The organism is Agrobacterium sp. CCNWLW155 (genome assembly GCF_036888815.1).
GTDB classification, from domain to species: Bacteria; Pseudomonadota; Alphaproteobacteria; order Rhizobiales; family Rhizobiaceae; genus Agrobacterium; species Agrobacterium radiobacter.
In genome coordinates this window covers 278,312-335,732 of the sequence record NZ_JBAKFW010000001.1, presented here as the reverse complement: position 1 = coordinate 335,732, position 57,421 = coordinate 278,312, and the positions used below count along the sequence as shown (strand labels likewise).

The window sequence follows — 57,421 nt, the reverse complement described above, 5'->3', positions numbered from 1 at the left end:
GAAAAATCGCTCCTGTCCGGCGAGATCGAGTTCGACGGTCGTAAAATCGATCTGCTCGCCGCCGAAATAACGGGTGATCATTGCAATCACCTCGCGCGTGCGTGTTTCCGGAACGGCAATGCAGGCGGATGGCAGGCGCTTCTGGAGAAGTTTTTCGGTCTCACCGGCGTCAGGGCTGGGCAATTGCAGACGCGCGATACCGCGCCCCGCCCAGGCAAGGCCGCAATGGCCGAGGGCCGTCGGAAAAACAATATAGCCGTAGTTGTTGCTCATTGCCGTCACTCATTCGCCTTTTCGCATGCACGATGCCATATCCCGCATTCGAAACAACCCGTTTCCTGCCTCTCAACAAACAAGGCCACCCGTTTTTGGCGGGTGGCCTTTTACACGTCAGTCCTGAAAATCCGCTCAGGATGCGATTTTGCCCTGCTCTTCGACAAGGCATTGCGCCTGCCGGCTGGCGGCAACGAAAGCCGTGCGGGCGATTTCTCCCGCCACATCGCCCATCAGCGAGGCGCGGCACAGACGCAGCGCCTGTTCATGCGCCTTGTCGCCACGTTCGGGCCATTCGTGCTGAAGAAAATCGAAGGCTTCGTAAACGCCATTGAAAATCCGGGGAGCACCGTTTTCAAGGGAGATGGTAACGGGCTTTTCCCACTTAACGTCGTTCAGCAACATTGATTGCACTTCCATGCTCTATTAACCCGCGACAAACGCCGGCCCCTCCAGTTGGTTCCCTTCATCAGCGGTTTCAAGGGCGAAAAAATAACCCTCGAGAAACCATGTACCTCCATCTTTCCATTCTAGCCGATTTGCGGAACAAAGCGTCTCAACACTCGTTCAAGCGGAAGTGAACCGGGTCCTTTCATGCCGACAACAGCCTCCCCCGCCATCGTCTGGTTCCGCAAGGACCTGCGCCTTTCGGACAATCTTGCCCTGCTTGCCGCCGTGGAGCATGGCGGCCCCGTCATCCCCGTCTATGTCAGGGAAAAATCCTGCGGCCCGCTCGGCGGCGCGCAGGAATGGTGGCTTCACCACTCCCTCGCCTGCCTTTCCGCCGCGCTGGAAAAAACCGGCAGTCGCCTTGTTCTTGCAAGTGGCGACGCCGGCGAGACGCTGCGCCAGCTGATATCCGAAACCGGCGCTGACGCAGTATTCTGGAACCGCCGTTACGATCCGGCAGGCATGGCGACAGACAAGGCGCTGAAGCAGAAGCTGCGCGACGATGGCCTGACCGTTCGCAGCTTTTCCGGGCACCTGCTGCATGAACCATCCCGGCTGCAGACGAAATCCGGCGGTCCCTACCGGGTCTATACGCCTTTCTGGCGGGCGCTGGAGGGCGGCGAGGAGCCGCATGCGCCGACGGACGCGCCGAAGAGCCTGAAAGGGCCGAAGGCATGGCCGGAATCTGAGAAGCTCTCCGATTGGAAGCTCTTGCCCACTAAACCAGACTGGGCGAAACACTTCAGCGACATCTGGGCTCCCGGCGAGGACGGCGCGCAGGAGAAACTCGATGATTTCATCGATGGCGTCCTGAAAGGCTATGAAGAAGGTCGCGATTTTCCGGCAAAGGACGCAACCTCCATGCTCTCGCCGCATCTGGCCCTGGGTGAAATATCACCCGCCACCGTCTGGCACGCGACGAAGGGGCTTTCCCGGCATATCGCCTCAAACGATATCAGCCGTTTCCGCAAGGAAATCGTCTGGCGGGAGTTCTGCTATCACCTGCTGTTTCATTTCCCTGAGTTGGACGAGAAGAACTGGAACGAGAGTTTCGACGCTTTCGGCTGGCGGAACGACGAGACATCCTTCAAGGCCTGGACGCGCGGCATGACGGGTTATCCGATCGTGGATGCCGGCATGCGGCAATTGTGGCGACATGGCACCATGCATAACCGGGTGCGCATGATCGTAGCGTCCTTCTTGATCAAGCATCTGCTGATCGATTGGCGCAAGGGTGAGAAATGGTTCCGCGATACGCTTGTCGATGCCGACCCGGCCTCAAATGCCGCCAACTGGCAATGGGTGGCGGGTTCAGGCGCGGACGCCTCGCCGTTTTTCCGCATTTTCAACCCCATCCTGCAGGGCGAGAAATTCGACGCCGATGGCGACTATGTGCGTCATTTCGTGCCGGAGCTTGAAAAGCTCGACCGGAAATATATCCACAAGCCGTTCGAAGCGCCCAAAGAGGCCTTGAAGAAAGCGGGCATCGAGCTTGGCAAGACCTATCCGCTGCCGATCGTCGACCATGGAAAGGCGCGGGAAAGCGCGCTTGCCGCCTATGCCGAAGTCAAGAAAAACGCATAAAATTGGGTATCGGCAAAATTTTGCGTGGCTAAGCCAAAGCCGGGAAGATAATTTCTTGCCTTGAAGCGGTTGTAACGGGACATAACGGCACCTAATTTCCGCTCAGACAAGAAGGCTCAATCATGACCATTCACTCCTCTGCGCTCAGTGCTATCGGCAACACGCCGCTCATCCGTCTGAAAGCCGCCTCTGAAGCGACGGGGTGTGAAATCCTCGGCAAGGCGGAGTTCCTCAATCCCGGCCAGTCGGTGAAGGATCGCGCCGCGCTCTACATCATCCGCGACGCCGAACGGCGCGGGCAGTTGCGGCCGGGTGGCACTATTGTGGAAGGCACGGCGGGCAATACCGGCATCGGCCTGTCGCTGGTCGCCAATGCGCTCGGCTACAAGACGGTCATCGTCATTCCCGAGACGCAGAGCCAGGAAAAGAAGGACGCGCTGAAACTTCTTGGCGCGAAGCTGGTCGAAGTTCCGGCAGCACCCTATTCCAACCCGAACAATTACGTGAAGGTCTCCGGCCGGCTGGCGAAACAGCTTGCCGCAACCGATGAAAACGGCGCGATCTGGGCCAACCAGTTCGACAATATCGCCAACCGTCAGGCCCATATCGAAACGACCGCTCCTGAAATTTGGGACCAGACGGATGGCAAGGTCGATGGTTTCATATGCTCGGTCGGTTCCGGCGGAACACTTGCGGGCGTTGCTGATGGCCTGCGCGATTTCAATCCCGACATCAAGATCGGCCTTGCCGATCCCGAAGGTGCCGCCCTCTACGAATTTTACAAGCACGGCGTCCTGAAGTCGGAAGGGTCCTCCATTACCGAGGGTATTGGACAGGGCCGCATCACCGCCAATCTGGAAGGTTTCACGCCTGACTTTTCCTATCGCGTCTCCGATGCAGAGGCGCTGCCGGTTCTGTTCGATCTGGTCACGAAAGAAGGGCTTTGCCTCGGCGGCTCCTCCGGCATCAACATTGCCGGCGCAATCCGCCTTGCCCGCGAGCTTGGTCCGGGGCATACCATCGTGACGATACTTTGCGACTACGGTAATCGTTATCAGTCGAAGCTCTTCAATCCGGATTTCCTGCGTTCCAAGGGACTTCCGGTTCCACAGTGGCTTGCGACGAAAAGCGAGATTGCGGTTCCGTACGAAACCGTTTGAGGACATGCCGAAATGCCTGTGAATGCCCTGTTCCGTGACGATTTTTATCTTTCCACCGCAGAAGCGATCGTCACGGCGGTGCATGAGGATGGCGGCATAGAGCTGGATCAGACCTGCTTTTACGCCACCTCCGGCGGCCAGCCGGGCGATAGCGGCTTTCTCGAGCGGGCAGACGGGTCGCGCATCGAACTCGGCATTACCAAAAATGGCGCCGACAAGAGCGTTATCATCCATGTGCCGCTGGAAGGTCAGCCTTCCCCCGAGGTCGGTGAAAAACTGACCCTGCATGTAGACTGGCCGCGCCGTTACAAGCTGATGCGCATGCACACGGCCTGCCATCTGCTATCCGTCGTCTGCCAGTGGCCAATCACCGGTGCTGCCGTCGGCGAAGACGAATCGCGCGTCGATTTCGACATGTCGGAAACCATCGACAAGGATGAAGTCACGGCAAAGCTGATGGACCTGGTGAAAGCCAACCATCCCGTTTTCCTGCAATGGATCACCGACGAGGAGCTGCAGGCCAATCCGGGCATCGTCAAATCCAAGAATGTTCGCCCGCCAATGGGCCTCGGCCGGGTCAGCCTCGTCTGCATCGGCGAAAATTCTGCCATCGACAGCCAGCCCTGCGGCGGCACCCATGTTTCCGAAACGCAGGAAGTGGGCGATATTCACATTGCCAAGATAGAAAAAAAGGGCAAGGAGAACAGGCGGTTCCGCATTCGTTTCGGCGCGCCTGAAGCTGCTGCCTGAAATCAGGAGAGACATCGTGAGCACGGATAAGAGCCGTTTCGTCGTTTCGGCGGACTGGGTGGAAAAACAACTCGGCACGGCCGGGTTTCGTCTCGTTGATGCCTCGTGGTATCTGCCGGCGCATAAACGCAACGGCGCGGAAGAATATGCGGCCGGTCACCTGCCCGGCGCCGTGTTCTTCGATCAGGACAAGATCGCCGATCATACGACCGGCCTGCCGCATTCCCTGCCCTCGCCGGAGTTCTTTGCCGAACAGGCTGGCGAGCTCGGGCTCAGCGATACCGACACGATCGTGGTCTATGACGGCCCCGGTTTCTTTTCCGCACCGCGCGTCTGGTGGATGCTGCGGGTGATGGGCGTGCGCAAGGCCTATGTGCTGGATGGCGGTCTGGACGGCTGGAAGCGCGAGGGCCGGCCGCTCGAAACCGGCACGCCGGAAATCGAACCCGCAACCTTCACACCCGATTTCAACGAAAAGCGCGTGACGTCGCTGTCAACGATGCGCGGCATCGTCGACAGCGGTGAAAAGCAGATCGCCGATGCTCGCGGCGCAGGCCGCTTCACCGGCGACGAGGCCGAGCCGCGTGCCGGCATGCGTTCCGGCCATATGCCCGGCGCGCGCAGCCTGCCCGCGACCGCCTTTTCCGAGAACGGTCATTTCAAGGACCTCACCGCCATCCGCAAGATGGTGACCGACGCCGGCATCGATCTCGGCAAGCCCGTTGTCACCAGCTGCGGCTCGGGCGTTACCGCAGCCGTCATCACGCTGGCGCTTGAATCACTCGGCCATCAGGACAATTCGCTCTATGATGGCTCGTGGTCGGAATGGGGCGGACTGGAAGATACGCCTATTGTTACCGGCCCCGCCGAGCCTGTTCCCGTGGTGTCGCATGGGCCTTTGAAGGCGCATGTGACGCAGCTCGAAATGACCGCGCCGCCGAAGGTCAGCCTGCCTATCCCCGTCAACATCCAGACGGCGCTGATGCGCGTCAACAATATTCCCCTGCACTTCTACCGCTATCTCTACTGGCGGGTGGGGAAGCGCTGGCACTGGCAAAAGCGCATGCGCATGAGCGATGCGGAGCTTTCCGCCATCCTGCGCGATCCAAAAAACAGCGTCACGGTCCTTTATATGAACGGTGCGCCCGCCGGTTTCTTCGAACTGAACAAGGCGAGCGACGAGGTGACAGAGCTGTCCTATTTCGGCCTGCTCGAAGAGGCGATCGGTGCCGGCGTCGGCAAATGGTTTCTCCTGCAGGCGCTTTATGCCGCCTGGCAGGACAATCCGCAGCGGGTGACGGTGACCACCAATACGCTCGACCATCCGCGCGCGTTGCAGCTTTACCAGATGATGGGCTTTTCGCCCGTCGGCACCTATGAAGCCTGGGTGGAGCCGCTCGCCGATACGGAACTTCTGGAAATCTCGATGCGCAATTGAGGGGTGGCTGGCCTCCTCCCCGTTCAGGAGGCCAGATCACCAGCGTCCGGCAATCTGCCTCAGATTTCCCGTTCGAGATTGACCGCCGTCGGAATATGGCCGCCGGCGGCCCCCTTGTCTTCCGTGACCGTGTTCAACAGATGATCGGCAATCAGCTCCGCCTGGAATTTACCGAGCTCGTAACAATAGGTGATTTCGCGCTTTTCGGCTGACCAGTAGACATCGGGGCGGCCGCAGGACCTGGCCGTCAGCTTGACGTCTCCCTTCAGGCCATAGCCGCCAAAGCTGCGGCTGATGAGATCGAGAATCTTCGATTCCTTGACCATGATGGCATAGGGCTCAAGTTCTGGATCACGCGGCGGCACATAGCTGACGGCAAATCTGGATGGCGTCTGGCTGCGGTGGGTGCTCAGAAAATTCTCCCAGGCCGACGCAACGCCGGGATAGGCGGCGGCGCATTTGTCGAACTCGGCATTGTTGAGCCCCATCATGGCAGCCAGATCGCCATAACCATCCTTGTCGCGACCGACCATCAGGCAGGCCATGTTGCGGTCGCGGCTCCTGTCGGGCACCAGCGCGGAAAAGACCGGAGCCTCGTGCTCCGGCAGGGTCTCCGTCTCACGTGCGAGATACCAGCTGTCGGTGGCGTTGACGAGCGCGGTGTCGAGCCATTCCTCATTGGCCTGAAGGATGAGCGTGCCGGCCAGCTGATCGGCCGGGGCCTGAACACTTGCCGTGTCCGCTGTCCCGAAATCCGAGATCAGCATGCGTGCGCCTTCGTGATAAAGCGAGAAGATCGCGTTGCCGATAACGAAATTGACCGCCTGCTGAAGCTGATCGTCGGACAGGCCGTCGAGACCGGAGGCGACCTGCGCCTCGGCCTGCATGGGAGCCGTCAACGATACGAAAGCCAGCGGAACGGCGGCCAGAAAACGACGGAACATAAAATCAGACCTTCCGGGAACGAGGAGCGTCACTGATTCCCGAAGCTAACGAGTCACGCAATGGGCTGGTTGCATCGCCTGTCAAGAATCGGGTGGATAGTGATCCATTTCGGGACCATAGCTGCAAAGAAGCAACGCCGATCCCAACCCAGAAGGCCCCGACATGACCGATCTCGTTTTTACCGCAATGCCGGCTAAGGAAGCCGAGGCCTTCCGGGCGGGAGCCGCCGACGCCTATGGCAATCCGCCGGAAAAAGCCGTTTCTCCAGGCGGCATGCCCTGCCGCCACTGCCTTCGCCAGATCGGCGAAGGCGACGGGATGCTGATCCTCGCCTACCGGCCTTTCCCCTCGCTACAGCCTTATGCGGAAACGGGACCGGTTTTTCTGCATGCCGAGGCCTGTGAGCGCTATCCGCAGACGCAGGATGTCCCGCCGATGCTGGACAGCCCGGATTACATCGTGCGGGGTTATGGAGCCGATGACCGCATCGTCTACGGCACCGGCGCGGTGACGGCGACGGGCGAGATCGTGTCGCGAGCACTGCGCCTTCTGGAGCGCTCTGATGTCGCTTATGTGCATGTGCGATCCGCCCGTAATAATTGCTATCAGTGCCGTATCGACACAGCATAATCGGCAATTATCTGCAATTTTAAGAGAAGAACTAAACGGCTCTCAAGCTTTTTGCGCCATGATGCATGGTATCGGAAACAATTGATTTGAGCAGCAACATGACAAATAACCTCAATATGGCGACCCGGACTGCGCCCCGCAGCAAAACCAGAATTTTTGCGACCGTGCATTATTTCAGCCAGTCGACCAGGGGACGCGTGGTCGATCTTTCGGCGACGGGGATGGCGCTCGAACTGGACGGGCCTTTCGCCGCTGCCAAGGGCAGCCGGGTCAAGGTGCAGAGTGAGGATCTGGGCTTCATCGAAGGCGTCGTGCAGTGGCAGCACATGAACCGCCTCGGCCTGCAGCTCAAGCTTTCCACCAACACGCTGGCGCAGCTCTCCTCCTATTTCCGCTTCTTCCATGAAGACGTGAAACCGACCCTCGCCCGCTGATCCGTTAGTCCAGCGAAGAGGAATGCGCAGGGCGGACGATGCGCATTCTCCGGTACGGCGACACCCGCGCCGCGCTGCCGTGACAAAAAATTTATCAAACGGTTGAAAACAGGCCCATCCGTCACGGGCCTGTCATTTTGGTGATGGACTCCTCTGCGATTGCTTCTACCCTGTCGTTTTTCATGACAGAGCAAGCTTCATTCGAAGGAGTTCCCATGTCGTCGCTTCTCGCTCTCCACCCCATCACCCGACGTTCGCTTCTGGGCGGCATCGCGGCCTCCTCGGCGCTGGTGCTGCTGCACCCTTTTGCTGCGCGCGCAGCGACCAACCAGGCGCATCTGCGCATCATGGAAACGACTGACATCCATGTTCATGTCTTTCCCTATGATTATTACGCCGACAAGCCGAACGACACGATGGGGCTGGCCCGCACCGCCTCGATCATCGACACCATCCGTGCCGAAGCTGGTAACTCGATGCTGGTGGATAATGGCGACTTCCTGCAGGGTAATCCGCTCGGCGACTATATCGCCTATGAGCGCGGCATGAAGGCCGGCGACAAGCACCCCGTGATCAACGCCATGAATGTGCTGGGTTATGATTGCGGCACGCTCGGCAACCACGAGTTCAATTACGGCCTCGACTATATGTCGAACACGCTGGCCGGTGCGGGTTTCCCTTATGTCTGCGCCAACCTCACCAAGGGCCAGCTTGCTTCCGATCCGAAAAACGACGAGCTGTTCTTCAAGCCCTATGTCATTCTGGAAAAGCAGATCCGCGATGGCGGCGGCGTGACGAGCCCGGTCAAGGTCGGCATCATCGGCTTCGTGCCGCCGCAGATCATGATGTGGGATTCCAAGAACCTCGAGGGCAAGGCGCAGACGCGTGACATCGTCGAGGCTGCGAAAGCCTGGGTGCCTGTCATGAAGGAAGAAGGCGCCGATATCATCATCGCCCTTTCCCATTCCGGCATCGATGGCAAGGGCCAGACGGAGCGCATGGAAAACGCCTCGCTTTATCTGGCTGCCGTCGAAGGCGTCGACGCCATCTTCACCGGCCACCAGCATCTCGTTTTCCCCGGTCCGAAGACCTGGGACGGCATTGAGGGTGCGGATGCGGTCAAGGGCACGCTGATGGGCAAGCCGGCGGTGATGGCCGGTTTCTGGGGCTCGCATATGGGCCTCATCGACCTGCTGCTTGAAAAGGACGGCAAAAGCTGGAAGATCGTCGACTTCACCTCCGAAGCCCGGCCGATCTATCACCGTGACGAAAACCGCAAGGTCGTCGCCGATTTCACGGATAAAGCGGAAGTCCTCGCCGCCGCCAAAGCCGATCATGAGGCGGCACTTGCCTATGTGCGCCGTCCGGTCGGTAAAACCTCCGCGCCGCTCTATTCCTATTTCGCACTGGTAGCGGACGATCCATCCGTGCAGATCGTTTCCAATGCCCAGACCTGGTACATCAAGGACATGCTGAAGGAAGGACAATACAAGGATCTGCCCGTGCTTTCGGCAGCAGCACCCTTCAAGTCGGGCGGCCGCGGCGGCGCGGATTATTACACCGATGTCCCCGCCGGTGACATCGCCATCAAGAACGTCGCCGATCTCTATCTCTACCCCAACACAGTGCAGGCGGTGCTGATCAACGGCGCGCAGGTGAAGAACTGGCTGGAAATGTCGGCCGGCATGTTCAACACCGTCGAAGCGGGCGCAAAGGATGCGCCGCTGCTGAACGCGGATTTTCCGTCCTATAATTTCGATGTCATCGACGGTGTGACCTATCAGATCGACATTTCCAAACCGGCGAAATTCGACAAGGACGGCAAGGCCGTCAATCCGGACAGCAACCGCATCGTCAACCTGCAATTTGAAGGCAAGCCGATCGATCCCGAGCAGAAATTCGTGGTCGCCACCAATAATTACCGGGCAAGCGGCGGCGGCAAATTCCCCGATATCGCCGGCGACAAGGTGATCTTCGTGGCGCCCGATACCAACCGCGACGTGATCGTGCGCTATATCATCGATCAGGGCACCATCAACCCGTCTGCGGATGCCAACTGGTCCTTCGCGCCTGTCGCCAATACCACGGCGATCTTCGAGACCGGCCCCAAGGGCCGCCACTATGCGGCAGATATCAAGGGCGCGAAAATCGAGGATGCCGGTGACGGCGCGGAAGGTTTCGCGAAGTTCCGTCTGGTTCTCTAAAAGCTTCGCCCTCCCGGCTGAAACCGGCCGGGAGGGCGAGACTGTCACTCAGCGGCGACAGCAATGGTCCTCTGCTTGCTGGCCGCAAGCATCCCGTTGAAATCCTTGTGGTTCGGGCAGGCAGACAGGCGCTGCTGAAATGCTTCGGCAAGCCACTGGCCTGCGGGGCCTGCCGGTGAATCCACCCGCCGCAGCGCAAAGAGCGGATATTCGCCCTGCTCATAGGCCTCAAGTTCAAGCGCTTTCAGGCTGCCATTGGTCAGATCATTGCGCACAATCGATGCGGGCAGACCGCCCCAGCCGAGGCCACCCTTGATGAGCTGGTATTTCGTGGCGATGTCGCTGACCCGCCATGTCTTGTAAGAGAGAACATTGAAATCGCGGCCCTTGGTGAGGCCCGATGCATCGGTGACAACAAGCTGGACCTCCTCGCGCACGTCTGCGAGAACCAGAGGCCGCTCGATCTGCGCCAGCGGGTGATCCGACGCGACGACGGGCAACATGAAGGAATGGCCCACCTTTTCGACAACGAGCTCATCATCCTGGCGCAGCATCGCCCCGCCGATGCCGATGCCTGCCTTGCGGGAGAGCACCATATCCATGACCATGCCCAATTCGCCGACATTGAGGCTGAGGGTGACGGTCGGGAACTGTGTGCGAAAATCGCGCAGCACGGCCACCACGGCCTCCGCTGGCACCATGGTACTGATGGCGACCGAGAGTTCCGCCTCAAGCCCCTGCTTCAACCCTTTGGCGCGGGCGCGCATCTCCTGCAGGCCGGCGACGATGCGCCTTGCATCCTCAAGCATGGCGCGGCCCTCATCCGTCAGTTTCGGCTGGCGCGCGCCGCTGCGCTCAAACAGCGTGACTTCAAGCTGCGCCTCGAGATTGGCAATCGTGTAGCTGACCACCGACTGCGCGCGATTGAGCGCCCGTGACGCAGCGGAAAAGCTGCCGGTCTCGGCAACCGTCAAAAACACCTGCAATTGGTCAAGCGTCGGGTTCGCGTCCATGTTCCATCCATTTCATCGATAGATTGCTTCCATATTATCACAGTTTTCTTGATGGCAGTAATTTTTCATATAGAGCGCAAAGGAAGGGCATCGTGCTCTCCCGCCCTCCCAAGGCGCCCGTCAATTCATCGCTTATGCAAGGAAAGACCATGTCCAACATTCTGCTCATCACCTCCAGCCCGCGTGGCGACGAATCGGTTTCCAACAAGTTTTCGGGTGAGCTCGCAAACAAGCTGAAGGCCAAGTCGGCTTCCAACACCCTTGTCCACCGCGATCTCGCCGCTGACCCGATCCCGCACCTCGACACCGTCAAGACCGCAGCGATCCGCAAGTCGCCTGACCAGCGCACCGCCGAAGAAGCGGTTGCCGCCGATTATTCCGACAAGCTGGTTACAGAGCTTCTTGCAGCCGACACGGTCGTCATCGGCACCGGCCTCATCAACTTCAACATCTATTCCGGCCTGAAGTCGTGGATCGACAACGTCGCCCGCGCCGGCCAGACCTTCAAATATACCGAAACCGGCCCGGTCGGCCTTGCCACCGGCAAGAAGGTCTACATCGTGCTGGCCGCTGCCGGCGTTTACTCCGAAGGCCCGGCCGTTTCGATGAACCACGCCGTTCCTTATCTGAAGACCGTTCTCGGCTTCATGGGCATGACGGATGTGGAAGTCATCTATGTCGAAGGCCTGGCATTTGGCCCGGAAGCCGTCGAAAAGGCTGTGGCCGCCGCCGAAGCCAAGGTTGAAGAGCTGGCGCAGGCCGCCTGAGACAATTGAATGGAGGCTGATACCGGCAAGGTATCAGCCGACCCACATTCCGTAACGGCCGTGGACCTGATCCCGGCCGTTATTTTTTGCCGCATAGAGCCGCGAGTCGGCTTCGGAAAGAAGTTCGAGGAATACTCGCCCATCCTCCAGACCGGTCGCGACACCGATACTGACAGTCAGGGGCGTTCCGTCGGGCCGGCGCAGACCCGTCAGCACGGCGGCACGCAGACCTTCGGAAAAGGCAAGTGCGGCCTCGTGTGTCATCGCCGGAAGCAGGGCCACAAATTCCTCGCCGCCGAAACGGTAGAGATGGCCATGTGGTTGAACCGACCGCTTCATGACTGCTGCGAATTCCCGAAGAATTTCATCGCCCCGCAGATGGCCGAACGTATCGTTGACAGTCTTGAAATGGTCGATATCGACGATAAGCACGCTGATCGCCCGCCTCTTCTCGGCGCAGTCAAGCACGATGGAGGGCGCGTCGAGTTCCATGCGGGCGCGGTCCGAGACACCCGTCAGCATGTCGCGTCCGGAGCGAGATAGCAGCTCTTCGTAGCGCTCACGGAAGGTCAGATCGTTGAAGACATCCGCAATGTTGCGGCGTATCAGGAAACGGCCCTTGGCCGATGTCAGCCACAGATAGAGGGCGAAGAGCAGCGAATAGACCGCGACGGCCGCCATCTTCGCCTTCCAGCCATCATAAAACACATCGACCGGCGCGTTGAACAGAAGTCGCAGCGCACCGTAAAAGCCCGCCTGATCGAGGCTGAGGATGACGACACCGCAGATGCCGAAACGCAGGACGATATGGCGCTGCAGATACCGCCCCAGTTTTTCATAAAACAGGATAATGGCGATGGCGTCGATGTAAAGCAGGCTGGTGCCCCAGACCATCAGCACACCCATCTCGTCCAGAAAGCCGGTACTGACCGATTGTCCGGGAACGATCGCCACCGTCTGATGAAAACGGATGATCTGGGCCATGATGACGGTCAATATGTTGCCGAGAAAAAGGCCATAGATCGGCTGGCGCACCACCGCAGCATCCTCGCGCATATAGAGCATGAGGATCATCATCAGCTTGCCGGCAAAAAGGATCGAGGAACCGGGCGACGCCACGCCGAAAGGCAGCTGCACGTAAAAGACGGCCGCCAGATAGGTTTCGAGAAAATGCATGACGCCCAGCGCGGTGAGAAAAACACCGATGCCGAGAATATGCCGGTAATGAAGGAAGGCCGTCATTACCGAAAAATAGACGATGGCCTCCGTCAAAAAGAGGGCCAGATTTGCCCACTGCATCGGCACATGCCTTATCGATTCACGTCGCGCGGGTTGATTGGCGCGACTCCATGCCCTTCAGAGACGATAGGCCGAAGCAAACAACGGAATCTTAATGTGCGGGGCAAGAAAACGTCATCATTTTCCTGGGAAAAGCGATGCGCCGTTCTGATCGATGATGAGCTTCGCTTTGCGGATCGTGAACTCCACCGCATCGTCCAGGCTGCTGAAGACATCGGCGCGCACGAATTCATGCACCAGCACCTCGTCGCCGGCCTTTTTCTCAATGCGGCCGGCCAGGCGGAACTGACCGCCTTCCTTGATCGGCGTCGCATAGATCAGATAGTCGCCATGCGCATGCGGCTCAGCCTGCGACACCTTCTGCGGCGCGTCCGAGGACGGCTGGCCGGAGCCGAAGGCCGAGAGGATTTTGGAAAAAAACGATGCCATGGCTTTCACTCCCTCAATCTATGTCACGTTTGAAGGGCGGAGGTGATCCGCCCTTCCCTGTCTTTAACTCCCCGATCAGATGATCAGGTTCGACAGGATGTCGTTTTCGGTGATGTCTTCATAACCGAGACCGGCGGCCTCGAAGCGCTCCAGCAGGCCGGCGAAATTTTCCGGCGCGTTGGTTTCGATGCCGATCAGGATCGAACCGAAATTGCGGGCCGATTTCTTCAGATATTCGAAACGGGCGATATCGTCGTCCGGACCGAGCAGGTTGAGGAAATCGCGCAGCGCGCCAGGGCGCTGCGGCAGGCGCAGGATGAAATATTTTTTCACGCCGGTGTAACGCATTGCGCGTTCCTTCACATCCGGCAGGCGCTCGAAATCGAAATTGCCGCCGGAGACCACGGCGATGACCGTCTTGCCTTCCAGCCTCTCACGACCGAGCTTCTCCAGCGCGGCGATGGAGAGCGCACCCGCAGGCTCCAGCACCACGCCTTCGAGGTTCAGCATCTCGATGATCGTCACGCAGATGGCGTTTTCCGGAATGAGCATGACCTGCTCGGCAGGGAAATCCTTCAGCGCCTTGAAGTTCAGGTCGCCGATGCGGGCGACGGCGGCGCCATCGACGAAATTGTCGACCTTGTTCAGCGTCACCGGTTCACCGCGCTCCAGGCTCTTCTTCAGGCTCGGTGCACCCTCGGGCTCGCAGAATACGAAGTTCTCCTTGCGGACGGTGCCGGCCAGAAAGCCGGTGAGGCCAGCCGAAAGACCGCCGCCACCAACAGGCATGACGACGATGTCAGGCTTCGTGCCTTCCGGAAGCTGGTCCATGATCTCGGCAGCAACCGTAGCCTGACCCTCGATGATGTCTTCATGATCGAAGGGGGGCACCATGTAGCCGTCATTATCCTGCACGTGCTGGCGGGCAGCGGCGTAACACTGGTCGAATATATCGCCCACGAGACGGATGCTGATGAATTCACCGCCGAAGATGCGGGTCTTCTCGATCTTCTGCTGCGGTGTCGTCACCGGCATGAAAACAACCCCGTGAACGCCGAAATGGCGGCAGGCGAAAGCAAAGCCTTGGGCATGGTTGCCGGCCGAGGCGCAGACGAAAATCTTGTCCTTGCCGGCCTTGGCCACCGCCTTGCGCAGAAAGTTGAATGCGCCTCTAATCTTGTAGGAACGAACCGGGGACAGATCCTCACGCTTCAGCCAAATCGACGCGCCATACCGACGGCTGAGATGTTCATTCAACTGCAACGGCGTTTCCGGAAATATCTCCCGCACTTCCCGCCGCGCTGCTTCCACAAGCTGCTTGTCCACGATAGTCAATCCATTGAAATTCATAATGGCACCCGCTATGCCATAGGAAGGCGTCCGAGACAAAGACTCATTTCAGCGCGGCAACGAACTCCGGGTTTCATTTCTTGAACAGCAACCTTCTGCGCTCGGTCATATATGTGGCGTCCATCTTCGGGCTCTACCTTGCGACGGCCATGTTTCTGCCGGCACTGACCGATCTTTATTACGGCAATGATGACTGGATGGTGTTTGCGCTTTCGGGTTTCATGTGCGGCGGCTTTGCACTTGCATGCGCGCTCGCGACCCGCGGACCGATCACCTCCTTCAACAAACGTTTCGGCTTTCTGCTCGTCAACCTGCTTTGGCTGGTGTTTTCCATCATCGGCGCGGTTCCGCTCTATCTGTCGGAACTCGACCTGACGCCCGGTCAGGCGATCTTCGAATCCGTTTCGGCCATCACCACGACAGGATCGACGGCCATATCCGGCCTCGACAACGCGCCGCAGGGCATCCTTCTGTGGCGATCCCTGCTCTGCTGGCTCGGCGGTATCGGTATCGTCGCCCTCGGTCTCTTCATCCTGCCCCTGCTCCGCGTCGGCGGCATGACCTTCTTTCGCATGGAATCTTCCGATACCGGCAACGACCGGCCCTTCGCGCGTCTGGCGAGCTTCACACGGGCTTTCGTGGCGATCTACATCATCATGACAATCGCCTGCACGGTGGCCTTCGATTTTGCCGGCATGTCGCATTTCGATGCGCTGAACCACGCCATGTCGACCGTCGCGACCGGCGGCTTTTCCACCCATGACGCCTCATTCGCCTATTTCGACAATACCGCGCTTCTGTGGATCGCCACGATCTTCCTGATATTCGGCAGCCTGCCCTTTTCGGTGATGATCCTGCTTGCCGTCCGCCGCCGGCTGGAGACGCTGCGCGACCCGCAGATCGCCGTCTTCCTCGGTTATCTCTGCGCGATCTCCATTGCGGTGGGCGTCTATCATCACCTTAGAAACGGTGTACCGCTGGACGACGCGCTCAGCCATTCCTTCTTCAACATGACCTCTATCCTGTCGACCGGAGGTTTTGCCAGCGACGACTATACGCTCTGGGGTCCGTTTGTCGTCGTCGTCGCCTTTTTCGCGACCTTCATGGGCGGCTGTTCCGGCTCGACTGCGGGCGGTATCAAGGCCTATCGTTTCCTCATCATCTTCAATGTGGCGCGCGCGGGCCTCAAGAAGCTGATCTATCCGAATGCCGTCTATTCGGTGCGCTACGGCCAGCAGGTGGTCGATCCGGAAACCATCCGCACCATCTTTCTGTTCATCAGCTGTTTCATCGCGCTGTGGATTGCCGGCAGCCTTGCCATGAGCCTGATGGGTTATGATTTCCTCACCGCCACATCGGGTGTTGCGACGGCGCTTGCCAATGTCGGACCCGGCATCGGCCCGATCATCGGGCCCGTCGGCAATTTCTCCACGATCAGCGACCCGGCGCTCTATCTCCTGTCGGTCCTGATGCTGCTCGGGCGTCTGGAAATCCTGACGGTTCTGGTGCTGCTGATGCCGATCTTCTGGCGCAGCTGATCCGGCGATACACATGTTGCGCATGCGCGAATAAAGCGCTTGACCTTCCCACGTTGGAATAGTTCAGGCTCCTCCTGTTACGAATTCCAAACCATGGAGAACCGCCTATGTGCACCGCCCATCAGCATCACCCCGAAACCACTGCCGCACCCGTCGATGCCGACCTTTCTTTCCACGTTGAAGACATGACCTGCGGTCACTGCGCCGGTGTGATCAAGGGCGCGATCGAAAAGACCGTTCCCGGCGCTGCCGTGCATGCCGATCCGGCAAGCCGCACGGTCGTGGTTGGCGGCGTCTCCGATGCAGCGCGTATTGCCGAAATCATCACCGCCGCTGGCTATACGCCGGAAGCACGCGCCTGATCCGAAGAGATACCGGCGGCGCTTCCATCCTGCCGCCGCCGGGTCGCCCCGCCTGCCCCGCTTCGCGCTGAACCTGCGTGACAGCCGTCGGACGAAATCAAGCTTCGTCCTTCCACACCTCCCGAACAGATATCTCTACCGAAGCCGGCGGCGAAGGCTTCACGCCTCCGGCGTCATCCTCGGGACAAGCCCGAGGATGACGCCGGAGTGTTTGGCGTAGCTCGTCATTCCAAATCAATATCACGCACATTGTCCAGAAATTTGGCCCGGACGGCAGTGGGCCTGATCCGGCATCCAGCCACGGCGTGGCGGCACCATATCAGCAATATGGCCCGGCTCTTGCGAGCCGGGCCATACCTCGTCAGCAATGTCATGTCGGCTTATTTCACCGCCAGATCCTTGGTCATGATGAAGTAGTTGATCGGATGCGGCTTGAAGTTTTCGACCTTGTCCGAATAGGCATCGAAAGCGGTCTCGTGGATGAGGTAGACGGTGACGGCTTCGTCGTAAACCCTCTTCGCCGCCTCGGCATAGATGGCGTAACGCTTGGTCGGCTCAGCCGCCGCATAGGCCGATTTGATCAGCTTGTCCGTCTCCTCACTGCAATAATGCGAGATGTTGTAGCCGCCTCCGCAGGTATAGTCGGCGTTGAGGAAACCGATCGGTTCTGCAACATCAGTGGCATAACCGCGTGACAGAAGAACCATGTCGAAATTGCCGGCCAGGAGATCGGGCTCGATCGCAGTGTAATCGGCAACACGCACATCAACCTTGATGCCGATTTCCTGCAACTGGGCCTGGATAACGGCGGCAACATCCTTGAGTTCGGTTCTTTCAGTGTAGGCCAGAAGCGTCAGCTTCAGGCTGCCGGGAGCAATTCCCGCCTCTTTCAGCAGAGCCTTTGCCTTCTCTACGTCATAAGCGGGCGTGACGTCTTGCGGCGCCCACGGCTCTCCGGGTGCGAAGGGCATCGTTGCGGGCTTTACCACGCCTTCATAGATGCTGTCGGCAATACCGGCGGTGTCGATGGCAGCCCGGATCGCCTGCCGAACCTTGATATCCTTGAACGGCGGCTTCGAATTATTGAGCAGCATTTCCGTAATCCGGGGCACGGTAATCGGCGCAACCTTCACACCCTTCGTGGCTTCAATGGTCTTTACCGCCCAGGGTGGAATCACGCGCGAAATCTGCACTTCACCGCTTCTTATCTGGGTGGCGCGCGTATCGGCATCCGGAATAAAGTTTACGCGGCCGCCCGAGAGCTTCGGCATGCCGTTCCAATAGTCATGGTTCGCGGTCAGCTCCATATATTGGTTGGCATCGACCTTGGTGATCTTGAATGGCCCGGTGCAGGTTCCGATCGGATCGACCTTGCCATCCTTATAGGCGGATGGCGCGAGGATCGAAGTCGCCGGGCTTGCCATTTGCGCCGGCAGCAGCACCGATGGCTCGATGGTCGTGATCTTCACGATATCGTCGCCACCAGCATCGACGGCAGCGATCAGCTTGGGCGAAAAGGCCCGAGCCGGAACGGGCGCCTTGAGAAGATTGGTGAGTGCATTGACTGCGGCCGCAGCGTTAAGCGGCTCGCCGTTCTGGAACTTCACGCCCTTGCGCAGCTTGAATTCCCAGACCTTCGGTGAGGTTTGCGTCCAGGATTCGGCAAGTCCCGGCTCCAGTGCGGTGTCATAGCCGACGCGGACCAGGCTTTCGAAACACCCCGCGCGCGAACCGAGATAGGCATCGTCGGAAGCCATCTGCCAGCCGGTCTTGACGCCGGTATAATCGTCATAGGTGATCGTTCCGGCTGTCGCCGCCTGCGTCCCAAACGAGACCACAACGGCGCACGTCGCCAAAAGTGCGTGCTTCATCATAGAAGATTCCCCTTTTATTTTTGATGACAACGCTCACAATTCGTACATTTTCTCGAAATTTCACTCAATAATTACGAAGACAACAAGAATACTCTATGGATATCTATCGATTATCCATTCGAATATTATCTATTTTACGTTTTATACTCGGAATTTTATTCCGATATTAATTCGCAAACACACGATTCATCTGTTTTTACAGCAACAGAAAACTGTAACTGCGTTGTCCTTCAGCCCAATTCCCGCCAGCGATGGCAGCGGGCAAAATGCTCGCCGGAAACGCCTTCCAGAACGGGTTCCACCTCGCCGCATATCTCGGTCGCATATTTGCAGCGGGTGTGGAATTTGCATCCGTCAGGAGGATTGAGAGGGCTCGGCAAATCGCCGTCAAGAAGCATTTCCGGTGCATATAACCCCGTCTCGTCCAGCATCGACGATGCTATGAGAGCCTTGGTGTAGGGATGCTTCGGCGCCCGGAAAAGCTCCTCCCGGTCAGCGATTTCAACAACGCGCCCGAGATACATCACCGCGATGCGATCGCAGAGATAACGCACCACGCGCAGATCGTGGGAAATCATCAGAACCGTCAAACCGTGACGGCGCTTCATGTCCATCAGAAGGTTCAGTATCTGCGTCCGCATCGAGGCATCGAGCGCCGATGTCGGCTCGTCGCAGACGAGGAAGCTCGGATTGAGAAGCAGCGCACGGCCGATGACGACGCGCTGCAACTGGCCGCCGGAACACTGGCTCGGATAGCGATCATAAAAAGAGCCGTCGAGACCGACCTCTTCCAGCATCCGGAAAACCCGCGCCGTACGTTCCTCGCGGGTGCCGATGCCATGCTGGGCAAGCGGCGCTTCCATGCTCTGGCCGATACGCATGCGCGGATCGAGTGCCGAATAAGGGTCCTGAAACACCAGCTGCACCACCCGGCGCATGCGCCGCAGCGCCTCGCCCTGCATGTGCAGCATATCGTTCTGCCCGATGCTGACCTCGCCTTTGGTTGCGTGGGTCAGCCGCGTGATCAGCCCGGCAACCGTGCTTTTGCCGCATCCGGATTCACCAACGAGGCCCAGCACTTCCCCCTCGCCGATCGTCAGGGAAACATCGTCGACGGATTTCACCACACGGTGACCAAAGCCCGATATGGGATAATATTTGCAGAGGTTCTTCGCGACCACAAAGGGCCGGCTCCTGTTTTCCGCCGGTGACGGGGTCTGTGTCGTCGCTGTCGATAACATTGTTGCCCTCCCTCAGCAGACCGTGTGGCTGGCATGATCATGAGCGGCATGATCGTGACCGACCGCCCAGCATCGCGCCTTGCGCCCTTCGGGCAAGGCATTCAGATCCGGTTCCGACGCCATGCAGCGGCCGTCCATGCCTGCCGAGTTGGCAAGCGTGCAGCGCGGATGAAACCGGCAGCCGCAGGACATGTCATGGGCCTGCGCGCTCGAACCGGGGATCGTCAGCAATTGCCCCTCGCTGTCGGTGGTCAGGAGTGAACAGCTGATGAGCGCCTTGGTATAGGGGTGCTGCGGCGCCTTGAGGATCGCCTGGGTCGGCCCCTCCTCGACGATACGGCCGGCATACATGACCGCAATCCGGTCCGCGAAAGCGGCGACGACCGAGAGGTCATGGGTGATGAGCAACGTGGCAAGCCGGCGCTTGCGGCGTTCGTCATCAAGCAGGCGGAGTATCTGTGCCTGAACGGTGACATCGAGCGCCGTCGTCGGTTCGTCGGCGATCAGAAGCTGCGGATTGCCTGACAGTGCGGCGGCAATCATGACACGTTGCGCCATACCGCCGGAAAGCTCGTGCGCGAAGCATTGCGCCCGTGCTGAGGGATCGGGAATGCCGACATCGGACAGGAGACCGACGACCCGGTCCAGCGCCGCATGCCGGCTCATTTTACGGTGGATCCAGAGTGGCTCGGCAACCTGCGTCCTCACCCGGCTGGTCGGATCGAGCATGGCCTGCGGTTGCTGGAACAGCATGCCGATATCGGCACCGCGCAGCGCGTCGAGTTCGGAGGATGAAAGAGCGAGAATATCGCGCCCGGCAAAGGAAATGCGGCCGGAATTGATTTCCGCGCCCTGCGGCAAAAGCCGCATCAGCGACAGGGCCGTCATGCTCTTACCCGACCCGGATTCGCCGACGAGAGCGACGACTTCTCCGGCGTTGACGGAAAGCGTCAGGCCCGAAATAACAAACTTGCGGCCGTTTTGCGCCGGCACAGAAACGTGCAGATCCTCGATCTCCAGAAGCGGTGCGCATTCGGGAGACATGGCCGTCTTGGCAAGCGTTTGTCCTTCGATATTCATAAGAGTTCCCCTTATTTTTATTGAATCGGAGGCATTCACGAATTTTCATGCGGCTTCAGACGATATTACTCTCCTTCCTGTTCCGTTGCGTCACGTATGTTTGACAATCGTCAAATCCGTCATTGCCCGCCCGCAGGCGTCAATGACCGTTGGTTTTCTTTGTTTCCAGATTGAGGCCATGGCCGATCCACGTCACGCTGAGCGCTGCAAGGAAGATCGCCAGACCCGGTGCGATGACGAGAACGGGCATCCGCTCCGCATAGGCCTGCGCGTCGGCCAGCATCAGCGCCCAGTCGGCGGCCGGCGGCTGTACGCCAAGGCCCAGAAATGACAACCCGCCCACCGTGATCAGCTTGTGGCCAAAGCGCAGGAACGCCACGGCCGCAATAGGCCAGATCGTGTTGGGAATGATATGCCGGAAGATGATGAAGCGCCTTGTGCAGCCGAGCACCTCGGCGGCACGGATATATTCACGCGAATTGATCGAGAGCGTCAGCCCCCGCGCCAGCCGCGCAAAAGGTGTCCAGCCGACGATGGTCAGCGACGCGATCAGCGTTCCGTATCCCGGGCCGAAGATGGCCACGAGGAAAATCGCGATCACGACATCAGGTATGGCGATGAGCAGGTCCACGATGCGCATCAGCACCTCGTCGAGGATGCCGCGACTGCGGCCGCTGATGATGCCGATGAAGGTCCCGATCACGACAGAAAGAATGACGGTGATGGCGGCAATGGTGACCGTGAAGCGGCCGCCGATCAGCAGCCGGCTGAGCACATCGCGGCCCAGGTGGTCCGTTCCCAGCCAGTAGAGGGCGCTTGGCGCATTCAACCGCAGACGAAGGTTCTGCTTTGCCGGATCATAGGGTGAAATCCACGGCGCGATCACCAGCAGCAGGATGATGACGAGAAAAATCGCCGCTCCCGCATAGAAGGTCCAGTGCCGGCAGCGGATGAAATCCGTGAAGCGGGACAGGCTCGAGGGGCGCTTGGGCATGGTCATCGGCATGGCAGCGGCTGGCGCGCTCGGAAAGAGGCTAGTGGTCATGGTGACCTCGCATTGCTGGATTGATCAGGACATAGAAGCTGTCGGCCAGGGTATTGACCAGGATGGACAGGGCCACGATGCAGATGAAACCACCCTGCAGCATCGGGATGTCGCGATTGACCACGGCGTCGTAGAGAAGCCGGCCCATGCCGGGAATGGCGAAGATCACTTCCACGACCACCGATCCGCCAAGCAGCCCCGCAAGCCACAGGGCAAAGAAGGTGACCACCGGCAGCGAGCCGTTGCGGATGCCGTGGCGCATGACCGTGCCATGCATGCCAAGGCCGCGGCTGCGCGCCGCCGTGATATAGGGCGCGCGCAAAACCTCGGCCATGGCGGCGCGCGTCACCTGCGTGAAATAGGCGAGCGGCCGCAGCGTCAGGGTCAGCGCAGGAAGCACCAGCGAGCGCCAGCTATCCCATCCGGCCGAGGGCAACCAGCCGAGATAGAGCGCAAAGACCAGCGCCGACATGGGCGCGAACCAGTATTCGGGCGTTGCGACGAATGTCTGGATCATCAGCGTCGCGAAATTGTCCAGACGACCGCCCGGACGCATCGCCGCCAATGTGCCGAGCGGCAGGGCGACGGCGATCGCGAACGCCAGCGCCGTCAGCGCCAGCGTCACCGACACCCAGAGCGACCGCATAAGCTCGGCAGCGACAGGCTGGCTGCTGGTGAAGGAAAACCCAAGGTCGCCACGCAACGCATTCGACAGCCATGCGAAATATTGCACATAAAGCGGCCGGTCGAGCCCGAGACTGGCCCGGAGCGCCTCCACTGCATGTGGATCGAGCGCCGTATCGCGCATGCGTGAAAACAGGATGGTGCGGGCCGGATCACCGCCCGCCATATAGGGCAGAAGAAACGCGATGACGGAAACGATCGCCAGCATCAGGCACAGAATAAGGAAGCGCTGTATTATCTGTATCCACATGGCCCTGTCTCCTTCACAGCAATTGGCATTTCCACTGCAATCGACGCTCGCCCCCAAAGGGAAAAGCCGCTTATTTCGCCAGGCGATGTAAATCCATCACCGGCCCGGACGTACCCTTCAGCATGCCGGACCGTTTGGGCACGACAGCCACCGGTGCAAAATCGACATTTTCGGAATGGGCCAGATCCTGAATGATCGGGCACTCCGGCTCACCATTGTCGGGGCAATAGGTTGCAAGGTTTCGAAGCGTGTCTGCCATCTCCCGAAGCGTGTGCATCTTCGCTTCCAGATCGACGACATGTTCCATGACGATGCGTTTGACATCGCAGGAGGCGCCACCCGGATCGCGCCACAGGGTCATGAGCTGCCTGATCTTTTCGATGGAAAAACCGAGATCGCGTCCGCGGCGGATGAAGCGCAGCGTTTCCAGATCATTGGCCGTATAGACCCGGTATCCGGAATCCGTGCGGTTTGCCGATTTGATCAGGCCGATCATCTCGTAATGCCTGATCATCTTTGCAGAAACACCGGAGGCGGTGGCGGCTGTGCCAATGTTCATCGATCCTGCTCCTATCTTTCCGGGGTGAAAAACACGTCTGCATGAATGTCGGCGGTGCGCATGCCGCGCGCCAGAAGCTGCGGCACCGTCGCCTCGATCATGGCCGGCGGTCCGGCAATATAGGCTTTCCAGCCATCGAGATCGTCGAAATCATCCGCCACCGCCGCACCGACATAACCGCACCTGATATCGGCATGGTCTTCATGCGAGAGAACCGGAACGAAGCTCAGATTGCCATGCCGCGCGGCAAGATCTCCGAAGCGGTCGAGCATATAGAGATCACGCTGAGCGCGCGCGCCGAAATAGACATGAACCGGGCGTTCACGGCCCGTTGCAAGTGCTGCCTCGACAACCGCCTTGACGGGGGCAAGCCCCGACCCGCCGGCAATGCCGAGGATGGGCCCACAATGTTTTTCCCGCAGGAACGAAGAACCGAAAGGCCCCACGATCGTCACGGGGTCACCAGCCCTGGCGAGCGAAAAGATGCGGCCGCTCGTCATGCCGCCGGGAACGTGCCGGATGTGAAATTCGATCAGTTCCTCATCCACCCGGCTGGCGATGGAATAATCACGCGGCGAACAGTCCGTATAAAGCAGGCGCACATATTGTCCGGGCTTGAAGGCAAACTGCCCGCGCTCGTCGAGCCGGATACGGATGAGCTTGATATCATGTGTCGCATCCACCACTTCCGCCACCACGCCCTCAAAGCGGCCGGTCGGAATATCGGCGATCTCATCCGCCCCATCGAGCCAGCTGATCGTCATGTCGCTTAACGGCATGGCCCGGCAGGCGAGCGTCAGACCATCCGCCTTTTCCTCTTCGGTCAAGGAGAAGGGCGTATGCTTGAGAAGATCGATCTTGCCGGAAATGAGATGCGATTTGCAGGCCCCGCAGCGGCCCATGCGACAGCCATGCGGATAGGTGACGCCAGCGGCCAACGCGGCCTGAAGCACGGTTTCACCCTGCGCCGCCATGATGCTGCGCCCGATCTGCGGCAGATAGATTGTGTTGCCAGGCGTCATCACATCCGCCTCCTATTCGGCCGCTGCGAGCTGCATGCCCGCCGGTCTGTCCACCAGCGGTGCACGGAAGCTTTTCAGGCGCAGCGCGTTCGTCAATACGAAGACGCTGGAAAGCGCCATGGCTCCGGCAGCAAGGACAGGCGACAGCAGAACGCCGTTGACAGGATACAATATTCCAGCCGCCACCGGAACGAGTGCAGCGTTGTAAGCGAAGGCCCAGAACAGATTCTGGCCGATATTGCGGATGGTCGCCTTGGAGAGCGCGATGGCGTTGGCAACGCCGCGCAGATCGCCAGACATCAAGACCACATCGGCACTTTCAATCGCGACATCCGTACCCGTGCCGATGGCAAGCCCGACATCGGCCGCAGCAAGCGCCGGTGCATCATTGATCCCATCCCCGACAAAGGCGACACGTCGCCCGCCGGCAGCAAGCCTTTTGACGGCCTCGACCTTGCCGTCGGGCAGCACTTCCGCCACCACCTCATCAATACCGAGACGGCGGGCTATAGCTTCGGCAGTGCGGCGATTGTCACCGGTGATCATCGTGACCTTGAGGCCCAGCGCATGCAGCGCCGCAATCGCCTCCGGGGTCGTCTGCTTGATCGGATCGGCAACGGCGATGATCGCGGCCAGCCTGCCATCGACGGCGGCATAAAGCGGCGACTGCCCTTCCCTGCCCAGCCTTTCGGCATCATCGGCAAACATCGCGACGTCATAACCGAGCTTGATCATGAACCGGTCTGCGCCCGCTTCGACCCTGCGGCCGTCAACCATGGCTGCAACACCAAAACCGGGGGTCGCCTCGAAGCCTTCCGCATTGGCAAGCGTCAGGCCGCCATGTTTCGCCGCCTCGACGATCGCCTCCGCAATCGGATGTTCGGAATGGTTCTCCAGCGAGGCGACGAGGCGAAGCACCTCATCCGCATCGAAGCCCTGCGTCGTGGTGAAATGCACCAGCTTCGGCTTGCCGAGCGTCAGGGTGCCGGTCTTGTCAACGGCAATCACGTCGGCATCGCGCAGCGTCTGAAGCGCATCGCCGCGGCGGAACAGCACGCCCATCTCGGCGGCGCGGCCGGTGCCGACCATGATCGAGGTCGGCGTGGCAAGGCCCATGGCGCAGGGACAGGCGATGATGAGAACCGCAACCGCGTTGACGAGCGCGAAGGTCAAGGCCGGATCAGGCCCAAAGATGAACCAGACGGTGAAAGTGGCGAATGCGGCCAGCATGACAGCCGGCACGAACCAGTTGGTGACCTTGTCGACCAGCGCCTGAATGGGCAGCTTGTCGGCCTGCGCCTCCTCCACCATGCGGATGATCTGGGCGATCAGCGTATCGGCACCCACCTTGGTTGCACGGAAGGTGAAGGAGCCATTGCGGTTCACCGTGCCGCCGACAACCTCGGAACCCGCCGCCTTGGTGACCGGGACCGGCTCGCCAGTGATCATCGATTCATCGACATAAGAAGAACCGCTGAGAACCAGCCCATCGACCGGCACCTTCTCGCCGGGGCGAACGACGATCACATCGCCGGTGCGCACATCCTGCAACGGCACATCGACGGTTTCACCATCGCGCAGCACGCGGGCGGACTTCGCCTGCAGGCCGACGAGGCGCTTTATCGCCTCGCTGGTGCGGCCTTTGGCGCGCGCTTCGAGGAATCGGCCGAGAAGGATGAGCGTGACGATAACCGCCGCCGCCTCATAATAGACATTGGCCGTGCCACGCGGCAGGATTTCGGGCAGGAAGGTTGCCACCACCGAGAATCCCCAGGCGGCGGCGGTGCCCAGTACGACGAGCGAATTCATGTCCGGCGCCAGCCTTAGCAGTGCGGGTATGCCCTTTTTAAAGAAGCGCAGGCCGGGCCCGAACAGGACCAGTGTCGTCAGCACAAATTGCAGATACCAGCTTTCCTGCATGCCGACCGTTTCCATCACAAAATCATGGATGGCGGGCACCAGATGCGAGCCCATCTCCAGCACGAAGACTGGCAACGTCAGCGCAGCGGCCACGGCAAGGCTGATTTTCAGGCCGCGCAATTCCATAGCGCGTCTATCCTGCTCCACATCACCGGCTTTGTCGGCGATGATTTCGCTCGCCGTATAGCCTGCCCGCTTGATTGCCTCCGCCAGGGTGGCTGCAGAGGCGGCATTGCCGGCAACGCGGATGGTGGCACGCTCGGTCGCCAGATTGACGGTCGCATCGGAAACACCGGAAACAGCCTTCAGCGCCTTTTCAACACGACCGACGCAGGAGGCGCAGGTCATACCCTCGATATCGAGTTCGATGGTTTTTTCTTCGACGCCATACCCAGCATTCCGGACCGCCGCGATCACGGCCGGCACGTCGGGCGATCCGGAAAAGGAGATATCAGCGCGTTCCGTCGCGAGATTGACCGAGGCCTTCAGAACGCCCGGCACCTTGGCAATCGCCTTTTCCACGCGGCCGACACAGGAGGCGCATGTCATGCCATCGATCGCAATCTGGTGACTCGCCCGGATCTCCATTTGTGACATGCGTACGACCCCTCTTTTCTTGTGTTAAAAAAAAGATAGGGCTTCCCATCGTGGCAAGGTCAATAGGTTCTTTTGGGTGATTTTCGAAGAAATATGCCGCTTGCTTGAGCAGGATTATTTTTTGGGCGCACCACTAGGAACAAAAGCAACCAACGCCTGAATATCAACGCGAATTGGCAATCTATCCTTGCCGCATCTGCGCTGCAGGGGCGCACTTTGTTTGTGGGTGAAGGTGGTGCGGACGGCGGGACTTGAACCCGCAAGACCAATGGTCGGCAGATTTTAAGTCTGCTGCGTCTACCGATTTCGCCACGTCCGCATTGCCGCGCCTTGCACCATTGCGGTCAAGTCGCTGCAAAAAGTCGTCATCCTTCGGGTGTCCGGCACGAGGCCTCGATCCCAAACGCGACTGAGCCTCATCTACACAGGCCGGACCGTTTCGGTCAATTGGGCCTTAGCCACACCAGGACTGATTTTTTGCCGATACCGGATGGGCGAGCCCTTCTCGCACGAGTTGATCGGCGAAGGAGACGCCCGAACGCGAAAGCCGTTTGCGTTCCGTGGCTTGCCCGCCCGCAGTCCCGGAAGAGGTCACATCGAAGGCGCCGGCATTCAGCATGTCGCGAAGCCTGACCTTTGCAACGAAACCGCGCTGGCGCTCTTCCATGCAGCGCGCCCGGTCGATCTGCGGAACCTCGATGCCGGCGAGCTGCGTCTTCACGCCCTTCATCCAGAAGGTGTTGCCATCGGCCACGCAATTATTGAGGCCCGAACGGCCGCAGAAGGCAAAGGCGCCGCTTTTTTCACCGAGCGAGATTTTTTCGACCGAAGGACGCGTTTCCGGCAGGATAGCTGCGACCTGGCTCGGCTGCGAGACGGATGGCATGGCGATCGGGCGCGGCGGCACCGGTCCATTGCCGGGCAGAGCCGGCGATGCGGGGCGGATGGATGCGACTTTCTCGGTGGTGACCGCATCGCGCTTGGCGGTTGTCGCGACTTTCGGGGAATTCGTGGCTGAGGATGTCGCCTTCGCAACATGGCGCTGCGGCAGAAGGCTGTCTCGATGTTCGTAAGCCTGAATGCCGCCGGCAACGACGCCCAGCATCAACACCCATGGCCAAACGCTGCCGCCGCTCGATTTCTTCGCCGTGCGGCGTCGTGCTGTCGGTTTTCGGTTGCTCACGATCGGACTCCTTTCAACGGAGCCGCATTATCGGCGAAAGGAGTTTCCGAAAAGTTGGCATTCGCGATCGTTTTCGTTTTTCAGAGAAACGGGAAAACGCTCTAACTCTTTGTTTTCTCGAATTCCCGGATGGGAAACGCTTAAAAGACCTGTGGATAAATTGTCAGCGAACCTGATCGAGCAGGCGTTTGCACTCGAGGAGATCGAACAGGGCTTCCTGCAAAAGCGCCTGGTCGTCCTTGCCGATGCTCGACTTGCCGACCGATATTTCGGCATCGCTGTTGCCGCCGCCGAAGCCGAAAAACCGGCCGCTCGGCTTGGCCTTCGGACGGCCGACAACCTCGTCCCCATCGGTATCGATGACACGCGGCTCGGCGACTTCCTTTTCCCCGCTCGCCGCCATGATGGCTTCCATGGTCGCGAGATCACCGGAGGCGATTGCCGCCACGAAGCGGTTACCATTGGCTTTCAGGAGCTTCTGCACGCCCTTGATGGTGTAGCCATGGTCATAAAGAAGATGACGGATGCCCTTCAGGAGATCGATATCGTCAGGGCGGTAATAACGGCGGCCCCCGCCCCGTTTCATCGGCTTGATCTGCGGAAAACGCGTTTCCCAGAAACGCAGCACATGCTGCGGCAGGTTCAGCTCATCCGCCACTTCACTGATCGTCCGAAACGCGTCGGGGCTTTTATCCAAATTTCCACTCCCATCCGAACCGGAGCACCATGCATCCGGCCGGACACTGAACGAGAACGCTTTTCACCCGCCGGTCAAACACCACGCTAAGTCGGTTACGACCCCGCGCCGACGCCGTTGCGGCGAGATACAAATCACTAAAATTGATTATGATGTGAGTCGACCGGATTTCAACGGCTTGCACGTTGAAATTCAAGTATGTTCACAAGAAGAATGGGGAAAAGGGCTTGCGATATGGCAAAAAAGGCGTGTCGCTACGACCTTGAGTGAGGGATTATGCCCCCGCCTTCTGGCCCTTCTGCTTGGCCTTGCGGGCCGTATGGGCCTTCAGAATCCGCTGCTTCAGCACATTCGAGGCCTTGAAGGTCATGACGCGGCGCGGCGAAATCGGAACTTCCTCACCCGTTTTCGGGTTGCGGCCGATGCGCTCGTTCTTTTCCCTGATCTGGAAAGTTGCGAAGGACGAAAGCTTGACGACCTCGCCGCGGGTGATCGCGTTGCAAATCTCGTCGATGATCGTTTCGACCAGTTCGGCGGATTCGGTGCGGGACAGCCCGACTTTACGAAACACAGATTCTGCAAGATCTGCGCGTGTCACTGTCTTCCCGGCCATTTTTCCCCACAAACCGTGTCTGAATTTTTCTCTAGGAGCCGCCGAGATTATTTCCCTTGTGGCGACCGGTCAAGGGATTGTTCCAGATTCATTTGAGGCTTTCGGCAATCAGTGCAAGGGCTTAGACTGACTGATACGGTTTTGACACAGGCTCGGGTCGCCCGGGCGCTTCTGACCGGGGCGTGAGCGCGAAAATCACAACCGATTTCGCCCCGGCGCCCCGGCAAACGCGCAAATCACGCCCTTACCAGCGCAGCAGCACCGCACCCCAGGTGAAGCCGCCGCCCATGGCCTCCAGCATGACAAGATCGCCCTTCTTGATGCGTCCGTCGCCGGCCGCAACGGCAAGCGCCAGCGGAATGGAGGCGGCCGAGGTATTGCCGTGCTGATCGACGGTGATGACGACCTTTTCCGGGTCGATGTTAAGCTTCTTCGCCGATCCGTCGATGATGCGCTTGTTGGCCTGGTGCGGAACCAGCCAGTCGAGGTCATCAGACGTCGTGCCCGTCGCCTCAAAGGCCTGTTCGATCACGTCGGTGATCATGCCGACGGCGTGCTTGAACACTTCCCGGCCTTCCATGCGCAGATGACCAACGGTACCTGTCGTGGAAGGTCCGCCATCGACATAGAGCTTTTCCTTGTGCGAACCGTCGGAACGCAGCTGCGCGGTCAGAACGCCGCGATCGGCGGAGGTACCCTCGCCTTCGCCGGCTTCAAGAATCAGCGCGCCGGCGCCATCGCCGAAGAGAACGCAGGTGGTCCGGTCCTTCCAGTCGAGAATGCGCGAGAAGGTTTCGGAACCGATCACCAGGACGCGCTTGGCCATGCCGCCGCGAATATAGAGGTCGGCGGTCGATACGGCATAAACGAAGCCGGAACAGACGGCCTGCATGTCGAAGGCGAAGCCGTGGGTCATGCCAAGACGGTTCTGGATGTTCACCGCCGTTGCCGGAAAAGTGTTATCAGGGGTCGAGGTGGCCAGAATGATGAGGTCGATATCATCAGGTGTCAGGCCGGCATTGTCGAGCGCGGCACGCGCAGCAGCTTCGCCGAGGGACGCGGTGGTTTCACCTTCGCCGGCGATATAGCGCTGCTTGATGCCCGTGCGCTGCACGATCCATTCGTCTGATGTCTCGACGACACCTTCGATTTCGCTGTTGGTCATGACACGCTTCGGAAGCGCTGCCCCGAAACCACGAACTATAGAGCGGATCATTCCCTTATTCCTCGTCAGCCACGAGAGCTTCGGGCGCCGGGGGCGGAAGCCGTCTTGCGTGGTAAATCTTCAGATCATTTTCAATCTTGGCCGTCAGGCCGTTGTGAACCATGTCGTAACCGACATCGACAGCCGACGCAAAACCAACGGCGTCCGTACCCCCGTGGCTCTTGATGACAATGCCGTTCAGGCCCAGAAACACGCCGCCATTGACCTTGCGCGGGTCCATTTTTTCCCGAAGCACATCAAAGGCGCTTTTCGCCAGGACATAACCGATCTTGGCGAAGAAGCTGCGGGAGATCGCCTCACGCAGGAGCGTGGTGATCTGGCGCGCCGTGCCTTCTGCGGCTTTGAGCGCAATGTTGCCGGTGAAACCTTCCGTCACCACCACATCCACCGTACCCTTGCCGATATCGTCGCCTTCGACGAAACCGCGATAGTCGATGGTGCCGAGATCGGCCTCACGGATAAGCCGTCCGGCCTCGCGCACCTCTTCCTGCCCCTTGACTTCCTCCACGCCGACATTGAGCAGGCCGACGGTGGGGCGGTCGATATCGAAAAGCGCGCGCGCCATGGCGCCGCCCATCAGGGCAAAATCCAGAAGCTGCTGGGAATCGGCGCCGATCGTCGCACCGATGTCGAGCACGATGCTTTCGCCCTTCAGCGTCGGCCAGATGCCGGCAATCGCCGGTCGTTCCACCCGCGCCATGGTGCGCAAACAGAATTTGGCCATGGCCATCAGCGCGCCGGTATTGCCGGCGGAAACGGCGACATCCGCCTCGCCGAGCTTTACCGCCTCGATGGCGCGCCACATGCTGGAAACATAGCGGCCACGGCGCAGCGCCTGGCTCGGTTTCTCGTCCATGCTGACCGAGACTTCACAATCGTGAAAGACCGACTTTTCCCGAAGTGCGGGATATTGTGCCAGAATGGGGTCGCATTTGCTCTTCTGCCCGTAGAGCAGAAAAGTTACATCGTTGTGCCGTTCAAGCGCCTTGGCGGCACCGGGTATGGCAACATCTGGGCCGAAATCGCCACCCATGACGTCAATTGCAATTCTGATCACTCGTCCCTTATCCTTACTTGCCGCCAATCAAGCGGATTTTGCGCGAAAATACCTTTTCCGGCTCTTGTTACAATAAAATTATTTCAGCCCGGCTGGGCCATTCAGTCTTTTTTCCAATCTTTCAGCACGGCAAAGGGCGATGGGCGCTTTTCTTCTTCGGGCTCTTTTTCAGCCGCTTCGGCAAATTCCGCATCCGCTTTGCGCGGATAGGGATCAATCGCAAGCGCGGCAAATTCGGCAACCACGGCGCCGACATCAATGCTGTCGCCGGTGAACTGGTCGGGAATATCGGGGCCATCAGGATCGAGCACGATCTCGCCTTCCTCATTGGTCACCATCCGCGCCAGTTTCGATCCTTCCGGAACGAAAATCTGTTCCACCGTCTCGTCGATCTTGCTCGAGACCGGCTCCAGCGTGACGATGCAGGATTGGGTCACAGCCGCATGCACCTCACCCTTGATCTTCACGCCATCCTTCTTCCAGCGGGAAACCTGCAGCTCCGCCTTCAGATATTCGACGGAAACCACATCCCAGAATTTCGCCAGCGCCTTCAGTTCCTCGGCACTGGCTTCGAGACCAATCCTGACGGGATTGGCGGAAATATGGCCTACCTTTACGGGATAGGAAAAAGGCAGGTCGTCATTTGCGGCGTGTCGCGCGTTCATCGTGAACCTCATCGTAAAGGCAAGGGCAGCGTCAGGCTTCCGGTTGCTATTGTCTCTTCGGACTGGGCGGCAAGGGCTGCGGATGCTTCCATCATCCAGCCCGCCAACCCCTCCATATCAGGGGCCTTGTCGTCTACCTGCGGATATATATTGCGCCGGAGCGCTGCGGCAAGAGCGGGGCGGTCGGAAGCATCCAGCGCCGCCGCGTAGGATTCGAGCCGCCCATAAAACATACCGGCGAATTTCTTCATGCGTTTCGGCACGCCCTGGTCACCGATTCCCAGCTCACGGATGGAATGATCGATATCCTGAAAAAAGGCGTCGACGATCTCCTGGGCGATTTCCTGCCCGCTGACACCTGATGATTTGGTGCGGCGGAAATAGAGAATCATGATCGCCGAGAGCATCTCGAAACGGCCCATGACCGTGTCGGGCACACCGAGGTCAAGATAAAATCCGGGCGTGCGGGCGGCAGCCGTCAAGGTCGCATATTGCCGGTCAACTATGGCGCGATTGTTGTTTTTCTTCTTGAACAGCCCGAATATCATCTTTTTTTTCCGAACCGGACGGGTGAATTCGCTAACCGCCCATCGCACTTGTTGCATGATTGTCAAAGCTGGTTTACCGAAGCATCCACGAATTGCAATGCTGTCACGGTCACGTTCGTCTTTGGGCTGAAACAGTCAAAGAGAACCGGAGGAGTTCCAAAAGGCCGGGAAAGCATTGAATTTGGGGGGTGATCGGGATTTTCCGTCCCCGGATTGACACAATCATGTGCACAGACACTGTGCACCACGCAATGCCGGAAGGTGCCATTCATGATCGCAGTCGGGGAAAAGCAGTTGAGCAAGCAGAAATCCGCAAGTCACGGCAAAATTCTGAGCAAGACCGCCATCGCAATCGTGCTCGCATCCGGCCTGCTTTCCGCCTGCAGCAGCACAACCGATGTGTTCCATAACGGCTATGTCATGGACGAGCAGTCGCTCCAGCTGATCCCTGAGGGTTCCAGCCGTGAGCAGGTTCTGCTGACCATGGGCACGCCCTCCACGACGGCGACCTTCGGCAACGAGGTTTTCTATTACATCTCGCAGAAGCGCGTGCGCCGCGCGGCCTTCATGAAGCCGGCGCTGGTCGAACAGAACATTCTTGCGATCTATTTCAACAAGGACGGCGTCATCGAGCGCAAGGCCAACTACACGCTGCAGGACGGCAAGGTCTTCGACACGATTTCGCGCACCACGCCGACCGGCGGCAAGGACCTCACCTTCCTGCAGCAGCTGCTCTCCGGCGGCACCTCCGGCGCGAACATCGCCAAGAGCATTCTCGGTCAGGGCAACAACACCCCCTGACCTCGGCAGGAACGGAAAAATCAAAGGCCCGGGGATCGCTCCCCGGGCCTTTTTCATTTGTCGGAACCTTAGCTCTCAGTGGGCAAGAACAGCAAGCAGCAGCAGCGCCACGATATTGGTGATCTTGATCGCCGGGTTGACGGCGGGACCGGCGGTGTCCTTGTAGGGGTCGCCGACCGTGTCACCGGTCACAGACGCCTTGTGGGCGTCCGAACCCTTGACGTGGCGCACGCCATCCTTGTCGATGAAACCGTCCTCGAAGCTCTTTTTGGCGTTGTCCCATGCACCGCCACCCGAGGTCATGGAAATCGCCACGAAAAGGCCGTTGATGATGACACCGAGCAGCGATGCACCAAGTGCCGCGAAGGCCGAGGCCTTGGAGCCCGAAATCAGCAGCACGCCGAAATAAACGACGAGCGGCGCCAGAACCGGCAGGAGCGACGGGATGACCATTTCCTTGATCGCCGCGCGTGTCAGCAGGTCCACGGCCCTGCCATAATCAGGCTTTTCCGTCCCAGCCATGATGCCCGGTTTTTCGCGGAACTGGCGGCGCACTTCCTCGACAATCGAGCTTGCCGCCTTGCCCACCGCCGTCATGGCGATGCCGCCAAAGAGATACGGAATGAGACCGCCGAACAGCAGGCCGGCAACGACGTAAGGATTGGCGAGGCTGAACGATATTTCGCCAATGTCCTTGAAGTAGGGATAAGTATCGCCATTGGCGGCGAAATAGGACAGGTCGTTGGAATAGGCCGCAAACAGCACCAGCGCGCCGAGACCGGCCGAACCGATGGCGTAACCCTTTGTGACGGCCTTGGTGGTGTTGCCGACGGCATCCAGCGCATCCGTCGCCTTGCGCACGTCAGGATCGAGACCGGCCATTTCAGCGATACCACCGGCGTTATCAGTCACCGGGCCGAAGGCGTCGAGCGCCACGATCATGCCCGCGAGACCAAGCATGGCGGTGACCGCGATGCCCGTGCCGAACAGGCCGGCCAACTGATAGGTTCCGATAATGCCGCCAACGATGACGAGAGCCGGCAGCGCCGTCGATTCCAGCGAGACCGCAAGGCCCTGGATGACGTTGGTACCGTGACCGGTGACCGATGCCTGGGCGATGGAATTGACCGGGCGCTTGTTGGTGCCGGTATAATATTCGGTGATGACGACAATCAGCGCCGTCACGACGAGGCCGACCAATCCGCAGAAAAAGAGGTTGGTGCCGGTGATCTCCATTCCGGCCACCGTGCCCACCACTCCCCAGCCAACCGTCGCATGAGTAGCGACCGCAAGACCGGCAACTGAGAACACACCGGTGGCGATGAGCCCTTTGTAGAGAGCGCCCATGATGGAATTGTTGGTGCCGAGCTTGACGAAGAAGGTGCCGGCAATCGAGGTCAGGATACACGCGCCGCAAATCGCCAGCGGATAGACCATGGCGCTTTCCAGTATCGGCGTTCCCGCAAAGAAGATCGCGGCCAGAACCATGGTCGCGACCACGGAGACGGCATAGGTCTCGAAGAGGTCGGCCGCCATGCCGGCGCAATCGCCGACGTTGTCGCCGACATTGTCGGCGATGGTTGCCGGGTTGCGTGGATCGTCCTCGGGAATGCCGGCCTCGACCTTGCCGACGAGATCGCCGCCGACATCCGCACCTTTGGTGAAGATGCCGCCGCCGAGACGGGCAAAGATGGAGATCAGCGATGCACCGAAGCCGAGCGACACCAGCGCATCGATCACCTCACGCGATCCGGCCGGATGGCCCATCACCGAGGTCAGGATGTAATAATAGATGGAGACGCCGAGCAGCGCGAGACCTGCGACCAGCATGCCGGTGATGGCGCCCGACTTGAAGGCGATATCGAGACCGGCGGAAAGGCTGTGGGACGCCGCCTGCGCGGTGCGCAGATTGGCGCGCACCGACACATGCATGCCGACGAAACCGGCCGCGCCCGAAAGCACCGCGCCGATGAGGAAGCCGATGGCCGCCATGGCCGATAGCAGATACCAGGCAAGAACAGCGACGATCAATCCGACGACGGCGATGGTGAGATATTGACGGGTGAGATAAGCCTGCGCACCTTCACGGATAAAACCTGCTATTTCACGCATACGCTCGTTGCCCTGATCGGCATCGAGAACGCTCTTGGTCGTCCACACCGCGTAAACCACGGACAGGACCCCACATAAAATTACTATGGGTATTACGGTCATGCGCACTTACCTCCCAAAAGGCCGGGTCTCACTCCCTCCCCGGCGCGGCGAAACCTTGTGCAGGGAGATGCGGACGGCCTGTCCCAAATCCCGTCTTGGGCATTTGTTCCCCTCCCAAGGAAAAATGTCCTCGGAGCGGAGATTGCGTTGGCGCAAGGTGCCGCGTCAAGCCCACAAATTTGCCTGAAACTTGAAAGGCGTAGAGAGCAGCACAGAACTCAGGCGGCTTTTTTTTGCTTCGTGAGGATGAGCGACAGGACGAGCAGGAGGCAAAGCCCGGCAACCGGCCAGATGACGAGGTTCATCACCGACCAGCCCCAAGCCGTAAACACCTTTCCGGAAGAGAAGGACGACAACGCCACCGTGCCGAAGAGCACGATATCATGGAAGCCCTGCACCTTGTCCGCCTCATGCGGGCGGTAGCTTGACGTGATGATGGCGGTTGCACCGATGAAACCGAAATTCCAGCCGAGGCCAAGCAGAATGAGCGCCGCCCAGAAATTCCACAGCTCTATGCCCATATGGGCGACAATGGCGCAGGCCATCAGCACGATGAGGCCGGACGCAACGATTTTTTCCGCACCGAATCGGGAAATCAGCATGCCGGTGAAGAAGCTCGGGCCGAACATGGCCAGCACATGCCACTGGATGCCGAGCGTGGCGAGTTCGGTCGGGAAACCGCAGCCGATCACCATGGCAAGCGGTGCGCCCGTCATCATGAAGGTCATCAACGCATAAGAGCCGATACCGCAGATCATGCCGGTGACGAAACGCTGCGTGCGGACAATCTCCGAAAGCGGCCTTACCGATTCGACATGGGCGGTGGCAGCCTTGGGGTCGGGCAATTTCAGAAACGCCAGAATGGCAATCGAAACGAGGCCGAGCGGAACGAGGGCCAGAAAAGCGCCGGCAAAGGTAACCGGCGCAAGCAAATCCTTGCCGAAGATGGCGAGTTGCGGCCCGACGATGGCGGAAGTAATGCCGCCAGCCAGAATCCAGGAGATCGCCTTCGGCTTGTAGAAGGATGGCGAGGCATCGGCTGCGGCGAAGCGAATTTTTTGCGTGAAACCGCCGGAAATGCCAATCAGCAGCAGGCCGACGGCAAACAGCCAGAAATCCGACCGGAAGAGCGCCACCGCAGCAATGCCGCCGCCGATGGAGCACATCAGCGCGCCGACCATGAAGCCTGCCTTGCGGCCAAGAAAGCGGGAGGCGGCCGCCACGCAGATCGCGCCGAGCGCGACACCGATATTAAAGCCGGTGAGCGGCGCGGTCGCCAGTGACTTGTCCGCACCGAGCAGCTGATAACCGGCAAGCGCGCCGACCGAAAAGCTCAAGGGCGCGGCCGATCCCATGATCGCCTGCGCCATGGTGAGAAGGAAGACGTTGCGCTTCGCCTCGTCCAGTTGAACTTCAAGTCCGGGGACGGAAACTGCGCTCATCTCTTCATCACCTGTTTTACTTCAGCGTTTTGCCTCGCCGCGCACCTGTTTGGCAATGCGGTCCAGAACCGCATTCACCAGCTTGGGCTCGTCATGCTCGAAGAAAGCACGGGCGATTTCAACATATTCCGTGACGATGACGGCGACCGGCACGTCCTTGCGCTCGAGAATCTCGAAAGCGCCGGCACGCAGGATGGCGCGCACGGTGGCATCGAGGCGCGACAGCGGCCAGTCTTCCAGAAGGGCGGAGCGCACCAGCGGGTCGATCTTCGTCTGATCACGCACCACGCCGGCGACGATCGAACGGAACCACGAAGGGTCAGCCTTCAGGTAGGTATCGCCATCGACTTCCTGGCCGAGACGATGCGCCTCATATTCGGCGACGACTTCCATCACGCCGGTTCCGCCGACATCCATCTGGTAAAGCGCCTGCACGGCCGCAAGGCGGGCCGCGCCGCGCTGGTTGGCGGGCTTTACCGAAGGCTGGCGCGGTTCGCCGCCATTATCAACATTCGACATGCGTTCAGCCACCCAGTTTTTTCTTGAGCTTGATCATGGTCAGCGCCGCGCGGGCGGCGAAACCGCCCTTGTCCTTGTCTGAACGGCGTACCCGCGCCCAGGCCTGCTCGTCATTCTCGACGGTGAGGATGCCGTTGCCGATCGGCAGCGATTCGCTGACCGCGAGGTCCATCAGCGCACGGGAGGATTCGTTGGCGACGATGTCGAAGTGGTAGGTCTCACCGCGAATGACCATGCCAAGCGCGACAAAACCGTCATATTCGGTGCCGTCATTGTCTGCACCGTCAAGCGCCATGGCGATGGCGGCAGGGATTTCCAGCGCGCCGGGAACGGTGATGACGTCATAGGTGGCGCCGGCTTCATCGAGTGCGAATTTCGCGCCTTCGAGAAGAGCATCGGCCATATCGTCGTAAAAACGTGCTTCCACGATAAGAAGATGAGGTTTGGACATGTGAGGGTTCCTGGGGATTTTCCCGAAAAGCTTAACGCCGGATCATACCGGCTTTTGCGGCGGTCAAACCACGGCTGACTGTTTTTGGCAAGTAATTTCATATGTCAGTGGCGCAAGGGACCGCTTCTGCAGGGCATTTGGCCGGGTTTTGCACCTCCCGGCGCGGCTTCCCGAGAATCAGGTTTTCTGGAAGGCCAGATGGACGCCGAGCCCCATCAGCACCGTTCCGGCAGCGCGGCGGACAAGCACCTGCACCGCGCTGGAACGCTTCAAACGCCCGACCATCGCTCCTGCCAGAAGCACGCCGACCAGATCTGCCGAGGAAAAAATGAAATTGACGGCGATGCCGAGGATCAGCAATTGCAGCCAGACCGGAAAGGCTGCTGCCGGATCGACGAATTGCGGCAGAAAGGCCAGAAAGAACAGCGCGGTCTTCGGATTGAGCACATCGACGATGATGCTGTCGATAAAGGCGCGGCGCGCCGACTTCGGCTCGATGGTCAGATTGACCGCCTCACCTTCAAGCTTGCTGCGCAGCATCGAAAAACCGAGCCATACGAGATAAAGCGCGCCGGAGAGTTTCACGGCGAGATAAAGCCAGGGAACGGCCTGAAACAGCACCGAAAGCCCCGCCGCAGAGGCAAAAATGTGGAAATAGCAGCCGACATGGATGCCAAGCACCGCCATCAGCCCGGCAAACCGGCCGCGCGCCATGGTCTGCGCCGCCGCATAAAGCATGGCCGGACCGGGGATGTAGGCGAACAAAGCGGTGGTTACAAAAAAGGCTGTCAGCAGTTCAAAAGACGGCATGATGTATGTCCCCTACCCCCGTTTGGATGAAAACGGCTGAAGAGATGTCTTATAGTGTTTTGAGCTTCATCGGAAGCAAGGCAGCGACCATTATGCGATTTGGCGTACTCGTCGCTTCCGTTCCGTCATGCCGGCTTTGAGTCGGAATGACGGGAGGAGGAGGCGTCAGCGGGCACAATAACCCGCCGAGTCACCTTTTCGGTTTACGCCGACGGAAATTCCGCAAGCCTTGCGGCATAACGCGCCATGGTGTCGACCTCGAAATTGACGAAATCGCCCGGCTGACGTTCGCCCCAGGTGGTGACGGTGAGCGTATGGCGGATCAGCAGAACGTCAAAATCCGTGCCTTCGACGGCGTTGACGGTCAGCGAGGTGCCATCGAGCGCAATGGAACCCTTAGGCGCCACAAATTTCGCCAGATGCTCCGGGGCGCGCAGGCGGATACGCACCGCCTCACCTTCCGGTTCGACAGCCAATATTTCCGCCTTGCCGTCGACATGGCCGGAGACGATGTGGCCGCCAAGCTCGTCGCCGATCTTGAGCGCCCGCTCGAGATTGACGTGAGTACCCTTCTGCCAGCTGGCGATCGTCGTCAGGCGCAGCGCCTCTTCCCAGGCCTCGACTTCGTACCAGCGCTCGTTGCTGCCATCATCAGGCAGCCTCGTCACCGTCAGGCACACGCCGCCATGGGAGATGGACGCACCCATATCGATGGTCTTGGGATCGTAATTCGTCGCCACCCGCAGACGAATGCCTTCAGCCAGGGCTTCCAGCTCGGAAACGGTTCCGACGTCGGTGACAATTCCGGTAAACATCAAATCGGCCTTTCATAATCGAAGCAGCGATCCGGCCCATAGGCGGTTTCGCTGATCAGCGCATAATCGCCCGTGATATCGGCACGGTTGAGCGGCGTTTCAATCCCGCCTTCACCGATCACAACCGGGCTTTCGAACAGCATGATACGGTCCACCAGCCCGGCTTCAAGGAATGATTTTGCGGCAAAGGCGCCGCCTTCGACCAGAAGTTCCGACATGCCGCTTTCGGCGAGGATGTGGAGGAGGTTTTCGAGCGTGGAGGCTTCGAGGATCTGGACGCCGGCGTCGGTGAGTTGTTGGCGTCGGCGATCGGGGTTACCCCCCTCTGCCCTGCCGGGCATCTCCCCCTCAAGGGGGGAGATCGGCAAGGGGCTGTCCGCTCGCTCAAATCGCGCCTTCGGTTCACCCTCTCTGCCCGTCGATGCAGGGGGAAGCGGCGCTCCATCGATCTCCCACCTTGAGGGGGAGATGCCCGGCAGGGCAGAGGGGGGTATCGCCGCGACAATCACCGGAACCTCCCGCGCCGTCTTCACCAGCTTCGACGTCAAAGGCAACTCAAACTGCCGATCCAGCACGATCCGCACCGGCGAACGCTGCTCCAAACCGGCAATGCGCACCGTCAGTTCCGGATCATCCGCAATAGCGGTACGAATACCAACGAGAATGCAATCGCAGCGCGCGCGGAGTTCATGCACGGCATGGCGCGACTCGCGACCGGTAATCGCAATCTGCCCCTCGCCTTCTCTGCCAATCATGCCGTCGGCGGAAATTGCAAGCTTCAGAATCACATGCGGGCGTTTTTTCATCTGGCGTGTGAGGTAACCGGCAAGCGCGCGCTGGCCCTCGGCGCGCAGCAGTCCGGTTTCCACCACGATACCGGCGTCGCGCAATATCGTATAACCACGGCCGGAAACGCGCTCATCCGGATCATCCACCGCCACCACGACACGGGCAACGCCGTATTCAACCAGCGCATTGGCGCAGGGCGGGGTCTTGCCCCAATGGGAACAGGGTTCGAGCGTTACATAGGCGGTGGCGCCACGGGCCGCCTCGCCGGCGATTTCCAGCGCCTGCCGTTCGGCATGGGGACGACCGCCCACGGCGGTGACCGCTTCAGCGATGATTTTTCCGTCTTTTACGAGAACGCAGCCGACCGAGGGGTTGGTCAGCGTCTGCCCCTGGTGGCGAAGCGAAACCTCGATGGCCCGCGCCATGAATCTTTCGTCATCGGCACGGCTCGTCACGTCTATGCTCCACCGTCCGTATCACGGGCGATCTTGGCGTTGATTTCGGCGATCACGTTCTCGAAATCCTCGGCGTGGCTGAAATCGCGATAAACCGAGGCGTAACGCACGAAGGCCACGTCATCGAGGCTTTTCAGCGCTTCCAGAACCTGCAGGCCGATTTCTTCCGAGGGAATTTCCGTCTCGCCGGAACTTTCCAGACGGCGGGCGATGCCGGAGACGGCCCGCTCGATCCGGTCGCGGTCAACCGGGCGCTTGCGCAGCGCGATCTCGAAGGATCGCACCAGCTTTTCCCGGTCGAAGGGCAGCTTGCGGCCGCTTTTCTTGATGACCATCAGCTCGCGCAGTTGCACGCGCTCATAGGTCGTGAAGCGGCCGCCGCAATCGGGGCAGATGCGCCGCCGGCGGATGGAGGTGTTATCCTCCGCCGGACGCGAGTCCTTGACCTGTGTGTCTTCGGAACCGCAAAATGGGCAGCGCATCTCTTTACGTCCTTACATGTACGGATACATCGGGAAACGGTCAGTCAGGCCGACGACCTTTTCGCGCACCGCAGCTTCAACGGCAGCGTTGCCCTCATCCGAATTGGCGACCTTCAGACCATCGAGAACCTCGACGATCAGCTTGCCGATTTCGCGGAATTCCGCTTCCTTGAAACCGCGCGTCGTGCCGGCCGGCGTGCCGAGACGCACACCCGAGGTGACGAAAGGCTTTTCCGGATCGAAAGGAATGCCGTTCTTGTTGCAGGTGACGTAGGCGCGACCGAGAGCTGCTTCAGCACGCTTGCCGGTGGCGTTCTTCTTGCGAAGGTCAACCAGCATCAGGTGGTTGTCGGTGCCGCCGGAGACGACATCAAGACCACCTTCGATCAGCGTTTCGGCAAGCGCCTTGGCGTTCTTGACGACCTGTGCGGCGTAATCCTTGAATTCCGGCTGCAAAGCTTCACCGAAGGCAACCGCCTTTGCGGCGATGACGTGCATCAGCGGACCGCCCTGCAGGCCGGGGAAAACGGCGGAGTTGAACTTCTTGGCCAGATCCTCGTCATTGGTGAGGATCATGCCGCCACGCGGGCCGCGCAGCGACTTGTGCGTCGTCGTGGTGGCAACGTGGCAATGCGGAAACGGCGACGGATGCTGGCCACCGGCAACGAGACCAGCGATGTGGGCCATATCGACCATCAGATAGGCGCCGACTTCATCGGCGATCTCGCGGAAGCGCTTCCAGTCCCAGATACGGGAATAGGCGGTGCCGCCGGCAAGGATAAGCTTCGGCCGGGTTTCCTTGGCCTTGCGCTCCACCTCGTCCATGTCGAGCAGGTTGTCGCCTTCGCGCACGCCGTAAGACACGACGTTGAACCACTTGCCGGACATGTTGACCGGCGAACCGTGTGTCAGATGGCCTCCGGAGTTCAGGTCGAGACCCATGAAGGTGTCGCCCGGCTGGAGCAGCGCGAGGAACACGGCCTGGTTCATCTGCGAACCGGAATTTGGCTGGACGTTGGCGAAGTTGACGCCGAACAGCTTCTTGGCGCGCTCGATGGCAAGCTCTTCAGCAATGTCTACGAACTGGCAGCCGCCGTAATAACGCTTGCCCGGATAACCTTCGGCATATTTGTTGGTCATGATCGAACCCTGCGCTTCAAGCACAGCGCGGGAAACGATGTTTTCCGAGGCGATCAGTTCGATCTCGTGGCGCTGGCGACCCAGTTCCTTCTCGATCGCGCCGAAAATATCCGGATCGACTTCGGCAAGCGGACGGGAGAAGAAAGCATCTGTGTTCGACATGGTGAAGGCTCCTGAAACAGTAATGCGATGGCGTCTTAGCGCCCTGCCCGAACAAGAGCAATACGGGCAGCGAGATTTGCCCGTCAAACTGCGACGTTGCGACAAAAAACGGCAGCTGTTTTTTCAAAACCAGCAGCGAAAATGAAAAAAGCCGCACCCGACGGGGTGCGGCCTTTCACTTAAATATAAAAACCTAATGGCAGCGCCGGATCAGTTGCGCGGCAACAGGTCGTCGTCAACAGGTCCAGCCGGCTGTTCGATGCCGGTGGTGGTGTTGAGCGCCAGTTCGGCGTTGCCGTCCTTTTCATAGATGTCGTCGCGGAACTGCACCACGCCGTCCTTCGCCGACCATGCGGTGATGTAGACGAAATAGACAGGCACTTCCTGCGCCAGCTTGATCGGTGTGTTGACGCGGGTGGCGATGACGCGTTCCATTTCCTGACGCGACCAGCCGGGCGTGTCGCGCAGCAGCCAGCTCGTGAGGTCTCGCACGTTCTGTACACGCACGCAGCCGGACGATTCGAACCGCATCAGCTTGTTGAACAGACCCTGCTGCGGCGTGTCGTGCATATATTCGTTGTTCGGATTGTGGAAGTTGATCTTCGTCGAGGACATGGCGTTGATCTTGCCGGGGTCCTGGCGGAACATCAGGTTCGGTGCTTTTGGCGCAAACCAGTCGACCGCCGTCGGCGAAACTTCCTGTCCCTTGCCGTCGATGAGGCGGATGTTGTTCCGCTCCAGATAGGTCGGGTCCTTCTGCATCAGCGGCACGATGTCCTTTTCGACGATCGAGCGCGGCGCTGTCCAGTAAGGGTTGAGGATGACTTCGTAAATCTTGGAATTGATGACGTGCGTCGGGCGGCTGGCGCGACCGACGACGGCGGTGTTGCGCAGGACGACGCGCTCATTCTCCACTGCTTCGATGGCGGCGGCCGGGATATTCACCATCAGGTGACGCTGGCCGAGATCACCCGACATGGACCGGATGCGCACGAGGTTGGTCTGCAGTTGCGCCAGACGGATCTGCGCGGAAACATTGAGCGCCTTCGTGGTATATTCGCCGCTGACACCGTCAGCCGGAAGGCCATGACGGGCCTGGAAACGCTTCAGTGCGCCATCAACGTAAGAGTCAAAGGCACTGGAAATGCCGGCTTCGCGCGGCAGATCGCCGGATACCATCAGTCGCTGGCGCAGCGCCTGTACGGAAGGATCGGAGACGCCGATCTGGAGGCGCTGCTGGGACGCAGGCACTTCCGGCCAGCCGCCATTCTGCACGATCTGCTGATATTGCATGATCGCCTGCTGCATATAGACAGGTGCTTCGCGTCCGAGAACCGGATTGTTTGAAACGACACCCACGGCCGAACGCGATGAATTGGCGTCGAACTGGTCATCCCAGTTGCCGCGGCGCGAAGAGCCCATGAGATCGTTAAGCGCGTTCTGCGCAAAGGCCGGCGCGGCAAGTGCTGCAGCACCAACGGAAACGGCCGAACGCAGAAGCGCGCGGCGCGATACGGAATCGGAAACGGATTTCTTTGTCATTCTACCTACCAGCCACTCTCTTCGGCATCCTCAACGATGCCTAAATCAATATGATTAACAAACACGTACAACGTGTCTGCCGGCCGGTAATGCTCGATACGCCATGATCTTGGCGCTGGTGTCTGGCACAGCAGTCGAGGCTTGCCACGACAGCAGGAGAAACCGCCGGCTCCTATGCCTTTGCGCCTCCCATATCAATATGGCCGATTCGTGTCACGGCCCTCTTCTCACGAAGCTGTGTTCGCCTGCAAAACAGGGCGAAGGCCGGATGAAGGGGCGGACTTGACAGGTAAAATGCGTGGCGGGTGACCTGCGTAATCCGCAAGCCGGGAGCAAAGGATGCCCCCGGCTTAAACAGTGAAACCGTCGCGGTATTACAGGCGGTAAGCGATCGAGTCGTTCCAGAAGCGATCAAGGCGCTGCAGCAGCTTGTTCATTTCGGAGAACTCGCCGGTGCCGATGCCTCCGACCTTTTCGATCGAACCGACGTGGCGTTCATAAAGGCGGGCAACCGTTTCGGCGATTTCCTGGCCCTTTTCCGTCAGGCTGATGCGGACCGAGCGGCGGTCGACACGCGAGCGCTGGTGGTTGATGAGACCGAGGTCGACCAGCTTCTTGACGTTATAGGAGACGTTCGAGCCGAGGTAATAACCACGCGAACGCAGCTCGCCGGCCGTCAGTTCGGAATTGCCGATGTTGAACAGCAGCAGTGCCTGAACGGCGTTGACGTCATCACGACCCTGGCGGTCGAACTCGTCCTTGATGACATCGAGGAGGCGGCGGTGGAGACGTTCCACCAGGTGCAGCGACTCCATGTAGAGCGAGCGGATGGTATCTTCATGTGCATCGGCAACAACGGCCTGGGGCTTAACTTTGCTATTGATCATGACTGCCTCACTGTTTTGTTTGGCGGTGTGTTTGTTTGTCTCCCGCCTTGAGTGAGAACCTAATCAATGCGCATAAAATTCTACTTAAAAGCTACGATTAACAAATGGTTACATGCATTTTCCCCAGCGGGCCGAATCTGTGGCGAAGCGGGAATGGGTCTTAGTCATCCGTTATAATTCAATGACTTAACGATAAAATTCGGCCGGAAAACGGGGCGAATTGCTTTATTATTATGGTAAATCAATTCTTGCGCGCTCTTCATTCTGGCGCTGATCCAGCCAGAAAGCGACCAGGAATAGTATATAAATGGTTGCCACGAGACCGTGCATCACGGGCACAAGCGTGTTGGCGCCGAAGATATGCGGCCAAACCTTATACATGGCGATCTGCGCGCCCGCGCCCATGACCCACATGACGGCACCCCAGGAGGCGCCGAGCCAGAGACCCAGCGCCGCAACCGGGAAAATGACCGCCAGCGCACTGCCCGCCACGCGCCAGGGCAGGTTCAGCATATCGAAGCGCCCATGGCCGCCAAGCGAATAGCCCGTCAGCATCGCCCAATATTGCAGGCCGAACCAGAAACAGGAAACCGCAACCAGTCTCATGAAGACCAGAAAGAGGATTTCGGCAAGCGGACGCTTCGGCAGAGGTTGAGAATCAGGTTCCATGGCCGGAAGATACGGTCTCGATGGGCGGGCGACCAGTCCATATTGAATTCCGCCATCTGCCTTGTCAAAGCATGATCGCCGGCGCTGTGCCTCAATGAGGGAAGATTGTCGCATTCGCATGGCCCACGCTTCATGATATGCAGCTTTCGAAATTTGACCGAAGGACATTCTGACATGCAGGACAAAACGCATCTGGTCGACGAGATCACCGGCCATCGCCGCATGCGGCGCAATCGCAAGGCGGATTGGACGCGCCGTCTGGTTCAGGAAAACCGCCTGACCGTTGACGACCTCATCTGGCCGGTCTTCATCGTGCCGGGCAGCAATATTCTCGAGCCCATTCCCGCCATGCCCGGCGTCAACCGCATGAGCGTCGACCGGCTGGTGGAAGCGGCAAAGGAAGCCGCCGATCTTGGCATTCCCGCCATCGCGACCTTCCCGAATATCGAGATAGAGTTGCGGGACCAGACCGGCTCGAACGCGCTCGAAGCAAACAATCTCATCAATCAGGCAACTATCGCGGTCAAAAAAGCCGTGCCAAATATCGGCATGATTACTGATGTCGCGCTCGATCCCTTCACCAGCCACGGGCATGACGGCATTCTGCGCGGCGACGAGATCGTCAATGACGAAACGGTCGAACAGGTTGTCAAGGCGGCCATCCTGCAGGCGGATGCCGGTTCGGACATTATCTCACCGTCGGAGATGATGGATGGGCGCATCGGCGCCATCCGCCGGGGGCTCGACGCCGCCGGACACCAGAATGTCGGCATCATGTCCTATGCGACGAAATTTTCCTCCGGCTATTATGGCCCCTATCGCGAGGCCATCTCCACCGCCGGCCTGCTGAAGGGTGACAAGGCGAGCTATTACATCAGCCCAGCCAACGGCATGGAGGCGATCCGCGACGCAGCACTCGACGTTGAGGAAGGCGCCGACATGCTGATGGTCAAACCCGGCCTGCCCTATCTCGACATCTGCTGGCGGCTGAAGGAGAATTTCGGCCTGCCGACCTTCGCCTATCAGGTGTCCGGCGAATATACCCAGATCAAGGCTGCGGCCATGAATGGCTGGATCGACGGCGAGCGGGTGATGATGGAAACGCTTCTCTGTTTCAAGCGCGCGGGCTGCGATGGCGTTCTCACCTATTTCGCCATGGAGGCCGCACGCAAACTGGCAAAGGGCTGAGGCCGGCGCTTATTGTATTCGGTCGTTTTCTTCCCATATTGTCTGCTGACACGGCACTCATGCCGCGCTGTCATACCCTCTCAGGAGAAAACGACCGATGAGCCTCGACCAGAACCCCACCTATGCCGCACCGGATGACTGGCGCGCCTATAGCGGCGTCCTGAGCCGGCGCGTCTTCGCGTTCGTGATCGATTACGCGATCGTTCTGCTTCTGTGCATCCCGGCCGCGGTCATCGTCTTCTTTCTCGGCGTGATCACGCTTGGCCTGGGATTCTTCCTTTACCCGGCGCTGTTCGTCATCGTTGCGGTGCTTTATTTCGGCATGACGCTTGGCGGCCCGTCGCAGGCCACTCCCGGCATGCGGGCGATGGGGATCGCGATGGCGCGCATGGACGGGCGGCGAATCGATTTCCTGCTGTCGACGGTGCATATCGTGCTTTTCTGGGTCATCAACTCGGTTTTGACGCCGCTGATCCTGCTTGCAGGCCTGTTTACCGAGCGCTCGCGCCTCGTTCATGACTTCCTGCTCGGCACCGTTATCGTCAGAACGCGCTGATATCGATGAAAGCCACGGAAACGTGGCTTTCATCGCGTCAAATACCTCATCCCGCAGTTGACGTTTTCCGTCATTTTGCCATTCTGTGACATTATGCATGTCGCTTGAAGCGCCGCCGCCAACCCCGTGAAATCGCGGCGCGCTTTCATAACAGACGCAGGAGGCGATCACGGTTCGATGAACACGCAGGCGACGCCCTCTCCTCAATTCTATCTTACGGCGCCGGCCACCTGCCCCTATCTGCCGAACCAGATGGAGCGGAAGGTCTTCACCCATCTGGTCGGCCCGCGCGCTTCGGAAATGAACGATCTTCTGACCCAGGGCGGTTTCAGGCGCTCGCAGAACATCGCCTATCGCCCGGCCTGCGAAAACTGCCGCGCCTGCGTCTCCGTACGCATCCTCACCGAACAGTTCCAGCCGACGAAATCGATGCGGCGTGTACTTGCCGCCAATCGGGATGTCGTGGCCACGGTGCACGCCGCCGAGCCCTCCACCGAACAATTCGCGCTATTTCGCCGTTATCTCGACCACCGCCACCAGTCCGGCGGCATGTCCGACATGTCGGCGCTAGACTACGCGATCATGGTGGAAGACACGCATGTCAACACCCGCATCATCGAATACCGCGTGCGCGAACCCGGCTCCGGCATCGATTCCAGCAAGCGCGGCGAACTTCTGGCGGTGGCGCTCAGCGACGTGATGAGCGACGGTCTGTCGATGGTCTATTCCTTCTTCAATCCCGATCTCGAAAAACGCTCGCTCGGCACTTTCATGATCATCGATCACATCACCCGCACGCGCGCGCTCGGCCTGCCGCATGTCTATCTCGGCTACTGGGTCGATGGTTCGGAAAAGATGGGGTACAAGACCCGCTATCATCCGCAGGAGCATCTGACGCCGCGTGGGTGGGAGGTTTACCATCCCGAAGGAGAATAATGGGTTCGCCAAGTCCTGAAGCACATGTTCGGCTTGGACAGCAAAACAAAGGCGGGAAAGACGCCCCCAGACAATCTCCGAGGACGTCTTTCAGATATTACCCACCAAATTTCCCGCTGCGCGGAAAGCCCTTCGGCACGGTGCGGCCAACGGTGGCGCGGTCGGCCAGCCATTCGCGCAGTTCCTCACCGACCTTGGTGAACAGACGCCCGGCCGTGTCGGACCAGCTCAGACCCTCGGCGAGCGCGAAGCATTTCACATCGACAACGCCGCCATCCTTGTAGCGCTGCAGGCGCACGCCCTTACCGCGTGACATTTCCGGCACCTGCGACAGCGGGAAGGCCAGAAGCTTGCGGTTCTCGCCGACCACGGCGACATGATCGCCCGTTACCGGAACCGCGAGCTTCGCTTCATCAGGCATGGAGACATTCATGATCTGCTTGCCCTTGCGGGTATTGGCGACCATTTCGCCCTCGGGCACGATGAAGCCATTACCGGCGGTGGAGACGAGCAGCAGCTTGCGCGACGGATCATGCACGAAGGCGGTCAGGATGTCCTGATCGTTCTCCATATCGACCATGATGCGGATCGGCTCGCCATGACCGCGCCCCCCCGGCAGCTTGTCAGCGCCGAGCGTATAGGCCTTGCCGCCCGTCGTAAGCAGCAGCAGCTTGTCGGTCGTCTGCGCCGGGAAGGCGATCTTGGGTCCGTCGCCTTCCTTGAAGGTCAGGGCCGACGTATCGGACATGTGACCCTTCAGCGCCCTGATCCAACCCTTCTGCGAGATGACGATGGTGACCGGTTCCTTCTCGATCATCGCCTGCTGGATGGCCTCGATATCGGCATCCGGGGCATCCGCGAACTGCGTGCGGCGACGGCCGATCTCGGTAGCCTTGGCATATTTCTTTTTGACCTCGCCGATTTCCCAGGCGACGGTCTGCCACTGCTTTTCATCGGAGGCGAGCAGCGACTCGATTTCGGCCTTCTCGCTGCTGAGTTCATCGAATTCCTTGCGGATTTCGAATTCCTCGAGCTTGCGCAGATTACGCAGCCGCATGTTGAGGATGGCTTCGGCCTGATTGTCGGTGAGCGACCACTTCGCCATCATCACCTGTTTCGGCTCATCCTCCTCACGGATGATGCGGATCACCTCGTCGAGATTGAGATAGGCGACCAGCAGGCCGCCGAGAATCTCGAGCCTGCGGTCGATGGCGGCAAGACGGTGGCGGGAACGGCGGACCAGCACGTCCTTGCGGTGCGCCAGCCATTCGCTCAGCACCTCGTTCAACGCCATCACCTTCGGCACCTTGCCGAGCGACAGCACGTTCATGTTGAGCGGCAGGCGGCTTTCAAGGTCGGAGAGGCGGAACAGCGATTCCATCAACAGCGTCGCATCGACGGTGCGGCTCTTCGGCACCAGCACGATGCGCACGTCTTCGGCGGATTCGTCTCTGACATCCTCGAGCAGCGGCAGTTTGCGTGCGAGCAGCAGCTCGGCGATCTTTTCGATCAGCCGCGATTTCTGCACCTGGAACGGTATTTCGGTGATGACGATCTGATAGCCGCCACGTCCGAGGTCTTCCGTTTCCCATTTTGCGCGCACGCGGAAACCACCGCGCCCGGTCTTATAGGCATCGAGAATATTCTCGCGGCTTTCGATGATCACGCCACCGGTCGGCAGGTCAGGGCCGGGAATGAATTCCACCAGCTTTTCAACCGTCGCATCGGGATGCTTGATGAGATGGAGCGCCGCATCGCAAAGTTCATGGGCGTTGTGCGGCGGGATCGATGTCGCCATGCCGACGGCGATGCCTGAGGCACCGTTGGCAAGCAGATTGGGGAAGGCGCCCGGCAGGACAACCGGCTCTTCGTCTTCCTCATTATAGGTGGCGCGGAAATCCACCGCATCCTCGCCGATGCCTTCCAGCAGCAGCGCCGCCACATCGGTCATACGCGCTTCGGTATAACGATAGGCGGCGGCGCCGTCGCCATCGATATTGCCGAAATTGCCCTGCCCGTCGACAATCGGATAACGCTGCGAGAAATCCTGCGCGAGGCGCACCAGCGCATCGTAGACCGACTGGTCGCCATGCGGGTGGAATTTACCGATCACGTCGCCGACGATACGGGCGCATTTCTTGAAGGCCGAGTTGGGGCGGATGCCCATTTCGCTCATGGCGTGGATGATGCGGCGGTGAACCGGCTTCAGGCCGTCGCGCACATCCGGCAGCGCACGATGCATGATCGTGGACAGGGCGTAAGCGAGGTAGCGCTCTTCAAGCGCCGCCTTCAAATCGACCGGATGAATGTTATCGTCTCCGCCGGACGGAGGTACAAGATTTTTTCCCATGGTGCTTGACTAGCGGAAATGCCGATTCCCGGCAAGAAATTCAGGGGTGTGCCCTGTGGATGAAAGCACCCCTTTCATGCGTTTTTTTGTTAACCGCGTTGCAAATGCCGCAATGCCGCCGTCATGGGAATCGATCTAAATCCTATAGACCTTTGAATAATCGCGAATATAAGTATCACCATTCGAATTCGGACACGGTGCACAGCCGTACGTTGAGGGAAGAAACATCATGAGACTGAAATCCACCCGGCAGGTTCTTTTCGCGAGCGCCGCGCTTCTTACGCTTTCGGCACCGGCTTTCGCGCTGGATGGCGGGGATGTGCTGAAGAAAATCAACGCAGCCTATGCCGCGCAGGGAGGCGAGATCGCCGCCGGTTCCGTCGCCGTCAACGGCACGACGGTGACGCTGAACAGCGTGACCTTCAACTCCGTCGCCGATCCTGCCAAGAAGATCCCCGTTGGCAATGTGTCGCTCGAAGGCGTCGAGGAAAACAACGGCGGCTACAAGATCAAGAACGCCCGTTTCGATAATATCGACTACAAGCAGGACAAGGTTGAGATCAAGGCGAGCGACATCTACATGTCCGGCCTCGTCATTCCGGGCGATGCGACCACCGGCACCGTCGACGCCCTGATGTTCTACGATGAAGCCCATAGCGGTCCGATTTCCGTTTCCGTCGACGGCAAGCCGGCTTTCTCGCTTGAGGAAAGCAGCGCGACGATGTCCGTCAGCGACGACAAGAACTCGATCGGTTTCGAACTCGACGCCTCCGGCTTCAAGGCCGATCTCAGCGAAGCCACCGATCCGGCCACCAAGGACGCAATTGAAAAGCTCAATCTGCAGGCGCTTTCCGGCAACATGACCATGAGCGGCAGCTGGGAAGTTGCCTCCGGCACCGTCGACGTCGAGGAATACGCCATCGACCTCGACAATGTCGGCCGTCTCAACATGTCGTTCGGTTTCTCCGGCTACACGCTCGACTTCATCAAGTCGATGCAGGAGACGGTAAAGGCGCAGGCCGCCAATCCGAACAAGGAACAGGCGGACCAGGCAGCAAGCCTCGCCATGCTCGGCCTGATGCAGCAGCTTTCCTTCATCAACGCCGAAATCAGCTTCGAAGACGCCAGCATCACCAAGCGCGCCATCGACTATGCGGCAAGCCAGCAGGGCATGACGAGCGACCAGCTTGCCCAGACCATCAAGGGCATGGCGCCGATCATGATGGCTTCGCTCAACGTTCCAGAGCTGCAGAACATGGTGTCGGCGGCCATCAACGCCTATATCGACAATCCGAAGAACCTCTCGATCACGGCAGAGCCGGAAAAGCCGGTTCCTTTCCCGATGATCATGGGCGCCGCAATGGGCGCGCCGAACACCCTGCCGAAAATGCTCGGCGTCACGGTGACGGCAAACGAATAAAACCAAAAAAGCCCCGGTCTTGCCGGGGCTTTTTTTTGCGCTCAGTGCAGCGGTGCGGCAGCGCCGTCCTGTTTATCGTGCAGGGCAAAGCGGTCGATCATGTGGGCGCTAGCCTCGTTGACACCGATCACCTCGACCTTCTTGCCGGTCTTGCGGAATTTCAGAACCACCTTGTCCAGCGCACCAACTGCCGAAATATCCCACAGATGCGCCTCGGTGACATCAATCGTCACGGCATCCACCTCATCGGCGAAATCGAAGGCGGCGATGAAGCTTTCGGTCGAGGCGAAGAAAATCTGGCCATCGACGCGATAAATCCGCTCGCGGCCATCGGCAGAAAGCTCCGGCCGGACGTGGAAGAGTTTCGACACCTTGCCCGCAAAAAACACGCCGGAGAGAAGCACGCCGGCCAGCACGCCTTTTGCAAGGTCGTGGGTGGCGAGCACCGTGCCGACCGTCACCAGCATGACGATGCTCGATGATGGCGGGTTGCGGCTAAGATCAAGGATGGAGCGCCACGAGAACGTGCTGATGGAGACCATGATCATCACCGCCACCAGGGCTGCCATCGGGATGATGCGCACGAGATCATCAAGCACCAGAATGAGGAACAGCAGGAAAGCGCCCGCCACGAAGGTGGAGAGCCTGCCACGCCCGCCGGAGCTGACATTGATGACGGACTGGCCGATCATGGCGCAGCCGCCCATGCCGCCGATGAGGGCGGATGCGATATTGCCTGTCCCCTGCCCGATGCATTCGCGGCTCTTGTTGCTGCCCGTATCCGTCATGTCGTCGACGATCTGCGCCGTCAGCAGCGATTCCAGGAGACCGACGGCGGCGAGCGCCACGGAATAGGGAAAGATGATCTGCAACGTCTCGAAGGTCAGCGGCACCTGCGGCAGGGCGAATATCGGCAGCGTCGAGGGCAACTCACCGAGATCGCCGACCGTGCGGATATCCATGCCAGAGAAGACGGCAACACAGGTGAGAACGACGATGGCGACCAGCGGTGACGGAATGATCTTCGTGACCAGGGGGAAAAGATAGATGATCGCAAGGCCGGCGGCGATCATGACGTAGGTTTCGACCGGCACGCCGATCAGCTCAGGCAATTGCGCCATGAAAATCAGGATCGCCAGCGCATTGACGAAGCCGGTCATGACCGAGCGCGAGACGAAGCGCATCACCCGGCCGAGTTTCACAAGACCCGCCAGGATTTGCAGCGCGCCCATGAGGATGGTGGCGGCGAAGAGATATTGCAGCCCGTGTTCCTTGACGAGCGTAACCATCAGGACGGCTGTCGCGGCGGTTGCCGCTGAGATCATGCCCGGACGGCCACCGGTGAAAGCAGAAACGCAGGCAATGGCGAAGGAGGCGAACAGCCCCACTTTGGGGTCGACACCGGCGATGACGGAAAAGCCGATGGCTTCGGGAATGAGGGCAAGCGCCACGACAATGCCGGAAAGAACATCGCCGCGAATATTGGAAAACCACTCACGTCTGTAAGTCTGAAATCTGTTCATCTGATTTTTTCGCAAAGAATGACGCACCGGCCGGAACCGTGTCCGGTAGATTGAAAACGAATGTCGGTGCTTTGCGTTATCTGGCGGATCGGCGGCCAGAAGAGCCACCCGGAATTTCACCGGGTCCGTGGTGAGTGGCCCAGCTATAAACGGCAAAAAAGCGGGCCGCAAGTTGCGCGCCCGCTTTTCGATGACTGCTGTCACGTCTCAGGCCGCTTCGCGCCCGCCATAGCCCCTCGCCTCCACGTCGCTCAGCCGGAACTGATGAACCAGTTCCTTGAGACGCGCGGTCTCGCCCGCCAGCATGGCGCTCGCGGCATTGTTTTCCTCGACCATGGCGGCGTTCTGCTGTGTGCCCTGATCCAGATGGTTGACGGTGGTGTTGATTTCGGCAAGTCCCAGTGACTGCTCGTGCGTGGCAGCGGCAATGGCTTCGATATGGCCGTTGATCGTCTTCACCGAGCCGCCGATGCGCGACAGGGCAGCACCCGTTTCCCGCACGAAACGCGCGCCCTCCTTCACCTCTGTACCGGAGGTCTGGATAAGCGCCTTGATTTCGGCAGCGGCCCTTGCCGAGCGCTGTGCGAGTTCCCGCACCTCCTGCGCAACGACGGCGAAACCGCGTCCCGCCTCACCCGCGCGCGCAGCCTCCACCCCGGCATTGAGGGCAAGAAGGTTGGTCTGGAAGGCGATCTCGTCGATAACGCCAATGATATTGCCGATCTTGCCGGAGGATTGCTCGATCTTTTCCATCGCGCTTACTGTGTCAACGACGAGATTGGCCGTGCGGTTGGCATCCTCATCGGCCGAATGGGCGACTGCGCGGGCTTCCACGGCGCGATCCGCTGAGATGCGGATATTCGCCGTCAATTCATCCAGCGCGGCAGCGGTTTCCTCCAGTGAGGCGGCCTGCTGCTCGGTACGGCGGGCAAGATCGGCAGCGCTCTGACTGATTTCCTGGCTGCCGCCGTCGATGGCCACGCTCGACTGCACGACGCCGGACATGGCGGCATCGAGCTGGCGGATTGTCTGGTTGAGATCATGGCGCAGCGCCTCGAAATCCGGGGCAAAAGGCTCGTTCAGCTCGAAAGAGAGATCGCCGCCTGCGAGGCGGCGAAGCGCTGCCGCAAGCCCGGTGGTCGCCTGCATCAGCCGCGCCTGCGCTTCGGATTCCGCCTCAAGCTGGAACCGCACCTTTTCGGCTTCGGCCTGCTGCCGGGCTACGAGCGCCTGCGCCTCCAGTTCGATCTTTGCGATGGCGGCCTGTCGGAAGATTTCCAGCGCATGCGCCATGGCGCCGAACTCATCTCCACGCTGGAGACCGGGAACGGCAAATTCGGTTTCACCGTCGGCCAGACGACGCATAGCCCCCGTGATCGCGGTCGCCGGGCGGGTGATCGAGCGGCCGATGAGGTAGACCCCGGCAAAAAGACTTACCACGGTCAGGGCGATAAGAGCGACGACGATCGAAACCGTTCTTTCCGCCGCAGCGCTGTTCGCGAGAGCGCTTGCGTCCCGCTCCTGCCGGTAATTGGTGGAGATTTCGGCGACGACAGGCAACAGGGCACTATAGGCGGAGGCGACAGTTTCGCGCGCCTTCTCCTCCTCCAGCACGGCGGCGGCGTAAAAGCGGAACGAGGCGGTATATATTTCCAGTGCATCCATGATGCGCTGACGCTCAGCGCCTGGCCGGTATTCCAGCTTCACCAGCGCCTTGAAGGTTTCCACTTCCGCCGCATGTTTCGTCACATAGGCCGCTTCGCGCCGCAGGATGAAATCCTTCTCGTGCCGTCGCATCATCAGCATGCTGGCGCGGATTTCGGCATTGGCGACGACGTCGACGAGTTTCTCGATGGAATGCACGCCATTGCGCATGGCGCCTTCGAGACCTTCCGCGGGGGTTAGGCCCAGTTCCCTGTTCTTGGCGACAAGGGCCTTCATGCTATCGGAATAGACCACCGCGCCCTCAGCGAGCGCTTCGAGCCGCGTACGGGCCTGCGATGTCGCGCTGCCTTCGAGATGGCTCAATGACTGCCGGATCTGGTCCATCGTCTGGTCAAACTGCCCGACGGATTTCATATCGCGGGTCAGCAGGAAGTCTCTCTGGTGAACACGGCTTTCATGCAAACCGTCCTCCAGCGCCGCCAGCACTCCGTCTCGCTCGATCAGCGTCTCTTCAGCGACGCGATAACGCGCCTCCATGTGTCCTTGCCAGAGCAGCATGCCCGCGATGACGGCGATCCCGCACAGAGCAGCCAGGGCCAGCATGGATACGCGATGCGCAATTTTGAACGTCGAGACCAGCGAAAACATTCAACCCTCGTTTGCAGATTTCACGATGGGATGAATGATCGAGAAGGCTTAAGAACTCCTCTACCGGATTTGTCAGTTTAATTAAGGTTTTATGACAAGATCGCTAGAGCTTCAGCCGCTCGCGAAAGAATACCAGCGCAACGACCACACCCGTCGCCACGCCCACGATCACATCGACAAAACGGACAAAACCGGCAACCTGCGGTCCCATCAAAAGAACGAGCATGGCCGAAGCCCCGGCCTGTATCGGCACCACCGCCGGCAGGCCGAACATGGTGGCGAGGATCATGGCGATGAAGGTCGCCGAGGCGAGCCGGATTTCGGCGAAGTCATGCGGGACGAGAAGAGCGACCTCCCCGACGAGGATGCCGATGGTGACGCCGACCATCAGCCCAAGCCCCTGACGGACATGGCTTGGAATGCCGGGGGAAAGGCAGATCAGCGCGCTTATTGCGGCAAAGACGGGCTGTGGGTGCCCGAGCCAGCGATGAGCGACCCAGAACGCAAAAGCGGCCGCAAGCGCGGCCGCCAATGCACGGGTGAAGGCTGCACGAACCCGGTCGAGCAGCGTCTTCAACATATCAGTCCTTCTTAGACGGAACCACGCGCAGCGCCAGCTCGCGAAGCTGGGTCGGCGTTGCCGGCGACGGCGCGTTCATCAGCAGGTCCTGCGCCTGCTGGTTCATCGGGAACAGCGTGATTTCGCGCAGGTTCTTCGCACCAACCAGAAGCATGACCACACGGTCGATACCGAAGGCACAACCGCCATGCGGAGGCGCACCGTACTGGAAGGCGCGGTAGAGACCGCCGAAGCGCTCTTCCACGTCGCTCTGCGACAGGCCGACCTTTTCGAAAGCCTTGACCATCAGCTCGGGCGACTGGTTACGGATAGAGCCGGAGGCGATTTCGAAGCCGTTGCAGACCGCGTCATACTGGAAAGCCTTGATGGAGAGCGGATCCTGTCCTTCCAGCGCTTCCATGCCACCCTGCGGCATGGAGAATGGGTTGTGGGCGAAATCGATCTTCTTTTCTTCGTCGTTGTATTCGAAGAAGGGGAAATCGACGATCCAG

Annotated in this window: 54 protein-coding genes, 1 tRNA gene and 1 other annotated feature (2 of these 56 cut by a window edge); of the genes, 15 read left to right on the top strand and 40 right to left on the bottom strand. The window is 59.7% G+C overall.

Translation table 11 applies throughout. The features are described 5' to 3' along the window. Both V6S97_RS01690 and V6S97_RS01685 read right to left on the bottom strand, forming a co-directional pair. On the bottom strand, positions 1-273 hold the 5' portion of the coding sequence (locus V6S97_RS01690) for a methylated-DNA--[protein]-cysteine S-methyltransferase (protein ID WP_003502287.1). It extends 285 nt beyond the left edge of the window; 273 of the gene's 558 nt are visible here — the first part of the coding sequence; it begins with the start codon at positions 271-273; its stop codon lies beyond the left edge, outside the window. A 135-nt stretch (positions 274-408) separates the two neighbouring features. Next, positions 409-678 (bottom strand): DUF982 domain-containing protein, encoded by a 270-nt coding sequence (locus V6S97_RS01685; protein WP_003502285.1) that lies wholly within the window; start codon positions 676-678, stop codon positions 409-411. Positions 679-867: 189 nt separating this feature from the next. On the opposite strand from V6S97_RS01685, the gene V6S97_RS01680 reads away from it, so the two are divergent. The 4 genes from V6S97_RS01680 to sseA all read left to right on the top strand — a co-directional run bounded on the left by V6S97_RS01680 (position 868) and on the right by sseA (position 5,655). Beyond that, on the top strand, positions 868-2,307 hold the full coding sequence (locus V6S97_RS01680; protein WP_334425981.1) for a cryptochrome/photolyase family protein: 1,440 nt from the start codon (positions 868-870) through the stop codon (positions 2,305-2,307). Between the two features lie 122 nt (positions 2,308-2,429). Next, positions 2,430-3,467: a cysteine synthase A gene (locus tag V6S97_RS01675; RefSeq protein WP_020009403.1), complete on the top strand. Its 1,038-nt coding sequence runs from the start codon at positions 2,430-2,432 to the stop codon at positions 3,465-3,467. A gap of 12 nt (positions 3,468-3,479) precedes the next feature. Beyond that, positions 3,480-4,217 carry an alanyl-tRNA editing protein gene (locus tag V6S97_RS01670; RefSeq protein ID WP_334425980.1) on the top strand — a complete coding sequence of 246 codons (738 nt, stop codon included), beginning with the start codon at positions 3,480-3,482 and terminating at the stop codon, positions 4,215-4,217. Positions 4,218-4,233: 16 nt separating this feature from the next. Further along, a complete protein-coding gene (gene sseA / locus V6S97_RS01665; RefSeq protein ID WP_111792643.1) occupies positions 4,234-5,655 on the top strand; it encodes a 3-mercaptopyruvate sulfurtransferase in 1,422 nt (473 codons plus the stop codon). A 59-nt stretch (positions 5,656-5,714) separates the two neighbouring features. Here the strand turns inward: sseA and V6S97_RS01660 are convergent, their stop codons facing one another. Then, positions 5,715-6,599: a DUF4344 domain-containing metallopeptidase gene (locus V6S97_RS01660; protein ID WP_111784511.1), complete on the bottom strand. Its 885-nt coding sequence runs from the start codon at positions 6,597-6,599 to the stop codon at positions 5,715-5,717. 163 nt (positions 6,600-6,762) lie between these two features. On the opposite strand from V6S97_RS01660, the gene V6S97_RS01655 reads away from it, so the two are divergent. From V6S97_RS01655 to V6S97_RS01645, 3 genes are all read left to right on the top strand, one after another. Continuing rightward, positions 6,763-7,230: a DUF1203 domain-containing protein gene (locus V6S97_RS01655; protein WP_020810796.1), complete on the top strand. Its 468-nt coding sequence runs from the start codon at positions 6,763-6,765 to the stop codon at positions 7,228-7,230. A gap of 98 nt (positions 7,231-7,328) precedes the next feature. Beyond that, positions 7,329-7,664: a PilZ domain-containing protein gene (locus V6S97_RS01650; RefSeq protein ID WP_004441225.1), complete on the top strand. Its 336-nt coding sequence runs from the start codon at positions 7,329-7,331 to the stop codon at positions 7,662-7,664. Between the two features lie 215 nt (positions 7,665-7,879). Continuing rightward, positions 7,880-9,868: a bifunctional 2',3'-cyclic-nucleotide 2'-phosphodiesterase/3'-nucleotidase gene (locus V6S97_RS01645; RefSeq protein ID WP_060724196.1), complete on the top strand. Its 1,989-nt coding sequence runs from the start codon at positions 7,880-7,882 to the stop codon at positions 9,866-9,868. 44 nt (positions 9,869-9,912) lie between these two features. On the opposite strand, the gene V6S97_RS01640 is transcribed toward V6S97_RS01645, so the two are convergent. Continuing rightward, positions 9,913-10,881 carry a LysR family transcriptional regulator gene (locus V6S97_RS01640; protein WP_334425976.1) on the bottom strand — a complete coding sequence of 323 codons (969 nt, stop codon included), beginning with the start codon at positions 10,879-10,881 and terminating at the stop codon, positions 9,913-9,915. 149 nt (positions 10,882-11,030) lie between these two features. On the opposite strand from V6S97_RS01640, the gene V6S97_RS01635 reads away from it, so the two are divergent. Beyond that, positions 11,031-11,648, top strand: coding sequence for an FMN-dependent NADH-azoreductase (locus V6S97_RS01635; RefSeq protein WP_175280574.1), 618 nt, complete (start codon positions 11,031-11,033; stop codon positions 11,646-11,648). 33 nt (positions 11,649-11,681) lie between these two features. Here V6S97_RS01635 and V6S97_RS01630 read toward each other — a convergent pair whose 3' ends face one another. From V6S97_RS01630 to ilvA, 3 genes are all read right to left on the bottom strand, one after another. Then, entirely contained in the window at positions 11,682-12,947 is a 1,266-nt protein-coding gene (locus V6S97_RS01630) for a GGDEF domain-containing protein (RefSeq protein ID WP_003502263.1), read from the bottom strand. Between the two features lie 117 nt (positions 12,948-13,064). Beyond that, positions 13,065-13,376, bottom strand: coding sequence for an HlyU family transcriptional regulator (locus V6S97_RS01625; protein ID WP_080866073.1), 312 nt, complete (start codon positions 13,374-13,376; stop codon positions 13,065-13,067). A gap of 75 nt (positions 13,377-13,451) precedes the next feature. Continuing rightward, positions 13,452-14,726 carry a threonine ammonia-lyase gene (gene ilvA, locus V6S97_RS01620; protein ID WP_020810789.1) on the bottom strand — a complete coding sequence of 425 codons (1,275 nt, stop codon included), beginning with the start codon at positions 14,724-14,726 and terminating at the stop codon, positions 13,452-13,454. Between the two features lie 80 nt (positions 14,727-14,806). Here ilvA and V6S97_RS01615 point away from each other — a divergent pair, with 80 nt between their 5' ends. Together V6S97_RS01615 and V6S97_RS01610 are read left to right on the top strand one after the other, a co-directional pair. Continuing rightward, a complete protein-coding gene (locus V6S97_RS01615) occupies positions 14,807-16,264 on the top strand; it encodes a TrkH family potassium uptake protein (RefSeq protein ID WP_003502258.1) in 1,458 nt (485 codons plus the stop codon). Between the two features lie 107 nt (positions 16,265-16,371). Beyond that, the gene (locus tag V6S97_RS01610) at positions 16,372-16,626 is read left to right on the top strand and encodes a heavy-metal-associated domain-containing protein (protein WP_003502257.1); all 255 of its coding nucleotides are present in this window, start codon (positions 16,372-16,374) and stop codon (positions 16,624-16,626) included. A gap of 380 nt (positions 16,627-17,006) precedes the next feature. On the opposite strand, the gene V6S97_RS01605 is transcribed toward V6S97_RS01610, so the two are convergent. From V6S97_RS01605 to V6S97_RS01530, 16 genes are all read right to left on the bottom strand, one after another. Then, complete coding sequence (locus V6S97_RS01605) at positions 17,007-18,500, bottom strand: ABC transporter substrate-binding protein (RefSeq protein WP_003502255.1); 1,494 nt, start codon at positions 18,498-18,500, stop codon at positions 17,007-17,009. Between the two features lie 230 nt (positions 18,501-18,730). Beyond that, positions 18,731-19,741 carry an ABC transporter ATP-binding protein gene (locus V6S97_RS01600; protein WP_035212373.1) on the bottom strand — a complete coding sequence of 337 codons (1,011 nt, stop codon included), beginning with the start codon at positions 19,739-19,741 and terminating at the stop codon, positions 18,731-18,733. Positions 19,742-19,753: 12 nt separating this feature from the next. Beyond that, on the bottom strand, positions 19,754-20,821 hold the full coding sequence (locus tag V6S97_RS01595) for an ABC transporter ATP-binding protein (protein WP_003502252.1): 1,068 nt from the start codon (positions 20,819-20,821) through the stop codon (positions 19,754-19,756). 139 nt (positions 20,822-20,960) lie between these two features. Continuing rightward, on the bottom strand, positions 20,961-21,866 hold the full coding sequence (locus tag V6S97_RS01590; RefSeq protein ID WP_060724071.1) for an ABC transporter permease: 906 nt from the start codon (positions 21,864-21,866) through the stop codon (positions 20,961-20,963). Next, entirely contained in the window at positions 21,856-22,800 is a 945-nt protein-coding gene (locus tag V6S97_RS01585; RefSeq protein ID WP_026363441.1) for an ABC transporter permease, read from the bottom strand. Before V6S97_RS01585 ends, V6S97_RS01590 begins: the two co-directional genes overlap by 11 nt. A 70-nt stretch (positions 22,801-22,870) precedes the next feature. Continuing rightward, entirely contained in the window at positions 22,871-23,359 is a 489-nt protein-coding gene (cueR, locus tag V6S97_RS01580; RefSeq protein ID WP_003502249.1) for a Cu(I)-responsive transcriptional regulator, read from the bottom strand. 11 nt (positions 23,360-23,370) lie between these two features. Further along, positions 23,371-24,381: a 2Fe-2S iron-sulfur cluster-binding protein gene (locus V6S97_RS01575; RefSeq protein WP_080866070.1), complete on the bottom strand. Its 1,011-nt coding sequence runs from the start codon at positions 24,379-24,381 to the stop codon at positions 23,371-23,373. A gap of 12 nt (positions 24,382-24,393) precedes the next feature. Continuing rightward, on the bottom strand, positions 24,394-26,898 hold the full coding sequence (locus V6S97_RS01570; protein ID WP_112295426.1) for a heavy metal translocating P-type ATPase: 2,505 nt from the start codon (positions 26,896-26,898) through the stop codon (positions 24,394-24,396). 233 nt (positions 26,899-27,131) lie between these two features. Continuing rightward, a tRNA-Leu gene (locus V6S97_RS01565) sits at positions 27,132-27,217 on the bottom strand. A 135-nt stretch (positions 27,218-27,352) separates the two neighbouring features. Further along, positions 27,353-28,081 (bottom strand): thermonuclease family protein, encoded by a 729-nt coding sequence (locus tag V6S97_RS01560; protein ID WP_060724068.1) that lies wholly within the window; start codon positions 28,079-28,081, stop codon positions 27,353-27,355. A gap of 163 nt (positions 28,082-28,244) precedes the next feature. Beyond that, the gene (locus V6S97_RS01555; protein WP_003502237.1) at positions 28,245-28,778 is read right to left on the bottom strand and encodes a MerR family transcriptional regulator; all 534 of its coding nucleotides are present in this window, start codon (positions 28,776-28,778) and stop codon (positions 28,245-28,247) included. A gap of 274 nt (positions 28,779-29,052) precedes the next feature. Further along, on the bottom strand, positions 29,053-29,391 hold the full coding sequence (locus V6S97_RS01550; protein WP_003502236.1) for an integration host factor subunit alpha: 339 nt from the start codon (positions 29,389-29,391) through the stop codon (positions 29,053-29,055). Positions 29,392-29,635: 244 nt separating this feature from the next. After that, a complete protein-coding gene (locus tag V6S97_RS01545) occupies positions 29,636-30,607 on the bottom strand; it encodes a beta-ketoacyl-ACP synthase III (RefSeq protein ID WP_003502235.1) in 972 nt (323 codons plus the stop codon). A gap of 4 nt (positions 30,608-30,611) precedes the next feature. Beyond that, positions 30,612-31,673, bottom strand: a complete 1,062-nt coding sequence (plsX, locus tag V6S97_RS01540; RefSeq protein WP_026363445.1) for a phosphate acyltransferase PlsX — start codon at positions 31,671-31,673, stop codon at positions 30,612-30,614. A gap of 101 nt (positions 31,674-31,774) precedes the next feature. Then, positions 31,775-32,338 (bottom strand): YceD family protein, encoded by a 564-nt coding sequence (locus tag V6S97_RS01535; RefSeq protein WP_003502233.1) that lies wholly within the window; start codon positions 32,336-32,338, stop codon positions 31,775-31,777. An 8-nt stretch (positions 32,339-32,346) separates the two neighbouring features. Further along, positions 32,347-32,886, bottom strand: coding sequence for a ubiquinol-cytochrome C chaperone family protein (locus V6S97_RS01530; protein WP_060724066.1), 540 nt, complete (start codon positions 32,884-32,886; stop codon positions 32,347-32,349). 270 nt (positions 32,887-33,156) lie between these two features. Here V6S97_RS01530 and V6S97_RS01525 point away from each other — a divergent pair, with 270 nt between their 5' ends. Beyond that, positions 33,157-33,687, top strand: coding sequence for an outer membrane protein assembly factor BamE (locus V6S97_RS01525; RefSeq protein ID WP_003502231.1), 531 nt, complete (start codon positions 33,157-33,159; stop codon positions 33,685-33,687). Between the two features lie 75 nt (positions 33,688-33,762). Here V6S97_RS01525 and V6S97_RS01520 read toward each other — a convergent pair whose 3' ends face one another. The 12 genes from V6S97_RS01520 to V6S97_RS01465 form a co-directional block, all read right to left on the bottom strand. Further along, positions 33,763-35,901 carry a sodium-translocating pyrophosphatase gene (locus tag V6S97_RS01520; protein ID WP_153314947.1) on the bottom strand — a complete coding sequence of 713 codons (2,139 nt, stop codon included), beginning with the start codon at positions 35,899-35,901 and terminating at the stop codon, positions 33,763-33,765. Between the two features lie 218 nt (positions 35,902-36,119). After that, positions 36,120-37,343, bottom strand: coding sequence for an MFS transporter (locus tag V6S97_RS01515; protein ID WP_334425961.1), 1,224 nt, complete (start codon positions 37,341-37,343; stop codon positions 36,120-36,122). Between the two features lie 21 nt (positions 37,344-37,364). Further along, on the bottom strand, positions 37,365-37,862 hold the full coding sequence (gene nusB / locus V6S97_RS01510) for a transcription antitermination factor NusB (protein WP_031233928.1): 498 nt from the start codon (positions 37,860-37,862) through the stop codon (positions 37,365-37,367). A gap of 4 nt (positions 37,863-37,866) precedes the next feature. Beyond that, positions 37,867-38,313: a 6,7-dimethyl-8-ribityllumazine synthase gene (gene ribH / locus V6S97_RS01505; protein ID WP_003502225.1), complete on the bottom strand. Its 447-nt coding sequence runs from the start codon at positions 38,311-38,313 to the stop codon at positions 37,867-37,869. Between the two features lie 177 nt (positions 38,314-38,490). Next, entirely contained in the window at positions 38,491-39,123 is a 633-nt protein-coding gene (locus tag V6S97_RS01500) for a LysE family translocator (protein WP_003502223.1), read from the bottom strand. Positions 39,124-39,326: 203 nt separating this feature from the next. Further along, entirely contained in the window at positions 39,327-39,938 is a 612-nt protein-coding gene (locus V6S97_RS01495; protein WP_003502222.1) for a riboflavin synthase, read from the bottom strand. After that, on the bottom strand, positions 39,938-41,182 hold the full coding sequence (gene ribD / locus V6S97_RS01490) for a bifunctional diaminohydroxyphosphoribosylaminopyrimidine deaminase/5-amino-6-(5-phosphoribosylamino)uracil reductase RibD (RefSeq protein ID WP_060724064.1): 1,245 nt from the start codon (positions 41,180-41,182) through the stop codon (positions 39,938-39,940). The genes V6S97_RS01495 and ribD overlap by 1 nt, the downstream gene beginning before the upstream one ends. A gap of 2 nt (positions 41,183-41,184) precedes the next feature. Beyond that, positions 41,185-41,664, bottom strand: coding sequence for a transcriptional regulator NrdR (nrdR, locus tag V6S97_RS01485; protein ID WP_003502218.1), 480 nt, complete (start codon positions 41,662-41,664; stop codon positions 41,185-41,187). A gap of 12 nt (positions 41,665-41,676) precedes the next feature. Beyond that, the gene (glyA, locus tag V6S97_RS01480) at positions 41,677-42,966 is read right to left on the bottom strand and encodes a serine hydroxymethyltransferase (protein WP_003512506.1); all 1,290 of its coding nucleotides are present in this window, start codon (positions 42,964-42,966) and stop codon (positions 41,677-41,679) included. A 210-nt stretch (positions 42,967-43,176) separates the two neighbouring features. Further along, a complete protein-coding gene (locus V6S97_RS01475; protein ID WP_334425958.1) occupies positions 43,177-44,508 on the bottom strand; it encodes a L,D-transpeptidase family protein in 1,332 nt (443 codons plus the stop codon). A 374-nt stretch (positions 44,509-44,882) separates the two neighbouring features. Further along, positions 44,883-45,392 carry a transcriptional regulator LdtR gene (gene ldtR, locus V6S97_RS01470; protein WP_026363448.1) on the bottom strand — a complete coding sequence of 170 codons (510 nt, stop codon included), beginning with the start codon at positions 45,390-45,392 and terminating at the stop codon, positions 44,883-44,885. A gap of 234 nt (positions 45,393-45,626) precedes the next feature. Next, positions 45,627-46,064 carry a DUF6163 family protein gene (locus V6S97_RS01465; protein ID WP_003502204.1) on the bottom strand — a complete coding sequence of 146 codons (438 nt, stop codon included), beginning with the start codon at positions 46,062-46,064 and terminating at the stop codon, positions 45,627-45,629. A gap of 174 nt (positions 46,065-46,238) precedes the next feature. Between V6S97_RS01465 and hemB the strand changes: the two genes are divergently transcribed. The 3 genes from hemB (at position 46,239) to V6S97_RS01450 (ending at position 48,744) form a co-directional block, all read left to right on the top strand. Beyond that, complete coding sequence (gene hemB / locus V6S97_RS01460; protein ID WP_080866063.1) at positions 46,239-47,252, top strand: porphobilinogen synthase; 1,014 nt, start codon at positions 46,239-46,241, stop codon at positions 47,250-47,252. A gap of 97 nt (positions 47,253-47,349) precedes the next feature. Next, entirely contained in the window at positions 47,350-47,808 is a 459-nt protein-coding gene (locus V6S97_RS01455; protein WP_003502200.1) for an RDD family protein, read from the top strand. A gap of 177 nt (positions 47,809-47,985) precedes the next feature. After that, positions 47,986-48,744, top strand: coding sequence for an arginyltransferase (locus V6S97_RS01450; protein WP_003502198.1), 759 nt, complete (start codon positions 47,986-47,988; stop codon positions 48,742-48,744). Positions 48,745-48,841: 97 nt separating this feature from the next. Here V6S97_RS01450 and parC read toward each other — a convergent pair whose 3' ends face one another. Beyond that, positions 48,842-51,094 (bottom strand): DNA topoisomerase IV subunit A, encoded by a 2,253-nt coding sequence (gene parC / locus V6S97_RS01445; protein ID WP_111820536.1) that lies wholly within the window; start codon positions 51,092-51,094, stop codon positions 48,842-48,844. 229 nt (positions 51,095-51,323) lie between these two features. On the opposite strand from parC, the gene V6S97_RS01440 reads away from it, so the two are divergent. Then, on the top strand, positions 51,324-52,514 hold the full coding sequence (locus tag V6S97_RS01440) for a hypothetical protein (protein WP_060724060.1): 1,191 nt from the start codon (positions 51,324-51,326) through the stop codon (positions 52,512-52,514). A 41-nt stretch (positions 52,515-52,555) separates the two neighbouring features. Here V6S97_RS01440 and V6S97_RS01435 read toward each other — a convergent pair whose 3' ends face one another. From V6S97_RS01435 to aspS, 4 genes are all read right to left on the bottom strand, one after another. Next, positions 52,556-54,037, bottom strand: a complete 1,482-nt coding sequence (locus V6S97_RS01435; protein WP_080866061.1) for a SulP family inorganic anion transporter — start codon at positions 54,035-54,037, stop codon at positions 52,556-52,558. 74 nt (positions 54,038-54,111) lie between these two features. Continuing rightward, positions 54,112-54,167 (bottom strand) — a sequence feature (sul1 is cis-regulatory element that is thought to sense ions involved in sulfur or methionine metabolism; They are found in Alphaproteobacteria). Positions 54,168-54,244: 77 nt separating this feature from the next. Next, complete coding sequence (locus V6S97_RS01430) at positions 54,245-56,350, bottom strand: methyl-accepting chemotaxis protein (RefSeq protein ID WP_334425953.1); 2,106 nt, start codon at positions 56,348-56,350, stop codon at positions 54,245-54,247. Positions 56,351-56,453: 103 nt separating this feature from the next. Beyond that, positions 56,454-56,930: an FUSC family protein gene (locus tag V6S97_RS01425; RefSeq protein ID WP_003502188.1), complete on the bottom strand. Its 477-nt coding sequence runs from the start codon at positions 56,928-56,930 to the stop codon at positions 56,454-56,456. A 1-nt stretch (position 56,931) separates the two neighbouring features. After that, positions 56,932-57,421, bottom strand: partial view of an aspartate--tRNA ligase gene (gene aspS, locus V6S97_RS01420; RefSeq protein ID WP_334425951.1) — the 3' end only. 1,298 nt of this gene lie beyond the right edge of the window; only the last 490 of its 1,788 coding nucleotides appear in the window; its start codon lies beyond the right edge, outside the window; it ends in the stop codon at positions 56,932-56,934.

Bases quoted from the DNA above. Each gene is read 5' to 3' on its own strand.
- V6S97_RS01605 (WP_003502255.1), bottom strand. From the start codon at position 18,500: ATGATGAAGCACGCACTTTTGGCGACGTGCGCCGTTGTGGTCTCGTTT.
- V6S97_RS01575 (WP_080866070.1), bottom strand. From the start codon at position 24,381: ATGACGCCTGGCAACACAATCTATCTGCCGCAGATCGGGCGCAGCATC.
- V6S97_RS01610 (WP_003502257.1), top strand. From the start codon at position 16,372: ATGTGCACCGCCCATCAGCATCACCCCGAAACCACTGCCGCACCCGTC.
- V6S97_RS01525 (WP_003502231.1), top strand. From the start codon at position 33,157: ATGATCGCAGTCGGGGAAAAGCAGTTGAGCAAGCAGAAATCCGCAAGT.
- V6S97_RS01520 (WP_153314947.1), bottom strand. From the start codon at position 35,901: ATGACCGTAATACCCATAGTAATTTTATGTGGGGTCCTGTCCGTGGTT.
- V6S97_RS01600 (WP_035212373.1), bottom strand. From the start codon at position 19,741: ATGTTATCGACAGCGACGACACAGACCCCGTCACCGGCGGAAAACAGG.
- V6S97_RS01655 (WP_020810796.1), top strand. From the start codon at position 6,763: ATGACCGATCTCGTTTTTACCGCAATGCCGGCTAAGGAAGCCGAGGCC.
- ilvA (WP_020810789.1), bottom strand. From the start codon at position 14,726: ATGAATTTCAATGGATTGACTATCGTGGACAAGCAGCTTGTGGAAGCA.
- V6S97_RS01450 (WP_003502198.1), top strand. From the start codon at position 47,986: ATGAACACGCAGGCGACGCCCTCTCCTCAATTCTATCTTACGGCGCCG.
- hemB (WP_080866063.1), top strand. From the start codon at position 46,239: ATGCAGGACAAAACGCATCTGGTCGACGAGATCACCGGCCATCGCCGC.
- V6S97_RS01475 (WP_334425958.1), bottom strand. From the start codon at position 44,508: ATGACAAAGAAATCCGTTTCCGATTCCGTATCGCGCCGCGCGCTTCTG.
- V6S97_RS01545 (WP_003502235.1), bottom strand. From the start codon at position 30,607: ATGATCCGCTCTATAGTTCGTGGTTTCGGGGCAGCGCTTCCGAAGCGT.
- V6S97_RS01590 (WP_060724071.1), bottom strand. From the start codon at position 21,866: ATGACCACTAGCCTCTTTCCGAGCGCGCCAGCCGCTGCCATGCCGATG.
- V6S97_RS01630 (WP_003502263.1), bottom strand. From the start codon at position 12,947: ATGCAGTGGGCAAATCTGGCCCTCTTTTTGACGGAGGCCATCGTCTAT.
- V6S97_RS01650 (WP_004441225.1), top strand. From the start codon at position 7,329: ATGACAAATAACCTCAATATGGCGACCCGGACTGCGCCCCGCAGCAAA.
- V6S97_RS01640 (WP_334425976.1), bottom strand. From the start codon at position 10,881: ATGGACGCGAACCCGACGCTTGACCAATTGCAGGTGTTTTTGACGGTT.
- V6S97_RS01435 (WP_080866061.1), bottom strand. From the start codon at position 54,037: ATGAACAGATTTCAGACTTACAGACGTGAGTGGTTTTCCAATATTCGC.
- glyA (WP_003512506.1), bottom strand. From the start codon at position 42,966: ATGTCGAACACAGATGCTTTCTTCTCCCGTCCGCTTGCCGAAGTCGAT.
- V6S97_RS01670 (WP_334425980.1), top strand. From the start codon at position 3,480: ATGCCTGTGAATGCCCTGTTCCGTGACGATTTTTATCTTTCCACCGCA.
- V6S97_RS01675 (WP_020009403.1), top strand. From the start codon at position 2,430: ATGACCATTCACTCCTCTGCGCTCAGTGCTATCGGCAACACGCCGCTC.
- V6S97_RS01585 (WP_026363441.1), bottom strand. From the start codon at position 22,800: ATGTGGATACAGATAATACAGCGCTTCCTTATTCTGTGCCTGATGCTG.
- V6S97_RS01625 (WP_080866073.1), bottom strand. From the start codon at position 13,376: ATGGCATCGTTTTTTTCCAAAATCCTCTCGGCCTTCGGCTCCGGCCAG.
- V6S97_RS01515 (WP_334425961.1), bottom strand. From the start codon at position 37,343: ATGAGCGCAGTTTCCGTCCCCGGACTTGAAGTTCAACTGGACGAGGCG.
- V6S97_RS01660 (WP_111784511.1), bottom strand. From the start codon at position 6,599: ATGTTCCGTCGTTTTCTGGCCGCCGTTCCGCTGGCTTTCGTATCGTTG.
- V6S97_RS01440 (WP_060724060.1), top strand. From the start codon at position 51,324: ATGAGACTGAAATCCACCCGGCAGGTTCTTTTCGCGAGCGCCGCGCTT.
- ribH (WP_003502225.1), bottom strand. From the start codon at position 38,313: ATGTCCAAACCTCATCTTCTTATCGTGGAAGCACGTTTTTACGACGAT.
- V6S97_RS01685 (WP_003502285.1), bottom strand. From the start codon at position 678: ATGTTGCTGAACGACGTTAAGTGGGAAAAGCCCGTTACCATCTCCCTT.
- V6S97_RS01595 (WP_003502252.1), bottom strand. From the start codon at position 20,821: ATGAATATCGAAGGACAAACGCTTGCCAAGACGGCCATGTCTCCCGAA.
- V6S97_RS01535 (WP_003502233.1), bottom strand. From the start codon at position 32,338: ATGAACGCGCGACACGCCGCAAATGACGACCTGCCTTTTTCCTATCCC.
- V6S97_RS01570 (WP_112295426.1), bottom strand. From the start codon at position 26,898: ATGTCACAAATGGAGATCCGGGCGAGTCACCAGATTGCGATCGATGGC.
- V6S97_RS01500 (WP_003502223.1), bottom strand. From the start codon at position 39,123: ATGCCGTCTTTTGAACTGCTGACAGCCTTTTTTGTAACCACCGCTTTG.
- nusB (WP_031233928.1), bottom strand. From the start codon at position 37,862: ATGTCGAATGTTGATAATGGCGGCGAACCGCGCCAGCCTTCGGTAAAG.
- nrdR (WP_003502218.1), bottom strand. From the start codon at position 41,664: ATGCGCTGCCCATTTTGCGGTTCCGAAGACACACAGGTCAAGGACTCG.
- V6S97_RS01550 (WP_003502236.1), bottom strand. From the start codon at position 29,391: ATGGCCGGGAAGACAGTGACACGCGCAGATCTTGCAGAATCTGTGTTT.
- V6S97_RS01680 (WP_334425981.1), top strand. From the start codon at position 868: ATGCCGACAACAGCCTCCCCCGCCATCGTCTGGTTCCGCAAGGACCTG.
- V6S97_RS01645 (WP_060724196.1), top strand. From the start codon at position 7,880: ATGTCGTCGCTTCTCGCTCTCCACCCCATCACCCGACGTTCGCTTCTG.
- V6S97_RS01635 (WP_175280574.1), top strand. From the start codon at position 11,031: ATGTCCAACATTCTGCTCATCACCTCCAGCCCGCGTGGCGACGAATCG.
- parC (WP_111820536.1), bottom strand. From the start codon at position 51,094: ATGGGAAAAAATCTTGTACCTCCGTCCGGCGGAGACGATAACATTCAT.
- V6S97_RS01530 (WP_060724066.1), bottom strand. From the start codon at position 32,886: ATGATATTCGGGCTGTTCAAGAAGAAAAACAACAATCGCGCCATAGTT.
- V6S97_RS01495 (WP_003502222.1), bottom strand. From the start codon at position 39,938: ATGTTTACCGGAATTGTCACCGACGTCGGAACCGTTTCCGAGCTGGAA.
- cueR (WP_003502249.1), bottom strand. From the start codon at position 23,359: ATGAACATTGGCACAGCCGCCACCGCCTCCGGTGTTTCTGCAAAGATG.
- V6S97_RS01455 (WP_003502200.1), top strand. From the start codon at position 47,350: ATGAGCCTCGACCAGAACCCCACCTATGCCGCACCGGATGACTGGCGC.
- V6S97_RS01430 (WP_334425953.1), bottom strand. From the start codon at position 56,350: ATGTTTTCGCTGGTCTCGACGTTCAAAATTGCGCATCGCGTATCCATG.
- V6S97_RS01465 (WP_003502204.1), bottom strand. From the start codon at position 46,064: ATGGAACCTGATTCTCAACCTCTGCCGAAGCGTCCGCTTGCCGAAATC.
- V6S97_RS01425 (WP_003502188.1), bottom strand. From the start codon at position 56,930: ATGTTGAAGACGCTGCTCGACCGGGTTCGTGCAGCCTTCACCCGTGCA.